At 67.2% G+C, this 57,671-nt stretch carries 47 protein-coding genes (2 of these 47 cut by a window edge); 29 read left to right on the forward strand and 18 right to left on the reverse strand.

Going from position 1 to position 57,671, the window contains the following annotated elements; all coding sequences use genetic code 11:
* Both IPV08_RS13030 and IPV08_RS13035 read left to right on the forward strand, forming a co-directional pair.
* Positions 1-1,617 carry the 3' end of a type I polyketide synthase gene (locus tag IPV08_RS13030; RefSeq protein ID WP_207412181.1) on the forward strand. It extends 4,614 nt beyond the left edge of the window, so the window shows 1,617 of its 6,231 coding nt (coding positions 4,615-6,231); the start codon falls outside the window, past its left edge; its stop codon occupies positions 1,615-1,617.
* Between the two features lie 78 nt (positions 1,618-1,695).
* On the forward strand, positions 1,696-2,550 hold the full coding sequence (locus IPV08_RS13035; protein WP_207412182.1) for an FkbM family methyltransferase: 855 nt from the start codon (positions 1,696-1,698) through the stop codon (positions 2,548-2,550).
* On the opposite strand, the gene IPV08_RS25070 is transcribed toward IPV08_RS13035, so the two are convergent.
* Entirely contained in the window at positions 2,528-4,066 is a 1,539-nt protein-coding gene (locus IPV08_RS25070; RefSeq protein WP_207412183.1) for a right-handed parallel beta-helix repeat-containing protein, read from the reverse strand. The two genes, IPV08_RS13035 and IPV08_RS25070, sit on opposite strands and share 23 nt — an antisense overlap.
* A 332-nt stretch (positions 4,067-4,398) precedes the next feature.
* Between IPV08_RS25070 and IPV08_RS13045 the strand changes: the two genes are divergently transcribed.
* Positions 4,399-6,591 carry a polysaccharide biosynthesis tyrosine autokinase gene (locus IPV08_RS13045; protein ID WP_207412184.1) on the forward strand — a complete coding sequence of 731 codons (2,193 nt, stop codon included), beginning with the start codon at positions 4,399-4,401 and terminating at the stop codon, positions 6,589-6,591.
* A 172-nt stretch (positions 6,592-6,763) separates the two neighbouring features.
* Positions 6,764-8,131 (forward strand): polysaccharide biosynthesis C-terminal domain-containing protein, encoded by a 1,368-nt coding sequence (locus IPV08_RS25075; protein WP_207412185.1) that lies wholly within the window; start codon positions 6,764-6,766, stop codon positions 8,129-8,131.
* A gap of 319 nt (positions 8,132-8,450) precedes the next feature.
* Here IPV08_RS25075 and IPV08_RS13055 read toward each other — a convergent pair whose 3' ends face one another.
* Both IPV08_RS13055 and IPV08_RS13060 read right to left on the reverse strand, forming a co-directional pair.
* Entirely contained in the window at positions 8,451-9,179 is a 729-nt protein-coding gene (locus IPV08_RS13055; RefSeq protein WP_056422411.1) for a Crp/Fnr family transcriptional regulator, read from the reverse strand.
* A 355-nt stretch (positions 9,180-9,534) separates the two neighbouring features.
* Positions 9,535-10,803 (reverse strand): polysaccharide biosynthesis/export family protein, encoded by a 1,269-nt coding sequence (locus tag IPV08_RS13060; protein WP_207412186.1) that lies wholly within the window; start codon positions 10,801-10,803, stop codon positions 9,535-9,537.
* Between the two features lie 396 nt (positions 10,804-11,199).
* Here IPV08_RS13060 and IPV08_RS13065 point away from each other — a divergent pair, with 396 nt between their 5' ends.
* The 3 genes from IPV08_RS13065 to IPV08_RS13075 all read left to right on the forward strand — a co-directional run bounded on the left by IPV08_RS13065 (position 11,200) and on the right by IPV08_RS13075 (position 14,692).
* On the forward strand, positions 11,200-12,201 hold the full coding sequence (locus IPV08_RS13065) for a UDP-glucuronic acid decarboxylase family protein (RefSeq protein ID WP_056422405.1): 1,002 nt from the start codon (positions 11,200-11,202) through the stop codon (positions 12,199-12,201).
* Positions 12,201-13,130 carry a WecB/TagA/CpsF family glycosyltransferase gene (locus IPV08_RS13070; RefSeq protein ID WP_207412187.1) on the forward strand — a complete coding sequence of 310 codons (930 nt, stop codon included), beginning with the start codon at positions 12,201-12,203 and terminating at the stop codon, positions 13,128-13,130. Before IPV08_RS13065 ends, IPV08_RS13070 begins: the two co-directional genes overlap by 1 nt.
* Before the next feature lie 104 nt (positions 13,131-13,234).
* A complete protein-coding gene (locus IPV08_RS13075; RefSeq protein ID WP_207412188.1) occupies positions 13,235-14,692 on the forward strand; it encodes an exopolysaccharide biosynthesis polyprenyl glycosylphosphotransferase in 1,458 nt (485 codons plus the stop codon).
* Positions 14,693-15,081: 389 nt separating this feature from the next.
* Here the strand turns inward: IPV08_RS13075 and queC are convergent, their stop codons facing one another.
* From queC to queE, 3 genes are read right to left on the reverse strand one after another with little or no spacing between them, the layout of a single operon-like run.
* Positions 15,082-15,834, reverse strand: coding sequence for a 7-cyano-7-deazaguanine synthase QueC (gene queC, locus IPV08_RS13080; protein ID WP_207412189.1), 753 nt, complete (start codon positions 15,832-15,834; stop codon positions 15,082-15,084).
* Positions 15,835-15,836: 2 nt separating this feature from the next.
* Positions 15,837-16,190 carry a 6-carboxytetrahydropterin synthase QueD gene (gene queD, locus IPV08_RS13085; RefSeq protein WP_056422399.1) on the reverse strand — a complete coding sequence of 118 codons (354 nt, stop codon included), beginning with the start codon at positions 16,188-16,190 and terminating at the stop codon, positions 15,837-15,839.
* A gap of 46 nt (positions 16,191-16,236) precedes the next feature.
* Positions 16,237-16,869: a 7-carboxy-7-deazaguanine synthase gene (gene queE / locus IPV08_RS13090; protein ID WP_207412190.1), complete on the reverse strand. Its 633-nt coding sequence runs from the start codon at positions 16,867-16,869 to the stop codon at positions 16,237-16,239.
* Positions 16,870-17,251: 382 nt separating this feature from the next.
* On the opposite strand from queE, the gene IPV08_RS13095 reads away from it, so the two are divergent.
* The 3 genes from IPV08_RS13095 to IPV08_RS13105 all read left to right on the forward strand — a co-directional run bounded on the left by IPV08_RS13095 (position 17,252) and on the right by IPV08_RS13105 (position 20,918).
* Positions 17,252-18,775 (forward strand): serine hydrolase, encoded by a 1,524-nt coding sequence (locus tag IPV08_RS13095; RefSeq protein WP_207412191.1) that lies wholly within the window; start codon positions 17,252-17,254, stop codon positions 18,773-18,775.
* Positions 18,776-18,806: 31 nt separating this feature from the next.
* Complete coding sequence (locus tag IPV08_RS13100; protein WP_207412192.1) at positions 18,807-19,925, forward strand: GTP-binding protein; 1,119 nt, start codon at positions 18,807-18,809, stop codon at positions 19,923-19,925.
* A 138-nt stretch (positions 19,926-20,063) separates the two neighbouring features.
* Positions 20,064-20,918 (forward strand): hypothetical protein, encoded by an 855-nt coding sequence (locus IPV08_RS13105; protein WP_207412193.1) that lies wholly within the window; start codon positions 20,064-20,066, stop codon positions 20,916-20,918.
* 96 nt (positions 20,919-21,014) lie between these two features.
* On the opposite strand, the gene IPV08_RS13110 is transcribed toward IPV08_RS13105, so the two are convergent.
* From IPV08_RS13110 to IPV08_RS13130, 5 genes are all read right to left on the reverse strand, one after another.
* A complete protein-coding gene (locus IPV08_RS13110; protein ID WP_207412194.1) occupies positions 21,015-21,338 on the reverse strand; it encodes an HPr family phosphocarrier protein in 324 nt (107 codons plus the stop codon).
* A 172-nt stretch (positions 21,339-21,510) separates the two neighbouring features.
* On the reverse strand, positions 21,511-21,912 hold the full coding sequence (locus tag IPV08_RS13115; protein ID WP_026597351.1) for a PTS sugar transporter subunit IIA: 402 nt from the start codon (positions 21,910-21,912) through the stop codon (positions 21,511-21,513).
* A gap of 123 nt (positions 21,913-22,035) precedes the next feature.
* Positions 22,036-22,560 carry an HPr kinase/phosphatase C-terminal domain-containing protein gene (locus IPV08_RS13120; RefSeq protein ID WP_207412195.1) on the reverse strand — a complete coding sequence of 175 codons (525 nt, stop codon included), beginning with the start codon at positions 22,558-22,560 and terminating at the stop codon, positions 22,036-22,038.
* Between the two features lie 12 nt (positions 22,561-22,572).
* Positions 22,573-24,288, reverse strand: coding sequence for a sensor histidine kinase (locus IPV08_RS13125; RefSeq protein WP_210348443.1), 1,716 nt, complete (start codon positions 24,286-24,288; stop codon positions 22,573-22,575).
* Between the two features lie 210 nt (positions 24,289-24,498).
* A complete protein-coding gene (locus tag IPV08_RS13130) occupies positions 24,499-25,209 on the reverse strand; it encodes a response regulator transcription factor (protein WP_018046124.1) in 711 nt (236 codons plus the stop codon).
* A 338-nt stretch (positions 25,210-25,547) separates the two neighbouring features.
* Between IPV08_RS13130 and IPV08_RS13135 the strand changes: the two genes are divergently transcribed.
* The 4 genes from IPV08_RS13135 (at position 25,548) to IPV08_RS13150 (ending at position 33,203) form a co-directional block, all read left to right on the forward strand.
* Positions 25,548-26,384 carry a DUF2470 domain-containing protein gene (locus IPV08_RS13135; RefSeq protein ID WP_207412196.1) on the forward strand — a complete coding sequence of 279 codons (837 nt, stop codon included), beginning with the start codon at positions 25,548-25,550 and terminating at the stop codon, positions 26,382-26,384.
* A 162-nt stretch (positions 26,385-26,546) separates the two neighbouring features.
* The gene (locus IPV08_RS13140) at positions 26,547-29,495 is read left to right on the forward strand and encodes a response regulator (RefSeq protein ID WP_207412219.1); all 2,949 of its coding nucleotides are present in this window, start codon (positions 26,547-26,549) and stop codon (positions 29,493-29,495) included.
* Between the two features lie 169 nt (positions 29,496-29,664).
* Complete coding sequence (lepA, locus tag IPV08_RS13145; RefSeq protein WP_056422367.1) at positions 29,665-31,470, forward strand: translation elongation factor 4; 1,806 nt, start codon at positions 29,665-29,667, stop codon at positions 31,468-31,470.
* A 188-nt stretch (positions 31,471-31,658) separates the two neighbouring features.
* Positions 31,659-33,203, forward strand: a complete 1,545-nt coding sequence (locus IPV08_RS13150) for a sensor domain-containing diguanylate cyclase (RefSeq protein ID WP_207412197.1) — start codon at positions 31,659-31,661, stop codon at positions 33,201-33,203.
* A 63-nt stretch (positions 33,204-33,266) separates the two neighbouring features.
* Here the strand turns inward: IPV08_RS13150 and IPV08_RS13155 are convergent, their stop codons facing one another.
* On the reverse strand, positions 33,267-34,733 hold the full coding sequence (locus IPV08_RS13155; RefSeq protein WP_207412198.1) for a methyl-accepting chemotaxis protein: 1,467 nt from the start codon (positions 34,731-34,733) through the stop codon (positions 33,267-33,269).
* 412 nt (positions 34,734-35,145) lie between these two features.
* Between IPV08_RS13155 and IPV08_RS13160 the strand changes: the two genes are divergently transcribed.
* Positions 35,146-38,220, forward strand: a complete 3,075-nt coding sequence (locus IPV08_RS13160) for an N-6 DNA methylase (protein ID WP_207412199.1) — start codon at positions 35,146-35,148, stop codon at positions 38,218-38,220.
* A gap of 78 nt (positions 38,221-38,298) precedes the next feature.
* Here the strand turns inward: IPV08_RS13160 and IPV08_RS13165 are convergent, their stop codons facing one another.
* The 4 genes from IPV08_RS13165 to IPV08_RS13180 form a co-directional block, all read right to left on the reverse strand.
* Positions 38,299-38,727 carry a hypothetical protein gene (locus IPV08_RS13165; protein WP_207412200.1) on the reverse strand — a complete coding sequence of 143 codons (429 nt, stop codon included), beginning with the start codon at positions 38,725-38,727 and terminating at the stop codon, positions 38,299-38,301.
* A 145-nt stretch (positions 38,728-38,872) separates the two neighbouring features.
* Positions 38,873-39,259: a hypothetical protein gene (locus IPV08_RS13170; protein ID WP_056422356.1), complete on the reverse strand. Its 387-nt coding sequence runs from the start codon at positions 39,257-39,259 to the stop codon at positions 38,873-38,875.
* Between the two features lie 65 nt (positions 39,260-39,324).
* Entirely contained in the window at positions 39,325-41,196 is a 1,872-nt protein-coding gene (locus tag IPV08_RS13175; RefSeq protein ID WP_207412201.1) for a methylmalonyl-CoA mutase family protein, read from the reverse strand.
* Positions 41,197-41,407: 211 nt separating this feature from the next.
* Positions 41,408-42,211: an undecaprenyl-diphosphate phosphatase gene (locus tag IPV08_RS13180; protein WP_056423249.1), complete on the reverse strand. Its 804-nt coding sequence runs from the start codon at positions 42,209-42,211 to the stop codon at positions 41,408-41,410.
* 206 nt (positions 42,212-42,417) lie between these two features.
* On the opposite strand from IPV08_RS13180, the gene IPV08_RS13185 reads away from it, so the two are divergent.
* The 4 genes from IPV08_RS13185 (at position 42,418) to IPV08_RS13200 (ending at position 47,859) form a co-directional block, all read left to right on the forward strand.
* Entirely contained in the window at positions 42,418-43,110 is a 693-nt protein-coding gene (locus tag IPV08_RS13185) for a glutathione S-transferase family protein (RefSeq protein WP_018041671.1), read from the forward strand.
* An 83-nt stretch (positions 43,111-43,193) separates the two neighbouring features.
* Positions 43,194-44,324: a tRNA epoxyqueuosine(34) reductase QueG gene (gene queG / locus IPV08_RS13190; RefSeq protein ID WP_207412220.1), complete on the forward strand. Its 1,131-nt coding sequence runs from the start codon at positions 43,194-43,196 to the stop codon at positions 44,322-44,324.
* Complete coding sequence (locus IPV08_RS13195) at positions 44,321-45,184, forward strand: SDR family oxidoreductase (protein WP_207412202.1); 864 nt, start codon at positions 44,321-44,323, stop codon at positions 45,182-45,184. Before queG ends, IPV08_RS13195 begins: the two co-directional genes overlap by 4 nt.
* 869 nt (positions 45,185-46,053) lie before the next feature.
* Positions 46,054-47,859, forward strand: coding sequence for an EAL domain-containing protein (locus IPV08_RS13200; protein WP_207412203.1), 1,806 nt, complete (start codon positions 46,054-46,056; stop codon positions 47,857-47,859).
* A gap of 53 nt (positions 47,860-47,912) precedes the next feature.
* On the opposite strand, the gene IPV08_RS13205 is transcribed toward IPV08_RS13200, so the two are convergent.
* Both IPV08_RS13205 and IPV08_RS13210 read right to left on the reverse strand, forming a co-directional pair.
* Positions 47,913-48,968 carry a GNAT family N-acetyltransferase gene (locus IPV08_RS13205; RefSeq protein ID WP_207412204.1) on the reverse strand — a complete coding sequence of 352 codons (1,056 nt, stop codon included), beginning with the start codon at positions 48,966-48,968 and terminating at the stop codon, positions 47,913-47,915.
* Between the two features lie 247 nt (positions 48,969-49,215).
* Positions 49,216-49,602: a hypothetical protein gene (locus tag IPV08_RS13210; protein ID WP_056422339.1), complete on the reverse strand. Its 387-nt coding sequence runs from the start codon at positions 49,600-49,602 to the stop codon at positions 49,216-49,218.
* Positions 49,603-49,761: 159 nt separating this feature from the next.
* On the opposite strand from IPV08_RS13210, the gene IPV08_RS13215 reads away from it, so the two are divergent.
* The 10 genes from IPV08_RS13215 to IPV08_RS13260 form a co-directional block, all read left to right on the forward strand.
* Positions 49,762-51,282: a helicase HerA-like domain-containing protein gene (locus tag IPV08_RS13215; RefSeq protein WP_207412205.1), complete on the forward strand. Its 1,521-nt coding sequence runs from the start codon at positions 49,762-49,764 to the stop codon at positions 51,280-51,282.
* Between the two features lie 273 nt (positions 51,283-51,555).
* On the forward strand, positions 51,556-52,071 hold the full coding sequence (locus tag IPV08_RS13220) for a hypothetical protein (RefSeq protein ID WP_207412206.1): 516 nt from the start codon (positions 51,556-51,558) through the stop codon (positions 52,069-52,071).
* A gap of 194 nt (positions 52,072-52,265) precedes the next feature.
* Positions 52,266-52,580: a 50S ribosomal protein L21 gene (gene rplU / locus IPV08_RS13225; protein ID WP_056422333.1), complete on the forward strand. Its 315-nt coding sequence runs from the start codon at positions 52,266-52,268 to the stop codon at positions 52,578-52,580.
* Between the two features lie 35 nt (positions 52,581-52,615).
* Complete coding sequence (rpmA, locus tag IPV08_RS13230) at positions 52,616-52,882, forward strand: 50S ribosomal protein L27 (protein WP_056422330.1); 267 nt, start codon at positions 52,616-52,618, stop codon at positions 52,880-52,882.
* 152 nt (positions 52,883-53,034) lie between these two features.
* On the forward strand, positions 53,035-53,520 hold the full coding sequence (locus IPV08_RS13235; RefSeq protein ID WP_207412207.1) for a hypothetical protein: 486 nt from the start codon (positions 53,035-53,037) through the stop codon (positions 53,518-53,520).
* 87 nt (positions 53,521-53,607) lie between these two features.
* Positions 53,608-54,642 carry a GTPase ObgE gene (gene obgE, locus IPV08_RS13240; protein ID WP_056422324.1) on the forward strand — a complete coding sequence of 345 codons (1,035 nt, stop codon included), beginning with the start codon at positions 53,608-53,610 and terminating at the stop codon, positions 54,640-54,642.
* A gap of 58 nt (positions 54,643-54,700) precedes the next feature.
* Positions 54,701-55,015, forward strand: coding sequence for a type II toxin-antitoxin system VapB family antitoxin (locus tag IPV08_RS13245; RefSeq protein ID WP_207412208.1), 315 nt, complete (start codon positions 54,701-54,703; stop codon positions 55,013-55,015).
* A gap of 2 nt (positions 55,016-55,017) precedes the next feature.
* Entirely contained in the window at positions 55,018-55,413 is a 396-nt protein-coding gene (locus IPV08_RS13250; protein WP_348646121.1) for a type II toxin-antitoxin system VapC family toxin, read from the forward strand.
* Positions 55,410-56,561: a glutamate 5-kinase gene (gene proB / locus IPV08_RS13255; RefSeq protein ID WP_207412210.1), complete on the forward strand. Its 1,152-nt coding sequence runs from the start codon at positions 55,410-55,412 to the stop codon at positions 56,559-56,561. The genes IPV08_RS13250 and proB overlap by 4 nt, the downstream gene beginning before the upstream one ends.
* 107 nt (positions 56,562-56,668) lie before the next feature.
* A protein-coding gene (locus tag IPV08_RS13260; protein WP_207412211.1) for a glutamate-5-semialdehyde dehydrogenase crosses the window boundary here: on the forward strand, positions 56,669-57,671 show its 5' portion. 296 nt of this gene lie beyond the right edge of the window; the window shows 1,003 of its 1,299 coding nt (coding positions 1-1,003); the start codon lies at positions 56,669-56,671; the stop codon falls past the right edge of the window.

Below are 57,671 nucleotides of genomic sequence, written 5' to 3' on the forward strand. Positions count from 1 at the left end.
GGCATCACGGCGCACCCTGCGCTCACGGATCTCGCGACCACCTTCGGGCTGCATCTCCTCGCGCCCCCGGCCGACGACATGGTCTACGTCCCTACGTCGATCGAGCGCATGCGGCTTCCCCCGGGGCGCTGGCCTCGCCGAATCCGCAGTCACGTACGACTGACGGCGCTTCAGCACGGTGCCTCCGCTCGGTTCGACGTGGTGATCGGCGACGTGAACGGGGTACCGCTCGCCGTGTTCGAGGGCTTCACCCTGCAGAGCGTGTCCCGATCGGTGAAGTCCTCGCAGGCAGATGCCCGTCCGCCGAGCCTGGAGGCCCGGCTCAATGCCGGCATCATGGCGGCCGACGCTCCCGAACTGCTCCGCCGGGTGCTCGACTGCCGGGGCGCCGGGATCGTGGCCTCGTCGATCGCCCTGTCCGACCTGCGCCGGGAAACCCTTGCAGCCATTCGCCCGAAAACGATGTCGGCGCAGCGTTCGGCCAAGCCGGTCGGCGGCGATCTCGACTACGCGAACGCTCTCGAGCGTCAGATCGCCGGATACTGGGCGGACCTGCTCGGCATCGCCGTCGTGCGTCCCCAGGACGACTTCTTCGAGCTTGGCGGTTTTTCCTTGCTGGCAGTGCGGTTGTTTGCCCGGATCCGCAAGAATCACGACGTGGATCTGCCGATCGCCACCTTGTTTCGTGCATCGACCCTGCGCCAATTAGCGACTCTGGTCGGCGGAATGGTCGCGCCGGAACCCACGGACGAGGGCACCGCCGGGGGAGGCGAGCCGGACAAGGTGCTGGTCATGCCGTCCGTCGCCTGGTCGCCCCTGGTGGAGATCTGCCGGGGCGTGCCCACCCGTGCCCCGATCTTCTGCATCCATGGCGGCCAGGGCAACGTCCTCAACTTCGAGAAGCTGAGCCGGCGCCTCGGCCGGGACCAGCCCTTCTATGGATTGCAGGCGCGCGGTGCCGATGGGCGGCTCGCGCCGCTGGAATCCATCGAGGAGATGGCGGCCTCCTACATCGCGGCCATCCGCGAGGTCGATGCGCACGGTCCCTACCGGATCGCGGGTTATTCCGGTGGCGGGGTGATCGCCTACGAGGTCGCGCAGCAACTGACCCGCGCGGGCTATTCCATCGCGCTCCTGGTCCTCTTCGACACTCTATCGACCACCAGCGTCGCGCAGCAGTACAGCACGGTCGAGCGGCTCTGGGCGGTCCGCCGGTGGAGCCTCGGCTACACGCTGGGATGGCCGTCCCGCCTGATCGAGCGCCGCCGGCGCGCCGCCGAATTCGCGCGGGAGCGCTTCGACCCGAACGTCCCGATCCCCGACATGTACCGCGCGCAGTTCATCATGAACGCCTATCTCGTCGCGCAGAGCCGCTACACGCCCGAGCCCTATGCCGGGAGCATGCTGCTGTTCCGCTCGACGGATGCGTATGTCCCCTATCTCCTCGCCGGCCCGGATCTCGGCTGGGGCGGTCTCGTCCGGGGGGGGATCGACATCCACAAGATCGCGGCGACGCACGAGACGCTGTTCCAGGAGCCCGCCGTCGACAAGCTCGCCGCCATCCTCCGGCGCAGGCTCGACGGCCTGATGCATTATCCCGTGCGCAAGAGCGCCTGATCCGGGGGCCGCATCGTCCGTCGGTGCCGTCCCGTTCCGCGATTGACGACACCCCGTTGCCCGGCAGGGAGACCGAAGATGGATTTCGTCGATCGCGCCTACAGGCACTACAGCGACGTCAAGCAACTCGGCCTGCCCGTGCTCCTGCGCGGGCTGCACCGCCGCGCATCCTCCCGCGAGGCCCGTCTGGTCCGGACGGTCCACGGTGCGTTCTACATCCGGCCGCACACGTCGGACATGGAGGTGCTGAGATCCGTCTTCGGCCGCATGATCTACGACCTCGACCGGGTCCGCCAGGGGGCGGCCACCCGGAGCGAGTACGAGCGGATCTGCGCGGCGGGACACACGCCGATCATCATCGACGGAGGCGCCAATGTGGGAATCGCGGCGCGCTATTTCGCGCGGGCCTATCCGAGGGCGGTCGTGCTGGCGGTGGAGCCGGACGAGGACAACCTCGTCGTCTGCCGGCAGAACACCGAGGTCTGCGCCAATATCTGCGTCGTCCCCACCGCCCTCGGCGGCCGGAGCGGCTGCGTGAACCTCGAACACGGCAACGGCAACGCCGACAGGGGGCGGACCGAGCGCTCCGACCACGGCATCCCCATCACCGTCATCGCGGAACTCAAGGACCTGATCCCCAATGGCGAGTTGCTGATCGTCAAGATCGATGTCGAGGGCTTCGAGAAGGACGTGTTCTCCGGCGAGATCGGCTGGGTCTCCGAGCCGCATGCGATCATCGTCGAACCGCACGACTGGATGCTGCCGGGCGACGGAACCAGCTTTCCGCTGCAGGACATCCTCCTGCGCGAGCGGCGGGAGATGATCTTGTCGGGCCACAACCTGATGCTCTTCAAGTCCCGCGCCGCATCCGCGAGGGGCGACACGTCGCACTGGCCGACGAGGGGGCTTCTCAAGGTGGTGCCGTCCGCGTGACGAGGCGGCCGAGCTTCTCCTGCCCGGCATCGCGAAAACCCGCATAGTCGATGGGCGTCCGCCCCCAGATGAAGACCGGCTTCACGTCGGCGGGCGCGGCGTAGGTGTTCCTGTCGAAACTGTTGCCGCCCTCCTCGATGATCCGGGCATTCGGGGCGGCCTCGTTCGTATCCGTGACGCCGCCGGCGCTGCCCCTGCCGGTGAACAGGATCCGGTTGTCGTGGACGCGGTTTCCGGTCGTCCTGTAGAAGCCGCCGCCGTCCTTCTCGCGGCCCTGGTCGACGAGCACGATGGCGCGGCCGTCGGGCCGGACGGTGATGGTGTTGTCGAAGACCTCGACGCCGCTCGAGGCCGCCACCTGGATGTCGGCCCCCCAGAACCAGACCGGATGGCCCGCGCCGTTGAAGCGCAGCGTATTTCCGCGGATCACGGCGTCGTAGGAGATCTCGAAGAAGATCCCGGCGGTGGAATTGTTCTCCACCGTATTCTTCTCGAACAGGACGTCGCGGCAATCGATGTCGCACCAGAGGCCCGGACCCGCATTGTCGTGGACGCGGTTCCCGCGCAGGACCACCTCCTGGCTCTGGGTGATCTTGAGGCCGCCGGCCTCCCATTCGGGGTCGAAGCCGGCCGTGTTGTTCCAAGCGATGCGGTTGTTCTCGATCAGGATCCGCTGGCCTTGCGCGGCCGCGCCGAGCTGGCCGTTCCGCTCGATCGTGCTGCCGGTGATCGCCCCGTCGGAGCCCACATCGACGCCGAGCCCGGCATTCAGGCGGATCTGCGAATCCTCCACGCGCCACCCGGTGCCGTCGCCGCCGCGGATCGCCCCCATCTGGGTCGGCGTGTCGTATTTCTCCACGACGAGCCCCTTGATCCGCACATCGGCGGCCCGGCTGCGGAAGGCGAAGCGCGCCGCGCTGACCTCGACGCGGCGTCCCTCCGGGTTGTCGGCGAGGATCGCGCGGCCGGCCGCCGCCTCCACTACGTAACGTCCGGGACCGAGATCGCCGCGCGACGCGACGCGGGTGAGCGGCTGTCCGTCGAGGAACACGGCCAGCGACAGGAGGCAGAGCGAGCCGCCGCCGCGACACCGGCCGGCGCCCACATGGCGCGGGTACAATCCGGTGAGGGACCAGTACGGGCCCGCCCGTTCGAACTGCCGGACTATGCGCGAACCGTCGAGGACGCTGCCGGGCTCGCCGAGGAACGTCTGACCCCGCAAGGGCGCGATCTCCTGCATCCGGTAGAGGCCGGCGCCGATGCAGATGGTCCCGCCCTCTCCGGCACGGATCGCGGCCCGCTGGATCGATTCGCCGGCGGCGACGCGCACGGCCTTGCCGGGGCAGCCGCCCTCCGCGCCCTCTCCCCGCGCCGGGTCGCCCCCTTGCCAGAGGATCAGCCCGGCGAGGGGCAGCGTATGGCGGAGCGCGCGCCACGTCATGGCTCCCGCCGTCCGGTGAGCGAAGTGCGCGACGGGGATCGCTGCCGGTGAGGGCTGTGCCGAGCGGTCATCCACCAGTTCGATCCTGCAGGGAGCAATTATCACCTTCCGTTACAGTTGCGGCCGGCACGAGATCTCGATGCCGCCGGCCCTGTACCGGTTTCTGCAAAACAGTGAGGGTTACTTTTCGCCGAAAGGAAGGTGAAAAACGGTCTAGAGCGCCGGGGCGAACGAATTAGTCCGTGATCTCACTTCCCAAGCCAAGTCGAAATCCCGCTCAATCACACCGACCAGACGGTGGATCGGCCGGATGGTGGATGAAAGCTCCGCCGTCATGGCCCGGATGCCCGGAAGACGGCCGATCCTCCGACCGGAGCGCCGCACATGCCACGATCAACGAGGACGGAATGAACCGGGTTCTGGACCACTCGAAGAGCGGGGTCAGCGTCGTGCTCCGCCAGACCTACGAAGCCCAGACCCTGGGGTTCCTCACCGCGATCCTTCGGCATCGCCGGGTGATCGTCGGGCTCGCCGCCGCCGCCCTGGTGCTCGCGACCGCCATCTGCTGGTCGTTGCCCGACAAGTACAGCGCCGAATCCCTGATCCAGGTCGATCTCAGCCGCGTCGCTGCCTCACAGGCCACGTCGCCGAACCAGCAGGCGGCGACCAGTCTCGACGCCGGGGCCATCGTCGAGAGCGAGGCGCGGGTCATCCGTTCGCTGGCCACCGTCAGACATGCGGTCGAGGACCTCAAGCTCCAGGACGACCCGGCCTTCGCGCGGGGGCCGGGCTTCGTCTCCCGCATCCTTTCCACGGTACTGCCCGGATCGGCGAAGGAGCCCGCCGATTCCACCGCCTCGGTGGAGGCGGTCACTCGCGAAGTCTCGCGGAACCTGACCGTGACCAACGACACGCGGGCCTACCTGATCAACGTGTCCTACAACTCGACCTCGCCGGAGCGTTCGGCGCGGATCGTCAATGCCGTGGTCGACGCCTATCTGCGCAACCGCCTGGAGATGGGGGTGGCGGCGGCCGAGCGGACGAGGACCTGGCTCGAGGAGCAGATCGGCGAGAGCCGGAGGGAACTCGAGAACGCCGAGGCTGCCGTCGATCGCTACAGGCGGCAGACCGGCTATGTGGAGGGCGGCACGCAGGGCATGAGCCTGCCGCAGCAGGAGGTGCGTGATGCCGTGGCCCACCTCGCCGCCGCTCGCCAGACCCGGATCGCCGCCGAGGCGCGCCTGTCGCGGGCGCAGGAGGTCTTCGCCGCCGGCGGCACTCCATCGGCGCAGGACCTTTCCGGCGCGCCCCTGATCCAGAGGATGCTGGAGAGCGCGGAATCGGCCACGCGGGAATTCGCCAACGTCGCCGCGACCGGACCGCGTCATCCGGCCTACCTGCAGGCCAAGGCCAATATCGAGGCCGCGCAATCGCGGCTTCGCGAGGAGATCAAGCGCGCGATCGGCAATCTCGAGAGCGACGTCAAAGCGGCGACCGCCGATGAGGCGAACCTCGCCGACAGGGTCGACGTGCTGAAAGCGAACCTTGTCGAGGGGATGGGGCAGGACGCCAAGCTGCAGAGCCTGCAGACCAACGCGGTGGCCATCCGCGAGCGCCTCAAGTTGCTCAGCGACGGCCATGCCCAGGCGCTGGCGCTCACGGGGATGAAGTCGTCGACCACGCAGATCGTCATGGCGGCCAAGCCCGTGACGGTCCCGTCGGGGCCGAACCGACTCATGCTGATCTGCCTCAGCGTCCTCGGGGCGAGCGGCGTGGGGATCGGCTACGCCGTGATGATGGACCGGCGCGACACAGGCTTCCGGTCCGATGCCGAGATCGCGCACGAAACCGCCCACCGCTGCCTCGGGATGGTACCGGAACTCACCGGCAGCTCGTCGACCGCCGAGGTCCGGATGTTCGACGAATCGATACGCCTCGTCAGCGCATCGCTCACCGGAGCCCGCGCCCTGGCCGAGCCCCGGGTCGTCATGGTGACGTCCTCGGTACCCGGCGAGGGCAAGTCGCTTCTCTGCATGGCGATGGCGAGTCTCCTGGCTCAGCGCGGCATCCGGACCCTCGTGATCGACAGCACGCCGCGCCGCTACGCGGAGGCCGACCAGCCCAGCCTCGAGGATGTCGTGTTCGGCGACCCGGCGGGATTCCCAATGCGGAACGACCCCGGCAGGGTCGTGGTGCTGCATCGCGCCGAGAACGGCGACTCGCACGACCTCTTCCTGACGCCGGCTTTCGAGAGTTTCATCGAGCGGGCTCGAGAGAACTTCGATCTCGTCCTCATCGAGGCTCCCCCGGTGATGCTGTCCATCGATGTCCTGACGATGGGCGGTCTCGCCGACGTCACGGTCATGGCCGTTCACTGGAACCGGACCCCGCGCGAGACGGTCCAGGCGGCGTTGCGGCGGCTGCAGGACAATTCCGTGCGCCTGCGCGGCCTGGTCCTGACGCATGTCAATCTGACGGAGCACAAGGACTTCCGCGTGGTCGACCAATGCTCCCACTACAACGATTACCGGGGGCATTTCGAGGAAGCAGGGTCGCATCACCCCCGCGGCAACCTGCTGCCGTCCAAGCTGTCCTCATAGGACCGGCCCAACGGGCCCGTTCCCTTTCTGCACGACTTCTTCTCGGCGGCCATCCAGCGGATGTCGATCATGGCTTCGATCATCATCGTGTTCACGCCTGTCGGCGGAGGCGGCGCGCCGCTGTCCCGCGCGGCCGTGGCCTGCCCGACGCCGTCGGCGGTGGAGCCGGCCGGTGCTCGCTAGAGTGCGGGCTGCACGGATCGCCTGGCCCCTGATCGATCAAGGCGTCGCGAGCCTCGGCAACTTCCTGTTCACGATCGCCCTCGCGCGGACATTGCCGCCGCAGGAATACGGTGCCTTCGCGCTGCTCTTCGGGATCCTGATGATCCTCTACACCGTCATGGCGTCGGTGCTGTTCTATCCGATGTCGGTCCTGGCCGATCCCGCGGACAGGGACCGCATCGGCGAACTGATGAGCGTGAGCTTCATCCTTCTCGTCGGCTTGTGCGTTCCGGCCGGTCTCGTCCTGGCCGTCACGGCCTTCCTCATCGGCCGGCCGGATCTCATCGCGGCCCTGCTCGTCTACTTCCTCGTCTGGCAGGTGCAGGAGGCGTTCCGGCGCTACCTGTTCGTGGAACTGCGCTTCGGAGCCGCCGTCCCCGGCGAGATCGTCAGCTATATGGGGCAGATCCTGATCGCCCTCTGGCTCGCGCTCCGGGGTGACCTGACCCTGGAGACCGCCCTCTATGCCATGACCGTCACATCGGCGGCGGCGGCCGTCCTCCAGGGGATACAAGTGGGGTTCTCCCTGCGCCGGCATGCGATGACCCGCATCCGGACCGTCGCCCTGGAATTCTGGCGCCTCGGCGGATGGGCGCTGGCGAACAACCTCTGCGCCGCCCTGCGGGTCCAGTTCCTGTTCTGGTTCCTGGCCGCCCTGTCCGGGGCCGCTCTGCCGGCGCTGCTCCAGGCCGGCTTCAACATCGTCAACCTGCTCAACCCGCTCATGATCGGGCTCGGCAACGTCATCCTTCAGGTCTCCTCACGGGCGCATGCCGGGGGAAAGGCGGAGGCATGGCGCGCCACCCACCCCCTCGCCCTGTCGGGGATGCCCATCGTGATCGTGTTTCTGGCGGCCATCGTGGCATTCCCCCACGAGGTGCTGGGCCTGATCTACGGCGCCCACTCGCCCTATGCGGACATCGCGACCCCGGTCCGGCTCCTCGCCATCGCGGCCCTCGCCGCGTTCGTGACGGACATCGTGTGCGCCTATTTCCACGGCGTCTCGCAAGCCAAACAGGCCCTGATCGTGAACGCGGCCGGGGCCGTGGCGACGATCCCGATCGCCATCCCGCTCATCATCGGGTTCGGCCTGAACGGAGCCTGTATCGCCATCTGCCTCGCCAACGCCGTCCGCCTCGTCGTACTGCACCTCCTCTTCACCAGGATGATCGCTACCGACACCGCCGACGCTTCCTCCGGCCGGGTGCGGGACCAGGCCGTCCCGGCCCGCTCCGCGGACGATCCGGGTGAGGCCATAGGCAACGCCGTGGCGTCACGCGTGGCTGCGCTGCCGGCCTCGAAACTGAGGCAGACCTGATCGGCGCTCACGCCGAATCCGGCACCGGCGGACGAGTGCGTCCGCCGGTGCCGCAGGGCCTCGCCGTACCTGTCCAACCAGCTTTTGCGAGGACTTCCATCCGGCCGACGCGCGAGGTGGGTCACTTCCATCCGAGAGCCTGATCGTCCGGCGCCCTTCGAGACCACTGCGCGGCGCCTCGGCGCTTTTGACATGCAGACCCAACGCGCCGTCAGGGAAATCGACGCTGGTTCCGTTCGATGCTTGGCCTCGGCGCGTTCGGCGGACGCCCGCCGTCGCACGGGCGGCGGGTGATGAGTTCCCTCACCTCCGTCTGGTCTCAGATGAAGGGGCCGATCAGTCGTTCGTACTCGGCCTCGGCGAGACCATAACTGTCTCCGGCCAGTTCGACGAGCTTGAGCCGGTCACGGATCGTGATCTGCCCGCGCCGCATCACGATCATGCGCGTGCGCTCCAGCTCGTGCAGGGCGACGGTGACACGCGGGCGGTGCATGCCGAGCATCAGCGCCAGCATCTCGTGAGTCATGACCACGCGGCCCTCATCGAGCCTGTCGCTAGCCAGGAGGAGGCAGAGCGCCAGGCGTTCCTCCACCGAATGGTGACGGTTGGCCAGCGCCATCTGGCTGGTCCAGAGGATGACGACCTGGACGTAGCGCAAAAGGATATCACGCAGAGCACTGCTCTGGGCCATCGCCTGGCGCAGGGCGCCCGCGCCGATCCGCAGGGCCCGGCCCGCCACGCGGACCTCCACGGTGAGCGGCGTATGCTCGATGCCAAGCACCAGGGCGGTGCTGACCATGCCGTCGCGCCCGACGACGGCGATCTCCACGGTGCCGCGTTCGGCGATGGCCATGGTTACGGACGCTAATCCGCTTTCGATGAAATAGGCGTGCGGGATGGGTTCGTTGGCGATGACGATCCGCTCGCCGACGACCAGAGCCACCTCCTCCAACTGCGGCAGCATCTGGTTGAAAACCTCGATGGGGAGCGCCCGCAGGAGACGGTTCTCGACCAATGGTGCCTGGAGTGGCTGGAGTCGTGAGTTCATCAATGACGCTCCGCCAAGCATCTCGCCTGTACTTTCAAGGAAATCGAAATCCGCGTAGGCGGGAGCTAGTATTCTGCAGGGTAATGAATAAAATTCCAGTACAATAATGCAATATTAAGTACTATAATTTCTGTAGTAGAGCAATTTGTTTCAATGTGTTTGCAGGTGCGCCGCGTGTCTGAGCAGTTCGGGTGTCGAGGTGAAGCTGCGATACCGATACGTCCGAGGAAGTGTCCGGTGCCAGCCTGTGCCGATGTGGGTTCAGTAAGCAGTTGGCGGATCGCCGTCTCGGCATCGACGAGCCAGCGGCATCCGGGGCGAGCCGGTCTTCGCTGGGAAGAGTCTGCGTCTTGGATCAGCGCGGGGGGAGGGCGCCCGGTTCGGGTAGGACAAGGCTCGTCCTGATCGATGCCGTCGGCGGCTCGCGACGCACATCGATGATGTCGCCTGGCTGGAGGAGCGCCCGCTCATCGGCCTCGAAGGTTTCCGTCCGCTCTCCTACGGTTCGCGTGATGAAGACCTTTCGCGCCGGGGCGCCGGGGCTGGCGGCACCGAGCGTGCCGCCGGATTGGAGGCGCGCCTCCCGGATCTCGCGGGCGCTGGGCAGCTGCATCTCTACTTCGGTCAGACGCGTGGTGACGTCCTGCAACTCGGTGAGGATTCGGCGATGATAGGTGTCGGTGAGTTCCTGCACCCTCAGTCCGAGATCACCGATCGCCAGGTCGAGCCGGGCGAGTTCGGAGTTCAGCCGAGCGATCGTACCCTTGTTCCGGGCCTCCTCCCGCTGCAGCTCGATGCCTTGGTATCGTCGTGCCAAGCCATTGCTGATGAGTTTCTCGTAATCTTCGAGATGGGACTGAATCAGCCGGAGTTGGGTTTCTTCCGCCTTACGTTGCGCCTCGACGCCGCCGATCTCGGCCTCGATCCGCGGTTTCTGCGCTCGCAGCATCTCCGCGGATTGCACGAACGCACTCCGCTGCGCCTTCAGGATCCCGCGTTCCTCCGCAAGCAGGCGGGAGAAGCCCTCGTCGTGCCCGCTGCCGCGCGGTGGCGTGAAGTCCTCCCGGTCGTGTCGTTGCGCCTCCAGCCTCTCGCGCCGGAGCATCAGCAGGCGCTGGGTCGCCTCCAGCACACGGACGCGCTCGTCGGAGCTGAGGAACTCCGTGCGTTGGGCGATCTGCGCCTGTTCGGGCAAGGCGAAGCCGCCGGCCAGGGCGATGCCGCTGAGGACCGAGGCGCCGTAGCGGAAGGGATAGCTCCCCGCCACGCGCACGTCGCCGAGGAGGTAGATCGGCCGCATCTCGGTGATGCGCAGGCTCACCACCGGCTGCTGCAGAAAGCCGTCGGCCAGATGGCTGACGATCTGCTTCTGCGCCTCCGGCAAGGTCATGGCGGACACGGAGACTTCACCCACCAGGGGTAGGAACAGAGCGCCGCTGCCATTGACCACGAACTCGCCCGACAGTTCGGCCTGCCCATAGACCGATAACCCGACCCGGTCGCCGGGCGCCAGGCGATAGGTCGAATCCTGGGCCAGCGCCGCCCCGCCGAGGGCGACCCATAGGGCAAGCGCTGCGATGCGATGGGATACGCGCCCGGAGCGCGTCCGCTGATGCTGTTTCATCCTGGATCAACCGACCGCTCGTCTCGTGAGGCCCATCCCGCACGTTCGCCGATATTCTAAACGTCGGGAATTCGAGCTTCGGCATCGCCTTTCGGACAAGCTGGCTTCTACGACGAGGTAATCCTTTCGAAAATGCGTATTTATGCGACAGAAAAACAGTTATTCCGAACCGGTTTCGCGTGATTATTCGATAGTACTATTCCTTATTCGGGGAATGTGATTGTCAAATGCACCGGATGCGCCACTTGTAGTCAACGGTCATTGCCCGCCATGGTTCAACAACGCTCCGAGTTCCCCGGCAAGGGAGCGGTAGGGCGAGATCACCGACGGAACGCTCATTTAACGCCCGGACGAGACCGTTGTCAGTCCAGGGAATGAGCCGGAGGGGCACCGACAATGAAGCGCATCCTCGTAACGGGTGGGGCCGGGTTCATAGGATCTCATCTCTGTGGAAGGCTGATCAAACAGGGAAATGAGGTTCTCTGCGTCGATAATTTCCTGACAGGTGCACGCTCGAACCTGGATAAGCTGCTCACGCATCAATCCTTCGAGCTCCTTCGCCATGACGTGACGTTCCCGCTCTATGTGGAGGTCGACGAGATCTACAATCTCGCCTGTCCGGCTTCTCCGGTTCACTATCAGCGTGACCCCGTTCAGACGACGAAGACCAGCGTGATGGGCGCGATCAACATGCTTGGCTTGTCCAAGCGCCTCCATGCTCGCATCCTCCAGGCTTCGACCAGCGAGGTGTATGGCGATCCGGACGTTCATCCGCAGCCCGAGGGCTATTGCGGCCATGTCAGCATCGTTGGGCCGCGGGCTTGTTACGACGAGGGCAAGCGCTGCGCCGAGACGCTGTTCCACGATTACCGGCGGCAGCACCGGATGTCGGTGCGCGTCGCGAGAATCTTCAACACTTACGGACCGAACATGCATCCGCAGGATGGTCGGGTCATCTCGAACTTCATCGTCCAAGCACTGACGCATCAGCCGATCACGATCTACGGCGACGGATCCCAGACGCGGTCGTTCTGCTACGTGGACGATCTCGTCGAAGGCTTGCTCCGGCTGATGGCGGTGGATGAGGAGCCCGGCGACGCGGTCAATCTCGGCAACCCTTCCGAGATCAACGTCCTCGCTCTGGCCGAACGCATTGTACAGCTGTGCAATTCGCGCTCGACCATCGAATGCCGACCCTTGCCGCAGGACGACCCGAAACGGCGTTGCCCCGACATCTCCCGCGCCCGCGAGAAGCTGAGATGGTCGCCGCGTGTCGATCTCGACACCGGTCTGGTGCGGACCATCGCGTATTTCGAAGCGAGGCTCATCCAGAAAGGTTCGCCGATCCACGCTCTGCGCGAACTGGCCCGTTCTGAACCCCTGACGCAGGCCGTGTGATGACCGAGGATCTCTCGCCGACCGGCGCCGACCTGAATCGCTGGGCGCGATCCGTGCTCCCAGCGACTCACCTGCACCACGCGGTCGAGGCGACAGGGGGAGCATCGCCGGCCTCGTTGGAGCACCGGGAGTTGCCACGCGCCGAGGTTCTCGGCCTTAAGGTCAGCGCGATCACCTTCGCGGATGCCCTCGCTGCCATCGATGCCTTCGTCCGCTCGCGGACGCCGCATTACGTCTGCATCACGGGCGCCCATGGGGTGATCGAGAGCCGGAGCGATCCGCGATTGCTTGCCATCCACAACGCGGCGGATCTCGTCACGCCGGATGGCATGCCGCTCGTCTGGATGTCGCGGTTGCTGGGCCACAAGGCGACCGAGCGGGTCTACGGCCCCGACCTGATGCGTGCCATCACGGGCCTTTCTCCGGCGCGCGGCTATCGACATTTCTACTATGGCGGAGCGCCCGGCGTGGCCGAGGCGCTGAGCGCACGCCTTCAGGACGCGCATCCGGGGTTGTCCGTGGTCGGAACGTGCTGCCCTCCCTTTCGCAGCCTTTCGCGGGAGGAGGACGAGGCAGTGGTGGCGCAGATCAATGCCGCGCAGCCCGACATCGTCTGGGTCGGCCTCAGCACGCCCAAGCAGGAAAACTGGATGGTCTCGCATCTTGGGCGCATCGATGCGCCGGTGATGATCGGCGTCGGCGCCGCCTTCGATTTCCTGGCAGGCACCAAGCGCCAGGCCCCGGTCTGGATGCAGAAGCGGGGCCTCGAATGGCTGTTTCGTCTCGTTACCGAACCGAGGCGGCTCTTCGCCCGCTACATGAAGATCGTACCCCTGTTTCTTCTGCTTGCCGCCGGCCAACTTTTGAGGCGCTGGTTCGCTGCTCGCTTCCGGGGGGGAGCGTCACCGGCGCCTCATCGTCCCGGGTGATGCCTGCTCCTGCGCCGTGCCGGGTTTCTAGCCCAGACGCGACGGTGTCCCGCCTCCTCTCGTTCCAAGGCCGGCATGGCCTCGCGCTTCCGGAATGGCTTCCCATGAGCACTACCGACAGCATCGTTCTCGTGGGCCCTACGGTCGAGCGTACCGCGCCGGTGCGAGCAGAACTCCGGCCGGGACGGCGGCGGGCAATCGTCACCGCCGTTCTGGTCGGAGGCGACCTGTTCTTTTCCGGATTGGCCGGTCTGTTTCCCCAACTGATCACCGGCTGGCTACCTGCCGAGCATTGGCTTGGATCGTCTACCCCGGTGCCGATTCCCCCGGTCGCTCTTGTGTTCGTCCTGGCGGCGTTCGGGCTCTATTCCAGCTACGGGCCGAGCCCGCCGGAGCGGTTCCGGCTACGCGTTCTCGGTATCGGAATCTACGCGATCAGCTGCCTGCTGGTCGCAAGCGCTCTCGGGACATCCGCGCGTGGCGTCGCCGATATCGCGGTGGTGTCGGCGCTCCTCATCGTGATCGGGTTCTATGGTGAATCCGCGCTGAGGAGCGCACTGATCCGCTGGAAGCTTTGGGGGGCTCTCACCGTGATCGTGGGAGCCGACACTGCCGGACGCGATCTGGCCAATACGCTCCTCGCCCAGCCGGAATTGGGGTTCCGTCCGGTGGGCTTCCTCGTCGAGCCTGGACAGGAGTCGATCCGGACGGAGGGACTGCCCGTCCTTGGCGGCATCGACGAGAGCCCGGCGGTGCCCGCGGAGGTCTTGCTGTTCTCGTCCTGCGCGACCCTTGCCCTGTATGATGGGAAAGGCACGGGCCAGCTTCCCGCTCCGCGCACTGTCCTGGTTCAGCAGATCCACGAGTTGCAGAACATGTGGGTCCAGGTTCAGCCTCTCGGCAGCGCCATCGGCCTGGAGATCCGGCGCGAACTTTACCGGTCGCGAAACCTGGCCCTCAAGAGGGTGATCGACTGCACGCTCGGAGGGATCGGCCTGATCCTCGCCCTGCCGGTGATCGCGATCCTCGCCGCGACGATCCGTGTACTCGATCCCGGCAGCCCGTTCTATGTCCAGATCCGCGTGGGACGAGACGGGCGACCCATCAGGGTCTTGAAGCTGCGGACCATGTATTCCGACGCCGAGCGCCGGCTGCATGCCCATCTCGAAGCCTGCCCGGCCGCCCGCGAGGAATGGAGGCGCTTCTTCAAACTCTCCGATGATCCGCGAATCTTGCCGAAGATCGGGAACTTCATCCGGCAAACGAGCCTGGATGAGCTGCCTCAGCTCTGGAATGTCGTGCGCGGCGATATGAGCCTCGTCGGCCCGAGGCCATTTCCCGCCTATCACATGGACGGGTTCGATTCCGATTTTCGAACTCTTCGCACCAGCGTCCCGCCCGGGCTGACTGGCCTATGGCAGATTTCGTCGAGAAGCGACGGAGATCTTGGGGTCCAGCGTAGCCAGGACACCTATTACATCCGCAACTGGTCACCCTGGCTCGACTTATACATCCTGCTCGCAACGGTCTCGGCCGTCCTTGGCGCCAAGGGTGCCCGGTAGCTTCCCACCGCCGTGACACGGTCATGTCCTTCGCTCTCGTCACGACTTTGTCTTGGTGGTGCGCTTGCCGTGAAGTTGATTTCCTTGAAGCAGGCCCTTGCGTGTCTGTGATCTAATTGGTCGAATGATCATCCCATTCGATGCGTTGGCGTTTTTCGGGCCATAGAAATATACATATCAACCCAATGCTGCCGAACACGGACACAAGGGCGGAGATCCAAAATATGATTTCCAGCAAGGCACCCTCCGGTGCTGCAGTGGCACCGGATATCTTTTGCGGATGATGGATTGACTGTCAATTGGCCCGCGAATTCTATGGCGCCACGGTTGAAGTCTAGGAAGGCTGGTGACCATAGTCCTGGTTAGGACTGATTTCGCCAGTTCAAGCTTCAGGCGATTGGGGGGGCGGTGAGGTCACCGGACGGACGGGCAGCGTTCGCCACCGCCTCGGCCACGAATTTCGCATGGCCCTTCGCGCGCAAGTCACAGGCGGGGCAGGTGCCGCAGCCATAACCCCAAGCATGGCGCTGGCCACGCTCGCCGAGGTAGCAGGTATGAGTGTCCTCGACGATGAGGTCGACCAGCGGCGGGCCGCCGAGATCCTCCGCGAGTTTCCAAGTCTCGGCCTTATCGATCCACATCAGGGGGGTGTGGAGTACGAAGCGTCTGTCCATGCCGAGATTGAGGGCCACCTGCAGCGCCTTGATCGTATCGTCGCGGCAATCGGGATAGCCGGAATAATCCGTCTCGCACATGCCCCCGATGATGTGGCCGAGGGATCGCCGGTAGGCGAGAGCGGCGGCGAAGGTGAGGAAGATGATGTTTCGGCCGGGCACGAAGGTGTTGGGCAGCCCCCCCGCCTCGAAGGCGATCTCGGTGGTGCGGGTGAGGGCGGTTTCCGACACCTTTCCCAGCGCATCGAGCGAAATCGTGTGGTCGCGGCCGAGACGTCGGAACCAGCCTGACTTCATGCCGGCCATGCTCTGGCGCAAGGTCGCCCGCCGGTCGAGCTCGACCTTATGGCGCTGGTTGTAGTCGAAACCGAGGGTTTCCACCCGCGGGAACCGCTCCAGTGCCCAGGCTAGGCAGGTCGTGGAATCCTGCCCGCCGGAAAACAGGACCAGGGCGCCTTCGTCGTTCATCGTCAGCCTTCGTATTCTGCCCAGGACATCGGGGTCTCCAACACCTTGACCGAAGATAGGCCGGGCAGAGCCGGCTTCGTCCGATGCCAGATCCAGGCCGCGATGTTCTCTGCGGTGGGATTCTCGAGCCCCTCGATCTCGTTGAGGCAGTAATGGTCGAGCTGGAGCAGGATCGGCGCGAAGGCATGCTCCACATCGAAAAAGTCGATGACCCAGCCAGTCTCGGCATCGACCTCCCCCGAGATCGTCAGCTCGACCCGGTAGGAATGCCCATGCATGCGATGGCAGCGATGGGTCTCCGGCACGTTGGGCAGGCGGTGCGCCGCCTCGAAGGTAAAGGCTTGGGTGATCTTCATCGACTGACTCTGGGGTTCCTCACGCGCTGACGTGACCGGTTCGGGATTACGGAATACCGATGATCTTGTGGGTCTGGAGCGACAGCCGCCAGCGCGCGTCTCGACGGCAATACTCCACCGCAGCCTGCGTATGGGCAACCCGGTCCGGCCCGTCCATGGGCTGGAGCCAATGGTGGCGGAAGCCGAGGGCGGCAAACAGATCGGGCATCGCTGCAGCCTGCGGATAGACGAGTTTCAGTTCGTGCCCCGTAGTCTGGACGAGGGCGTTGCCCGCCTTCGGGCTCACGCAGATCCAGTCGATCCCCTCGGGGGCCGCCAAGGTGCCGTTGGTCTCCACCGCGATCTCGAAGCCGCGCGCATGCACCGCCGCGATAAGTACGGGGTCGAGCTGCAGCAACGGTTCGCCGCCAGTGAACACCACGTAATGACGGGAGGCGCCGCCCTCCCAGGTGGCGGCGATGGCGTCGGCCAAAGCCTCCGGCGTCGAGAAGCGTCCGCCGCCCTCGCCGTCCATGCCGATGAAATCCGTATCGCAGAAGGTGCAGGCGGCCGTGGCGCGGTCCTCTTCGCGGCCGGACCAGAGATTGCAGCCGGAGAACCGGCAGAACACCGCGGCGCGGCCCGCCTGGGCCCCTTCACCCTGAAGGGTATGGAAGAGTTCCTTGACCGCGTAAGCCATCGATTCCTCGGCCGATCTCCTTGTGGAACCCGTATGGAATTCCGTCCCGCGATGGCGCACGGCCATCCACATCGCCTGAACGCGGTGAGACAGCCCATAGACTCACCGCCGCTCTGAGGCCATGGCGCAAGGCCCAACACATCCATGCACTTACGGCAACGTCGTTCTATGCCAACCGTGCGGCGCACCATGATCCTGGCTGCGCCGCCATGCTGTTGCCACGGAAACGGCGTTGGTACCCTTGCCGGATCTCTCCTATGGGGAACGGTCGAGAGGACGATCGACGATTGGCAGCCCTCGCCAAAGCTCGGCCGTTGCGCTAACTTTTTCCGGACGCACCGGCCGTTATGGCGTCGGAGCGTTCCCAGCCGAGACAGGCCCGATGTCGAACCGAGTGTTGAGCCGCGTTGTCCTTGGTCTAGCGGTCGCGGCGGGACTTCTCGGATCAGGTGCGGCCGGCGCGGTGACGTCGCCTATCCTGGTGGTCGAGGTCGATTCGGGCAAGGTCGTCTACGCCCAGGGCGCCACCGACCCGTGGTTCCCCGCCTCCATAACCAAGCTGATGACCGCCTACGTCGCCCTGGACATGGTGCGACAGGGTAAGGTCTCCCTCGATTCCCTCATCACGATTTCGCCCGCCGCGGCCGCGGAGCCGCCTTCGAAGATGGGGTTCCGGCCGGGTACGAAGCTGACCCTCGACAACGCCCTGAAGATCATCATGGTCAAGTCGGCGAACGACGTGGCCTGGGCGATCGGCGAAAATCTCGGCGGCTCGGTCGAAGGCTTCGCCGCCATCATGAACGAGACTTCCGCCCGAATCGGCATGCATGAAAGCCGCTGGACCAATCCGAACGGCCTGCCCGATGCGCGGCAATGGACCTCGGCCCGCGACATGGCAGTGCTCGGACGAGCGCTGATCCGCGATTTTCCCGAGAGCCGCGCGCTATTCTCCATAAGCGCCATCCAGTTCGGCAAGTCGATCATGGCGAACCATAACGGTCTGCTCGGGCGCTATGCCGGGGCCGACGGCATGAAGACCGGATTCATCTGTGCGGGTGGATTCAACGTGGTGGCGAGCGCCACTCGCAACGGCCGCCGTCTCATCACTGTGGTGATGGGCCAGCCGAGTGCGCGCGAGCGCGACCTGAAGGCCGCCGACCTGTTCGACCACGGGTTCAGCCAGTCCGCCGGCTGGACCGCCCAGACGCTCGATGCGCTGCCATCCTCGTCCATCTCCGAGCCGCCGGATATGCGTCCCTATATCTGCGACAAGCGTAGGCCGATGCCGGTCGACGAAGGGCCGGGGGCCATCGCCTCGCAGGCCGGCAACGAGAACGCTTCGATCCTGGCCGCTGCGGCACCCGTGGGCTCGGCCCTGGCCTTCGCGACGCTGAACAATGGCTCGATGAAGGGCCGCGCCCTGCCGCCGCGCGCCCCGCTGCAGCCCATCCTGGTCTGGATCGGCCGCGATCCGGCCGAAGGTGCCATTGCCCTGAACGAGCAGGCCGAGGCGGAGAAAGCCGAAAAGGCCGCCAAGCTCGCCGAACTCCGCAAGGCCAAGGTCGAGGCTGCGAACGCCAAGCGCGAAGCATCCAGGCTCACTAGGCCGGACGCGAAGTCAAAGGCTGCGAGTGGAAAGGCCGCCGTGCCTGCCAGCGCCAGCGCCTACGCTCCGGTGGAAACGACGCCTGTCATCGCAGGGGGCGGAAAGCCGTCGACCAAGGCTGAGGCCGGGAAGAAGCCTGCTGGAAAAACTGTTGCCAAGCCGGGCCAAAAGACGTCGGATAAGCCCGCAGCGAAGGCTGAGGCCAAGCCTAGCGCAAAGCCTGGCGTCAAGCCTGCAAAGAGCGCCACCAGGACGTCCGGTAACAATAAGACGTCCGCTGCCAGTTCGGCCGAGGATTGAGCCGGCGGCGTTGCCGGGGTAGGGCGGGTTCATGCCGAATCCTTCCTCGACCGCTCCGGTAGACACCGATTCCCGTCGTCCCGAGCCGATCCCGCTCACGGTCCTCACCGGCTTCCTCGGGGCCGGGAAGACCACGCTCCTCAATCGCATGCTGCGCGATCCGGCCCTGTCGGACACCGTGGTCATTGTCAATGAGTTCGGCGAGATCGGTCTCGATCACCTGCTGATCGAGACGGTGGACGAGGACATGATCCTACTCGGCGCCGGGTGCTTGTGCTGCACCGTGCGCGGCGACCTCATCGCTACCCTCGAGGATCTGCTGCGCAAACGCGACAACGGACGGATTGCGCCGTTCCGCCGGGTCGTCATCGAGACGACGGGCCTCGCCGACCCGGCTCCGATCCTCCATGCCCTGATCTATCACCCCTATCTCGCCATGCGGTACAGGCTGCAGGCGGTCGTCACGGTTGTGGACGCGATCAACGGCGCAGCCACACTCGACGTTCATCCCGAAGCCCTGCGCCAGGTCGCCGTAGCCGACCAGCTCATTCTCGCGAAGGAGGATCTCCTCTCGGGTGGCAGCGAAGCCTTACGCGCCCGGCTTCATGCCGTGAACCCGATGGCGCCGATCCACGGCCCCGACATCGCTCCGACCGATCTGCTTGGCGGGTTCTTCGGCCTCGATGGCAAGAGCGAGGAGGTCCGGGCCTGGCTCGGCGCTGAAGCCTTCCCGGATCACGATTCCCATCATGGCCACCACCATCATGACGTGAACCGGCACGATGCCGCGATCCGCGCTTTCACACTCACCAGCGACGTGCCGGTAAAGCGGGCGGCTTTCGAGATGTTCCTCGACCTGCTGCGCTCCGGATATGGCCCCAAGCTCCTGCGCTTGAAGGGGCTCGTCGCGCTTGCCGACGAGCCGGATCGTCCCATGGTGGTTCACGGTGTCCAGCACGTGATCCACATGCCGGTCCAACTCGCCGCTTGGCCCGACGACGACCATCGCTCGCGTCTCGTCCTGATCGTGCGCGATCTGGAGCCCGCCTTCGTCACCGGCTTATGGGATGCCTTCCTCGGACGGCCGAGAATTGATGCGCCCGATGCCGCAGCCCTAACCGCCAACCCCTTGGCGATCCCAGGGGCCTGATCCATCAGAAATCTCTGCCAAGACCGTCCCGTTTCAGGAATAATCGGGCGGCATTCGATTTGATTCTATATACCATGCTTCGCCGCGAGGCGAAGAATTCTGTCCCGTTTCGGGACGGATCGGTAGCGGGATCGCCGAATGAAACAGGGGCTGAGCATCATTGAGGGCGGGCTGCTCATAGAGGCGGGTAGCATCGGGGCGGATCACGAACCGGCGGAGTGGCACATCGACCTGCGGCGGCCCAACCTGGTGGAGCCGATCGAAGCCGAGGCGTGGCGTGCATTGCTCACTCGCATCCGCTGGCCGGAACCGATCTACGCGGATCCCGACTACCTGCTTACGGCTGCCGTGCACCAGTCCGGCGGCCGTGACTTGGTCTTTGCCTTTGCCTGGAGCGGGTCGGGAGAGCGCGCTCGCCTGCGCGGCGTCATTCCACTCGCCATGCCGCATGGCCTGTGGGGCAATGGTCGGGTACAGGCCTGGTACCCGCCCGGTCCGGTTCTCGCGCCCACCATCGAGCCCGGCTTCCTCGATGAGGTCGAAGCCGCGTTGCGGGCCGCGATCAAAGCGGTCCATCCCCGCTCGACCCTGATCATGGTACCGTCTCCGGCCGCGCCCGCACCGAAACAGGCGGTCCTTCTCGCACAGCCGGTGCCTGCGGAGGTCGTTCCGGCGAGGGATCGAGTCGGCATCCGCCTTGTCGGACCTTGGGCCCGTGATGGCGTTGAGATCGAGCGCATCACCGAACCCCGCAGCATTCGCGATGCCGTCGAAGCCTATCTCTCTTTCGATGCGCAGGTGTCTGGAAACCCCATCGTCGCGGATCCGTCCGCCTCGTCCATGGTCAGGGTGGTCACGCGGCGCTTCGCCCAGCGTCGCCAGACCAGCGTCGATTTCGCCCGCAAGGACGGCGTCATCGTCGCGGCAGCCCTGCGCCTCGGCGCCGGTCCGGGCTCGATCGTGTGGCGCCAGGCCGAAGCGCGAGCGGCCTGACGCGATCCGCCGGATCGTCCGGCCCAGTTGATGCCGAGGGCGGGACCCGCGACGTCGATCGTCTCGAGAATCGACGTTCGTCTCTTGGAACGGGCCCTATTCGTCCTCGCCGAACTTGTTGGCGAGGAGGTCTGTGATGGCCGCCAGGCACGCCTCGGCATCGCTGCCCGATGCCACCACGGTGATCGAGGTACCCTGTGCCGCGCCGAGGGTGAGCAGCCCCATGATCGAACGCCCGCCGACGGTTTCGCCGGAGCGCGTCACCGTCACTGCAGCCTCGAACTTCTCCACGGTCTGCACGAACTTGGCCGAGGCCCGCGCATGCAGGCCTCGCCGGTTGATGACCGGGAGAACCTTCAGGTGGCCGCCATCGGGAACCGGGACTTCGGCCTCGGCATCATCGTCGTAAGCGTCGCTCATGGGCCTGTGCCGTCCCTGTCGCCGGTGCGCCAACGGTAAGCCCGAGGCGACCGGTCCGATCCTCGTTCAGTGATGGCACGGCCGCGCCGAGGAAAGGCCGCGCGAAATCGCCACGCTTGCCTGATAGGCCGACAAGGGATGTTTGGGAAAGTCCGATCGTCTCGCGGAAGTGTTATTTGCCGGCGAGGACGCGAGACGCGACGTTGATGTACTTACGACCCGCTTCCTGGGCATGCAGCACCGCATCGCCCAGGGGCTCTGCGTCGCGCACGCTGGCAAGCTTGATCAGCATCGGGAGGTTGATACCGGCCACGACCTCGACAGTCCCGCCATTCATGCAGGAAAGGGCCAGATTCGACGGCGTCCCGCCGAACATGTCGGTGAGCACGACGACGCCTTTACCGGAATCGACGCGATCCACGGCGGAGACGATGTCGAGCCTGCGCAGCTCCATATCGTCCTCGGGACCGATCGTGATCGTCTCGATCTGCTTTTGCGGACCGACCACATGTTCAAGGGCAGCCTTGAACTCCGTGGCGAGCAGCCCGTGGGTGACGAGCACCATTCCAATCATAGACACGTGTTCCGACACCCAGTGGGAGCCGCCATTTTGTGCAGCGCAAGGTCGGGCGCAAGACGAGAGTTGCGTTCTCACGCCTCCTAGCCCCCTGATCATGTCATGTGGGTCGTCGCCACGCTACATGGGAGAGCCGAATTCGCATGAGACGGTGCTGAGGTGCGTCCATGGGGCAACGCTCGCCTGCTCCAATAGGGTATCGAGGACGATTCCAGGCGCCAGCCCCCGGTCGCGAATGCTGCGGTCCAGCATGATTCGGCGAATCGCCACGCCGATGAGATCGACGGAATTGACGGGCGCTTCGGGCAACCGAGGCAGCGTCTCGACGAGATCGACGACGAGCCGGATCACCGCCGCATCCGCCAGAGGGAGTGCGCGTGCGAGGCCCAGGCCCCGGACTTCGATGAGGCCATGCAGGGCCGGATGACCGTGCGCGACGATGCGGTCGTGATGCCGATCGAGCCCGATACGGTCGTCGCCTACCAGCGCGGCATAGGAGCCGTTCTGAATAGCCCGGTCGAGAAGGGCGAGGGCCAAGCTCGATTTACCGGCCCCCGATTCCCCCCTGATGAGAAGCCCCGCCTCTCCCATGACGAGGCAGGTGGCGTGGATCGTGACAGCCCGCGAGGAAGTTGGCCGTTCCACGGGCGGGCTCGTCTAGCGGGAAGCGGCGGGGAGGCGCACGACGAACCGCGCGCCGCGCACCGTTGCCTCGCCCTCCTCGTCAGCCGGGCCGGGGCGGTTTTCCGCTCTGATGGTGCCCCGATGGGCCTGGACGATCTGGCGCGAGATCGACAGGCCGAGACCGGAATTCTGACCGAACCCCTGCTCCGGCCGGTCGGTGTAGAAGCGCTCGAAGATCCGCTCCAGGGCATGTTCGGGGATGCCGGGCCCCTCGTCCTCGACGATCAGTTCCACATCGCCGCGGACCCGGCGCAGGGCCACCCGCACCTTAGCGTCCGGGGGCGAGAACGAGCGGGCGTTGTCCAGGAGGTTGTTGACGACCTGACCGAGCCGGCTGTCATGCCCGAAGATCATGAAGGGCGCCTCCACATCGCCGGGGGGCGTGTCCACATCGAACTGGATGAGGGCGTCCTTCGGGCGTCGCCGCTCATTGGCGACGGAGACCACCGTGGTCATCAGCTTGTGCAGATCCACCTTGCGCGCTTCGGCGCGGGCGAGTTCCGCGTCTAGACGCGAGGCGTCCGAGATGTCGCTGATGAGGCGGTCGAGGCGCTTCACGTCGTGCTGGATGATGGCGAGCAGGCGCGAGCGGGAATCGTCGGTCTTGGCGAGGGGCAGCGTCTCGACAGCACTGCGCAGGGAGGTGAGGGGGTTCTTCAGTTCGTGACTGACATCGGCGGCAAAGCTCTCGATGGCGTCGATGCGCCGATAGAGGGCCTGGGTCATGTCCCGCAGGGCGCCTGACAGGTGGCCGATCTCGTCGGTCCTGCCGGTAAAATCGGGGATTTCTTCCCGCGACTTGATGCCGAGGCGGACCTTCTCGGCGGCATCCGCGAGGCGACGGACCGGCCCGGCGATGGCTCCGGCCAGCAGGATCGACAGGACCAGCATGACGGAGGCGGCGATGAGGAAGACCTGGAGCAGGCCGAACCGCTCCGAGGCGATGACCCGATCGATGTCGCCGCCTTGCGTCGAGAGCATCAAGGCGCCCCGGACCGTGCCTGACCGCAGGATCGGAACCGCTACGGAGACGTTCGTCTCGCCGGCTTCGTTGCGGCGGACGAGGGTGCCGCGGGCGCCGCCGAGGGCGACCTGGACTTCCTTCAGGCTGTGGCCGCTCGCCGGTCCGACTTCCTCCAGAACCGGCGTCCGAGCGGTGCCGAACAGCTTCGCCTGGATGAATTCCCAGGCCTGTTCCAGCAGGTTGCGCTTGCTCCTAACGACGATGCCGTCGCTGCGGCCCATCTCGCCGCGGGCCGAGAGCGTGCGGGTGTCGAACAGCAGGCCGCCATCCTGGTCGTAGACCCGCGCGCGATTGCCCGTCGGTGTAATGAGGCGGCGCAGGAGCGGCGCCACCCGCTCGGGGTTGAGGGAGAAGGTGAGCGGGGAGGGGTTGTCGTCGCCTGCACCACCTTCCCCGGCCTGCAATTGGAGCAGCTTGTCGGGGTCGATGCGGATCGCGTCGGTATCCACCGAGGCCGAGGAGGAGATCGCACCGGCGATGATCTCGCCCTGGATCAACAGGCTCTGCACCCGTGCCTGGATCAGCCCCTGCCGGAACTGGTTCAGGTAGAGGAAGCCGAACAGCAGGGCGATCAGCCCGACGAGGTTGAGAACGACGATCCGGCGGGTCAGGCTCGACGAGGCGCGCTGGCCGATGCCGCGCCAGATCGTGCGCGGCAGGGCCAGGAGGCCGCGTTGCGGGGCGTCGGCTTGGTCTTGGGAATCCACGATCGTCCGAGGTTGGAGAGTTGGCCCGGAATGGGCGCCATCGTTGCAGCAAAAGCACCGCCACGGAACGCCCGAAACTACCGCCACGCGACGGCGAAACTCGTCCGTTCGAGCGGGCGGCGCGTGGCGGTGCCGGGCGGGCGGGAGTTCGGCGTCCGTGCGCCGCGCTCAGCCTTCCTTGAAGCGGTAGCCGACCCCGTACAGGGTTTCGATCATGTCGAAATTGGTGTCGACCACTTTGAACTTCTTGCGCAGGCGCTTGATGTGGCTGTCGATGGTGCGGTCGTCGACGTAGACTTGGTCGTCATAGGCCGCATCCATCAGGGCGTTGCGGCTCTTCACGACGCCGGGCCGGTGGGCCAGGGCCTGCAGGATGAGGAACTCGGTCACCGTGAGGGTGACGGCCTCGCCCTTCCAGGTGCAGGTGTGCCGCTCCGGGTCCATCATCAGCAGGCCGCGCTCCAGGGAGCGGGCGGCGGCATCGGCCTCGCGCGCGGCGGCGCCCGGCCCGTCCTTGGGGGCGAAGCGGCGCAGCACGGCCTTCACCCGCTCCACCAGGAGGCGCTGCGAGAACGGCTTATGGATGAAGTCGTCGGCGCCCATCTTGAGGCCGAACAATTCGTCGATCTCCTCGTCCTTCGAGGTCAGGAAGATCACCGGCAGGTCGGATTTCTGGCGCAGGCGGCGCAGCAGCTCCATCCCGTCCATGCGCGGCATCTTGATGTCGAAGATCGCGAGGTCGGGCGGGGAGTGTTTCAGCCCGTCGAGGGCCGAGGCGCCGTCGGTATAGGTCTGGATCCGGTAGCCTTCGGTCTCGAGGGCGATCGAGACGGAGGTGAGGATGTTTCTATCGTCGTCCACGAGGGCGATGGTGGGCATTTCGCGTTCCCTGTTGCTCGGATGCGGCCTTCGCGGACGTCAGTTCGCTCATGTCGTCTCCGCATCCCGCCCTCCGAAGACGAGGGCCGGCAAGACGCGCTGGCGAACCATTCGAGAAGCAGGGTCGCATTCGCGCGGAGAGTCAGGCTGTGTAAAGACTTCGGTTGAAAAAAGCGAGCTTGCTCGGTGGATAGATCGGTTTGACGCTTGACTGAGGCCGTCGTGCCGCAGTCCGGCGGCCTCGCGTAAGCGGTCCGAGTACCCCTATCATCGCGATTCTGAATGAAGGCCGGCGGTCGAAAAGTCCGGTCCGAGACCTCTTGAGGGCAGGGTGCACCATGGCTGACGGAAACCGGATCGAAGAGGGTCGGGGCGAGGCGGGAGAGGCACCGCCGCAGCGGCGGGGGCCCGCCGCACCGCTCCCGGCCTCCGAGGCCCCGTTCGATGCGATCGGCCTCGCCCGGCATCTCTTGCGCAGCATCCGCTCCGGGGCGCTGGCGAGCCTCGACGCCCAGGACGGGACGCCCTTCGCCTCGCTGGTGACGATCGCCACGGATGTGGACGGCACGCCCCTGATGCTGCTCTCGCGCCTCTCGGCCCATACGCGCAACCTCCTGGCCGATCCCCGCGCGTCGCTGCTGTTCAGCGCCGGCGGCAAGGGCGATCCCCTGGCCCATCCCCGGCTCACCGTCACCGGCCGCGTCAGCCGGACCACGGAGCCGCGCATCCGCGAGCGCTTCGTCGCCCGCCACCCGAAGGCGAAGCTCTATGCGGACTTCCCCGATTTCGGCTTCTTCGCCCTCGAACCCAGCGCCGGGCATCTCAACGGGGGCTTTGCCAAGGCGGCCACGCTGACGCCCACCGAACTCCGCCTCGACCTATCGGGAGCCGAGGCCCTGATCGCCGGCGAGCGCGGGGCGGTGGAGCACATGAATGCCGACCATGCCGACGCCCTCGCCCTCTACGCGAAGGGCGAGGGCGGCGGCGACGGACCCTGGCGCCTGACCGGCCTCGACCCCGAGGGGATGGACCTCCTGGCCGGCGACCGGACCGCGCGCATCCGCTACCCCGCGCCGGTCACCGACATGGGCAGCCTGCGCAAGGTCCTGGTGGAGATGGCCGCGAAGGCCCGCGGCGCGGAGGAGGATCGCGGCCCGGTTCCGAGCGGCGGTTGAACCGGGCCTTCCGCCACGCAAGCGACGGGCCTGCCGCTACGCAATCGAAACGACTCCGCATTTAGGTGAGGCGAGGCAGGCCTCCCGTCGGGACGCCCATCGGCAGGGTGGCGAGCGGTGATCGGAGGCAGAGAGCGGAGGCAACACTCGGCCGTGGCGACCATGATGGTCTTTGCCCTGGCCATCGCGCTCCCTCTCATGGTGCTCACCGTCACCACCACGGATTGGTATGTCGCGGCGGAACGCGCTCGCCTGCAGACGATGGGGCAGCTCACCGGAGACCACCTCCGCGAGCGCCTCGACCGCGATCTCTCCGAGATGAGCGCGATGGCCAGGACCCTGGCGACCTCGCCCTCCATCGACGCCCAGGATTGGGCGCGGTTCGACGCCCAGGGCCGGGCGCTGGTGGACACCACCGAGTTCACCGTGTCCCTCACCCGCTTCGACGGCCGCCACATCGTGAATACGCGTGTGCCCGCCGGTCAGCCCATGCCCACCTCTCCCCGGCCCGACATCGTCGCGGCGCTGCTCGCCACCCGGCTTCCGGTCATCTCGTCGGCCGTCAAGAGCGCGGTGACCGGGGCCGACATCATCCTGATCTGCGCCCCGGTCCTGCGCGGCGGCCCACCGGACATGTACGTCTCCGTCGCCGTGCGGGTGGATCACTTCGCCCCGCTGATCGCCCAGGCGGCGATCGACGATTCGTTCGCGGCCGTCTTCGTCGATGGCGCGCAACACGTGATCGCGCGAACGAGCGATGTGCCGAAACCGTCCGCATCGCCGGCCGGCAGCCCGTTTCCACCCATGTCGAAGCTCCAGCTGCTGGAGGATTGGGAGAAGGCGGAAGCGAGCGTCATGGAGTTCCGCCATCGCTCCGGCGTCTCCGACTGGACGGTGGTGACCGGGCTGGACCGGGACGCGTTCGAGGTTCCCCTGCGGCGGTCCCTCGTGATCCTGTCCCTCCTCGCCTTCGCGCTGCTGGGCAGCGGCGGGATCGTCGCCTGGCTTTATGCCCGTCAGGTGGCGAAGGCGGTGCGAGCGCTGCGGCGGGCCGTCAAGGCGATCGGGCGGGGCGAGACCGTCGAGCCGCCCTCCAGCCAGATCCGCGAGGTGAACCAGATCGGCCTGGCCCTCGTGACGGCAGCCCGCGTCTCGGCCGAGCAGCGCGCCACCATCGCGGAGGCCAATGCCCTCCTGGAGGTCCGGGTGGCCGAGCGCGGTCGTGAGCTCGCGGCGAGCCAGGCGCATTACCAGCTCCTCGCCGAGACCATGACCGACGTCGTCATCCTGCGCCATGCCGATTGGCGCATCGCCTATGTGTCGCCCTCCGGCGCGGCGCTGTTCGGTACGGAAGGGCCGGATTTCGATCCGCGCGCGCGCATGCACCCCGACGACCTGGCCGCCTTCTCGGCCGCGGATGCCCGCCTCGGCCCCGACCGGCCGAGCATCGTCTCCCTGTTCCGGATGCGCCATGCGGATGGCCGCTGCATCTGGATCGAGGCGGTCAACGACCTTCTCACCTCGGCGGAGCCGGGGGACCCCAACGTGATCTCCACCCTGCGGGACGTGACGAAGCGGCAGGATCAGGCCGACGAGCTGCGCATGGCCCGCGACGCCGCCGAACTGGCCCAGGCCAAGGCCGAGAATGCGAGCCGGGCGAAATCCGAGTTCATGGGCCTCGTGAGTCACGAGATCCGGACCCCCCTGACGACGATCAAGGGCTTCACCGACCTCCTCGCGCGCACGACCGGGCTCTCGACCGAGCAGGTCCGCTATCTCGCCCTCGTCGGGGCGGCCACCGATTCCCTCATCGGCACGGTGGACGATGTTCTCGACTATGCCCGGGCCGGGCAGGGCGACCTGCGCCTCGACCGTGTCCCCCTCGACTTTCCCGCCCTGGTGAGGGGGGCGGCCGATCTGGTGCGGCCCATGGCCGAGGCGAGGGGTGTCGCGATCGACGTGACCGTCACCTGCGAAGGCTCCCGCCACGTCCTCGGCGACGAGCGCCGCCTGAGGCAGATCCTCCTCAACCTGCTCCAGGACGCCATCGGCACGCTGCGCCGGGGCAGCGTCGCCCTCGCGCTGCAGGGTCCGCGCGGCGGCGAGCCCGTCGAGCGCTGGCGCGTCTCCGTCACCGCCGAGGCCGACGAAGACCCGGAACAGGCCGCGTCCCGCACCGTGGCTCTCGATGGCAGCGGCCTCGGTTTCATCATCGCCCAGCGCCTCGTCGGCCTGATGGGGGGCGGGCGCATCGACCGGAGCACACCGCTGGGCGAGGCGGCGGCTTATCGATTCTCCCTCTCCCTGGCGCCGGCGCCCGTCCTGACAGACGCCGCCCCGGTCCCCAGCCCGGCCGCGACCGGGGCGGGCCGCATCCTCGTGGTGGAGGACAACCCGATCAACCGGGAGGTCGTCCAGGCGATGCTGCATCGTCTGGGCTACGGCGTCGACATGGTCGCCGACGGAGAGGCGGGCATCCGCGCGGTCCAGGCCAGCGCCTACGACCTCGTCCTCATGGATGTGTCGCTGCCCGGAATGGACGGGACCACGGCCATCCGGCGCATCCGCTCCCTGCAGCACCCGGCGCGCCGGGTGCCGATCGTGGCCATGAGCGCCAATCTGATGCCGGACCGGGTCCGCGACCTCACGGGAGCCGGCGCCAACGGCTATCTCGGCAAGCCGTTCGATCTCCCGACCCTGTCGCGGGCGGTGGCCGAGCAGATCTCTTCCATCGTGCTGCGGGAGCGGGACGAGAGCATGCCGATGCCGGAACGGCCGCCGATCTTCGACCGGTCGGCCTTCGACGCCCTGATCGCCGAGATCGGCGCGGAGGCGGCCCGCGAGGCGGTGCGCGCCTTCGTCCGGCGCCTCGACCATTCCGCGGTGGACCCGGGCGCGGCCAATGCGGAATCACTCGCCGCCGAGGCCGACAGGACCGGATTCCGCGACCTCGCCAAGGCCTACCGGACCCTCGCCGCGCTTTCCCCCGGTGCCGCGCGCGACGAGGCCGAGGGGCGATGCCGCGTCGCCCGCGACCTGATGAACCGCATGGTCCACGAGATCACGGGGCCGACCATGCCCGAGATCCGCCAGACGGTGGCTTTGCTCTGAGAGCTGTCACGCCCTCCGCTACAGGGCGCGACCACGTGCTGACGCGGCTCCGCTTGGCGTGCCGAGGCCACACTGCTATCTCCCGACACGCGTCCACACACCGAAAAGCCGTGCGCCGGGCCCGTCCTTACGCCGACGGACCGCGACCGCGCCGGAGACAGACCCCTCGATGACCACCGTCCCCATCGACAACATCCGTAATTTTTCCATCGTCGCGCATATCGACCACGGCAAGTCGACGCTGGCGGATCGGTTGATTCAGACCACCGGCACGGTGGCGCTCCGTGACATGAGCGAGCAGATGCTCGACTCCATGGACATCGAGAAGGAGCGCGGCATCACCATCAAGGCGCAGACCGTGCGCCTCGAATACAAGGCGGAGGACGGCAAGAACTACGTCCTCAACCTGATGGACACCCCCGGCCACGTCGACTTCGCCTACGAGGTCTCGCGCTCGCTCGCGGCCTGCGAGGGCTCGCTACTGGTGGTGGACGCGTCCCAGGGCGTCGAGGCGCAGACGCTGGCCAACGTCTACCAGGCGCTCGACGCCAACCACGAGATCGTGCCCGTCCTCAACAAGATCGACCTGCCGGCCGCCGAGCCCGAGCGCATCCGTGCCCAGATCGAGGAAGTGATCGGCATCGACGCCTCCGAGGCGGTGGCGATCTCGGCGAAGAGCGGCCTCAACATCGAGGCGGTGCTGGAGGCCATCGTCAAGCGCCTGCCGCCGCCCAAGGGCGACCGCGACGCCCCCCTCAAGGCCCTGCTGGTGGACAGCTGGTACGACGTCTATCTCGGCGTCGTCGTGCTGGTGCGCATCGTCGACGGCGTGCTCAAGAAGGGCATGAACATCCGCATGATGCGGGCCGACGCCGTGCACGGCGTCGACAAGATCGGCGTGTTCCGGCCGAAGATGGCCGATATCGGCGAGCTCGGCCCCGGCGAGGTCGGCTTCTTCACCGGCTCGATCAAGGAGGTCGCCGATACCCGCGTGGGTGACACGCTCACGGAAGACAAGCGCCCCTGCAAGGAGATGCTGCCGGGCTTCAAGGACGTGCAGTCCGTGGTGTTCTGCGGGCTCTTCCCGGTGGATGCCGCCGAGTTCGAGACCCTGCGCAGCGCCATGAGCAAGCTGCGCCTCAACGATGCGAGCTTCTCCTACGAGATGGAGACCTCGGCGGCGCTCGGCTTCGGCTTCCGCTGCGGCTTCCTCGGGCTGCTGCATCTCGAGATCATCCAGGAGCGCCTGGAGCGCGAGTTCAACCTCGACCTGATCTCCACGGCCCCTTCCGTGGTCTATCGCCTGCAGATGACCGACGGGACGATCAAGGAGCTGCACAACCCGGCCGACATGCCGGACGTGATGAAAATCACCGCCATCGAGGAGCCGTGGATCCGCGCCACCATCCTCACGCCCGACGAGTATCTCGGCGGCGTGCTCAAGCTCTGCCAGGACCGGCGCGGCACCCAGGTCGACCTCAACTACGTCGGCAAGCGCGCCATGGTGGTGTACGACCTGCCCTTGAACGAGGTGGTGTTCGACTTCTACGACCGCCTGAAATCGATCTCGAAGGGCTACGCCTCGTTCGACTACCACATCTCGGATTATCGCGAGGGCGACCTCGTGAAGATGTCGATCCTCGTCAATGCCGAGCCGGTGGACGCGCTCTCGATGCTGGTCCATCGCAGCCGCGCCGAGCATCGCGGCCGGGCCATGTGCGAGAAGCTGAAGGACCTGATCCCCCGCCACCTGTTCCAGATCCCGGTCCAGGCGGCGCTCGGCGGCAAGATCATCGCCCGCGAGACCATCAAGGCCCTCTCCAAGGACGTGACCGCCAAGTGCTACGGCGGCGACATCTCGCGCAAGCGCAAGCTCCTCGACAAGCAGAAGGAGGGCAAGAAGAAGATGCGCCAGTTCGGCCGCGTGGAGATTCCGCAGGAGGCGTTCATCGCCGCGCTGAAGATGGACGATTGAGGAAGGCCGGAGGCGGGGCACCGTCTATTTTCAACCCCAGGTAGCGCTGCCGGGTTCGGCAACCTGGCCTTAAGACATCCGGCTTACGATGCCTCGTCCTAGGTATCGTGACAGGGACGGCGTCCTGGCGGGAGCGAGGGCGGCGTTGTCAGAACCAAGACCCCGAGGGGGGCTTGGGAGGGGGTGAGATGATCCTGGTGCGACGACTCGCTCGCAGGTTCCAGTCGGCGCATACGTGGATCGCCTTCGGAATCCTGGCGCCTGTGGGCATGCTCGTCGTGTCGGCCATCATGTTGCTCGACCTCCGGCAGGATGCCTGGGAGAAGGCCGAGCAGACCTCCCAGAACCTGCTGCAGGTCATCGAACGCGACATCGCCCGCAACATCGAGATCATCGATCTCTCGCTGCAAGGCGTCATCGAGAACCTGAAACTGCCCGCTCTGGCCAATCTCTCGCCGGACCTGCGCCAGCTGATCCTGTTCGACCGGGCCATCACCGCGCAGGATATGGGCGTGATCCTCGTCCTCGACGAGAAGGGCGACAGTATCCTCGACGGCCAGGCCATCCCGGCGCGCCCCGTCAACAATTTCGACCGCGACTATTTCCAGGCCCACAAAGCCCGGGCCGGCCTCGGCCTCCTCATCAGCCGGCCGCTGCTGTCGCGCCTGACCGGCGCTCGTGTGATGGTGCTGAGCCGCCGTGTCGACAAGCCGGACGGGTCCTTCGGCGGGGTGGTGCTGGGCACGCTCAAGCTGTCGTATTTCACGCGGCTGTTCGATCGCCTCGGCCTCGGGAGCGAGGGCGCGATCAACCTGTACCTGCGCGATGGCACGCGCATCATGCGCTACCCGTATATCGATTCCCACATCGGGCTGAGCATCGCCGGCTCGTCCAATCTGCAACGATTCGTGCGGGAGGGCAGCGGCAGCTTCGTCGCCCCATCCGCCCGCGACGGGGTCGAGCGGAACTACGCCTTCACGCAGGTCGCGACCTTGCCGCTGATCCTCAACGTCGCCCTGGCGGTGAACGAGATCGAGGCCGAATGGCGCGCGAAGGCGATCGTCATCAGCGCCATCGTGGTGGTGCTGTGCGGCCTGACCATCGGCCTCTCGCTCCTGTTCGGCCGGGAGTTGGAGCGGCGCACCGCGATGCAAATCGAACTCGCCCGCCAGTCGCGCACCGATGCGCTGACCGGCCTGCCCAATCGCCGCCGGTTCGAGGAGGCCCTGGCCGCCCTGCGCAGCGACGCCGCCCTCGCGACCCGTCCCTTCGCGCTTCTGGCCATCGATGCCGACCACTTCAAGCGTTTCAACGACCGCTACGGGCATGCGGTGGGTGACGATGTGCTGCGCGGCCTCGCCCGCTGCCTGCTGGAGAGCATCCACCGGCCCGCCGACATCGTCTGCCGGGTGGGCGGCGAGGAATTCGTGATCCTGCTGCAGGACGGCGACAAGGACGAAGCCCTGCGCATCGCCGAACGGGTCCATGCCAGGGTGGCGCTTCTGTCGGTGGAGGCGGCCGGGATCGAAGCCGGATCGGTGACCGTGAGCATCGGCGTCGCGACCATGGGCGCGCCCGCGACCGATCCCCTGGCGCCATCGGACCTGTACAGTCTCGCCGATGCGGCCCTCTACGAGGCCAAGGCCAACGGCCGCAATCAGACCCGCTGCGTCGAGCGCCGTCGCGGGGAGGCGGACCGGCGGCAGGCGAGCTTTCGTCTGGCGGGCGCCTGACAGAGCGCATCACCACCCCCGGTCGATGCGGAGCGGTTGGGACCGCGATCCCGGCACAAGCCTTCAACGGGCCGAGACGGCCAGTTGCCGCGTCGCTTCGCCGAGGTCGCGACCCTGGTCGCGCAGGTGGCCGGAGGTCGCCCCGAGGGCCTGTGACGAGGCCAGCGCTTCCTCGGTCGTGGCGCGCAGGGCGTCGAGGTGGCGGGTCGCTTCGAGGATCGTGCCGCGCACCCGCGACACGCCTTCGGCGATGCCGCCCGCAGCCTCCTGGTGGGAGGCGCTGACGCGGGAAATGTCGGCAGCGCTGACGCGGACGGATGACACCTCGTTCCGCACCGAGGCGAGGGAGGCGGTCGATTGGGCGGCGACCTCCCTGAGGCGACCGATCTGCTGCGAGATCTCGGCTGTGGCGGTGCTGACCCGGTTCGAGAGGTCCTTCACCTCTGCGGCCACCACCGAGAAGCCACGTCCGGCGGTGCCCGCGCGGGCCGCCTCGATCGTGGCGTTGAGGGCCAGGAGGTTGGTCTGGGCGGCGATGGTGCCGATGAGGTCGCTGATCTGCCCGATGCCGGCGATCCGCTCCTGGAGTTCAGAGAAGACGTCCACCGCCTGATCCAGGATGCCGCCCGTCCGGTCGGCGATGATCTCGACCTGTCCGGCATGGGCGCTCGCCTCGCGCGAGAGTGCGACGAGGCCCTGAGCGGCATCCGACACGCCGTCGATGTCGCGGGAGGCGGCGAGGTTCGCCCGGTCCGCCTGGGCCCGGCTTTCGTCCACGGTCTCGGCCACGGCGAGGACCGTGCGGGCGCCCGCCTCCACCTGCATCGTCGTGTCCGCGAGCCCGGAGGCGATCCCGTCGAGGGCCGCCATGAGCGAGCGGACGCGCTCGCGCTGGGCATGGTCGGTGATCGTGATGGCGAGGCGGTCGGCCACGTAGGCCATCAGTTCGAGCAGGGCTTCGCTCAACTCCGCCTTCTCGCGGGAGAAGAATTCCAGCACGATCTCGACCCGGTCGCCGATGCGGACCGGAAACATGAAGCAGCCGCGTACGCCGTTTTCCCGCGCCGCCGTCGCCCGGACGAAGCCGGGCACAACCGTCACGTCCTCGCAGGAGATCGCGCGTCCCTCCGCGCAGACGCGCCCCACCAGCCCTTGGCCGGGGGCGAAGACCGCCCGCTCCGAACTTGCGACGAAGGCGTCCGCCGGCCCCGGCTCGTCGGACGTGGCGAGGTACCACGCCCTCATCGACACCATTCCGCCCGCGGCGCCCATTCCACCGGCGTCCACGCCGTCCTGATTCATGCGTCGGTAGGCATGGGCGATCGGCCATTCGGTGAAGCGGCCGACGATGGCGAGGCAATCGACGATAGCGGCCTCCGGCGTCGGCGCGTTGGTGCAGGCGCGCGAAATCGCGTTCAGGAAGGCGAGCACCGCGCCGAGGTCGTGCGACAGCATCCCGGCCGCAGGCGGGTTCTCTTCCCGCCGCCGACCGGTCCTGCCGAGCCATCCGCCGACGATCGACCTGACCATGAAACCCTCATGCGAGCCTTGCGAGCCTATCGGTCCGGGCGACCGGAAGCCGGGCCCGGTCGGCAGCCTCTTTGCAGCCGGAACTTAGCGTCCCTTTCCTTGATCAAGCCTTCGGTTCATCACGCGCGACTGGGTAATTTGGTATCAATCCTGCGCAAATTCTCATCAAAGATCAGGCGCGACCGCCCACGGTGCCGGGAGTTCATGGCGGTTCCGGTCCGGGCGGAATGCGAAACGTACCCGCGACGGGTTTCCTCCAGGTTCACCTCGCCATCCTCGATCGCCTCTCCGCGGTTCGCCCTTCGCTCTTCGCCCCTCGGCAAGGGCGGCCTCCCCACAGGCATCGTGCGCTCGACCCTTGATGGACAACCTGAGGTATACTAACCCGCTTCTCTCTCCTGAGGAGGCGTGGATGTCGATCGACGGTGATTCCCTGAGCGCGATCGTCGCGGAACTCTCGATCCGTCCGGGACATGAGAAGGTCAGGGCGCTGCTCTACCGCCTGCTGACCGAGGCGCTGGGCGCCAAGAGCGAGCAGATCTTCTTCGAGAGAAAGATACCTGAGGTTAGGGGCCGTCTCGATGCCCTGCTCGGCCGGACGATCATCGAGATCAAGTCCGACCTGCGCCGGGAGGGCAAGGAGGCCGAGGCCCAGCTCACCCGCTACCTGCCCGAACGCGAGGGGGCCACCGGCCAGCGTTACGTGGGGCTCGCCACCGACGGCGCCAGCTTCGTCGCCTACGAGATGCGGGACGGCGTCCTGGTGCGGCTCACCGAGCACGAGGTGAGGCTGGCGGATGCCCGTGGCCTCACCGCCTGGCTCGAAGGCGTCATCGCCGTCCTCGACTGGCTGCCGGCGGACGCGGCCGGGATCACCAACGAGCTCGGCCGCCAGAGCGCCGCCTTCGCGCGGACTCTCGGCCTCCTCGCCAAGGCCTGGGAGGCGCTGGCGGCGGACCCCGAGGCGGTCCTGAAGCGGCAGCTCTGGTCGCGCCATCTCGGCTTCGTCTACGGCAAGGCCATCGACGACGACACGCTCTGGCTCCAGCACACCTACCTGGTCATCCTCGCCAAGGCGATCGCCGCCGGAACCATGGGCGCCACCGGGCGCTCGCCCGAGGATCTGCTGTCGGGGCGCGCCTTCCACGAGGCGGGGGTCCACGGCGCGGTGGAGACGGATTTCTTCGGCTGGGTGATCCAGGCGCCGGGCGGGGAGGCCATCGTCGCCAGCCTGGCCGCGCATGCCGCCCGGTTCGACCTCGGCAGCGTCGATGTCGACCTTCTGAAGGTGCTCTACGAATCCCTCATCGATCCGGCGCAGCGCCACGATCTCGGTGAATATTACACCCCCGACTGGCTCGCCCGGAAGGTGGTGCGGCGTGCTCTCGACCGGCCGGCCGAGCAGACCTGCCTCGATCCCGCCTGCGGCTCGGGCAGCTTTCTGTTCCACGCCGTGCGCCTCAAGCGCGAGGCCCTGATCGCGGCGGGCGTGCCGCTCACCGAGATCGCGTCGCGCTGCTGCGCCTCGGTCACGGGGCTGGACGTCCATCCGGTGGCCGTCATCTTCGCCCGCGTCACATACTTGCTGGCGCTCGGCGACGCCCTGCCGGGGCGAGGCGGCGACATCTCCCTGCCGGTCTATCTCGGCGATGCGCTGCAATGGAACGTGAAGCGCGACGCGTTCGAGAGCGACCTCGTGGTCGAGGTGCCGCGCGACCCCCGCGAGGGCCGCAAAGGCGCGCCGACCCTGCGTTTTCCCCTCGGCCTCTGTGCCGATCCGCCCCTGTTCGACCGCGTCGTCACCGCCATGCACGATGCCAGCGAGGCCGGCCGCACGGCGGACGCCTTCGCGCGCGGGCTCGCGGGGCTCGGCGTCGCGGCGGAGCAGCACGCGACGCTCGTCACCACCTTCACGATCTACGACCGCCTGCGCCGGGCCGGGCGCGACCATGTCTGGGGCTTCTTCGCCCGCAACCTCAGCCGCCCGGTCGCGCTCTCGGACGGCGCCAGGGTCGATGTCGTCATCGGCAACCCGCCCTGGCTGTCCTACCGCTACATGGCGCCCGCCCTGCAGGCCCTCTTCCGGGATACCGCGCGCCGGCTCGGCATCTGGGTCGGCCCCGACGAGGCGCGGCTGGTGACGCAGACCGATCTGTCGGGCCTGTTCTTCGCACGCGCCGCGGAGCTTTATGTCCGGCCGCCGGAAGGCGACCGCCCGGGCGGGCGGGTCGCCATGGTGTTGCCGCTCGCCGCCATGAGCCGGGGCCAGTTCCGCGCCTTCCGCACCGGGGACTGGACCGAGGTCCGTGTCGCGTTCTCGGACGCTTGGGTTCTCGACAATCAGGCCGTCTCGCCCCTGTTCAGGGTTCCCACCTGCGTCCTGTTCGCCGACGTCACGGCGGGGGAGGCCCGGCCGACGCCCATGCGGGTCACGGCTTTCGCCGGGCGCCTTCCCTTCAAGGACGTACCCGAGGAGGTGGCGGATCGCTGCCTGCGGCAGGATCAGGCCGATGCGCCGGTGGCGGCGAGTTTCGAGGCCGGGTCGCCCTATCGCCCGCTCTTCCATCAAGGGGCGACCCTGGTTCCGCGCATGCTGTGTCTGGTGGATCGGGTTCAGTCCGGCCGTCTCGGCGGCAACGCCGCAGCGCCGCTCTTGCGAAGTAGGCGGTCCCCGCAGGAGAAAGTCCCCTGGCGAGACCTGCCCGCTCAGCAGGGGGCGGTCGAAAGCGGTTACGTCCGGCCGGTCTATCTCGGCGAATCCATCGCGTCGTTCCGCGTTCTGAACGCATTCGAGGGCATCGTGCCCGTGGCGTCCGATGGGAATGTTCTCGACGCAAAACAGGCGAGCGATCGTGGTGTGAACCGTCTCGGAGCCTGGATGCGACAAGCCGAGGCAAGCTGGGCGCAACACAGCGCCGGACGCATCACCCTCAAGCAGCGATGGAATTTCCAACGCGGATTGTCCTCGCAATTTCCGCTGCCGCCCATTCGCGTGGTCTTCGCCAAGGCCGGATTATGGCCCGCGGCCTGTATCGTCAGGGATCGCCGGGGAATCATCGACCACAAACTCTACTGGGCGGACATTCCTTCCGAGGACGAAGCCCGCTTCCTCATCGCCATCCTCAACAGCGAGGCGGCTCGCATCCGCATCGCCCATCTGCAGAGCCGGGGTGAGCAGGGCGCGCGGGACTTCGACAAACTGATGTTCACGCTTCCGATCCCCCGCTTCGACCCGCGCGAGGCGGTCCATGCCGGGCTGGCGGCGGAAGGCGCGGTGGCGGAGGAGGTGGCGGCCGCCGTCGCGCTGCCCATGGGGGCCTCGTTCCAAAAGGCGAGGGCCCTGGTGCGGGACGCCTTGCGGGAGGAGGGCGTGTCGGCCCGCATCGACGCTTTGGTGGAGACGCTCCTCGGGCCTGATCCGCGCCTCGCCCTACCGGACGAAGAGGCCGTTCCTGCCCGCGACGAGGAGGAGACCGTCGACGCCTGATACCGAGGCCCGGCGGACGACCGCCGCCGCGCGGACAGGCCTGAGTGAGCCGACCCGGCGAGGCTCGGTTCGAGGCCGCTACTGGGCCTTGTCGCCGGTTTCCGGGGCGGTCCTGTCGGCGGGCGGTTCGGCGGTCGCCACCGCCGTGCGTTCCAGCATCGGCTGGAGGCGGATGGCGAGCTCGCCGCCGAGATGACGGGTATAGGCGGCCTTGAAATAGCGCTGGCCGGTGCCGTTGCCGAAGAGCCGGTCATGGGTGCGGATCATCGCATCCACCTCGGGGCGGCAGAGGAAGCCGATGATTCCCGCCGCCTCGTACCAGCGGCCCGCCCGGGCGTGCCGCATGGCGGCCGGGTTGGCCATCACCGTCTCGGCGAAGCAATCCGTGGCGGCGCGCTCAAGCGGCGCCATGGTCGCATGGGCGTGTCCGGGTGTGCGGGGCGCCGCGTTCGCGGCACCCGCCGTCGCGACAAGGGTCAAGAGAGCGCCAAGCAGCCGAGCTTTCATCGCGCACATACCTCGAGGTCGATCGAAATCGATTCGCCCCAAGTATTCATCGAAGACTTGGACAGGAACAGGGCATGGCGCGCCCCGAAACCTGCGATGCGAGATTTCGTGAGCCGACTGTGCCCGGCCGATCACAGGGGCCGGATCAGCCCCGCTTCTCGGCGTTCCAGCGGCCGGAGCAGCGGATCGCGCCGTTGCTCGTCCATGTGCCGCTGCCGTAGCCGCCGCGATCCAGCTGGCCGACCACGGTGGCACCGTCGGAACCGCGCATGATCGTCGCCCGCACGGAGCCGTTGCCGGAGACGCGCCCCCGGATGTCGAAATCGCCGCCGGGATAACTCGCCTCGCCCTTGGCTATCCGGACGCCGTAGCGGTAGGCGCGGTCGCAGGGGCCGTCCTGGGTGATGACCTCGATGCTCCAGGCGCCGTCGTAGCGGTTGGGCACCGAGACCTTCCGCGTGGCCGCCTCGGTGGTCCCGAGGGACGTCGTGAGGAGGGCGAGGGAGCCGGCGGCAAGGAGGAAGCGTCGCATCGTAGCCTGTTCTGCAAGGACGTGATCGGGGCTGGGAACGTCCCTGATCGCGTATCGGTTGCGGTTCACGCTCCTGTGGCTTCGCCCAAGGCGGCCTGAAGCAGCGTGAGGAGATCACCTCCCGCGTGCAGATAGGCATCGACCCCCGCCGCTTTGAGCCCCTCCGCGAGATCGCCGGGCTTGCCAGCGAGGTACACGGTCGTCGCGCCCGCTTTCTTCAGAGCCTCGGCCGCCGCGACGGCGTGAGTGGCGTAGAGGGCGTCCGATGAGCAGAGGCAAGCGATGCGCGCGCCGGATGCGGCGAAAGCCCTGGCCAGTGCGTCGCTCTCCGAAAAACCCTCTTCGTTCACCGCCTCGATGCCGCCGGCCGCGAAGGCGTTGGCGGCGAAGGTCGAGCGGGCGTTGAAGACGGCGACCGTCCCGAGATTGGCCAGGAACACCCGAGGGCGCCGCCCCGTCTCGGCGAGATAGGTGTCGGAGGCGTCGCGCAGGGCTTCGTAGGGCTCGGCGAGGCGGAAGGAGGGCAGGGCCTCGCAGGTGGTCGTCCCGGCCCCGTCGAGGGCGAAAGCGGGCGCCACGACATTGGAGGGTGGCAGGTCGAGGACCGTCACCGGCTTCTCGGCGAGGAAGGGGAACTCGCTCGCCCCTGTGAGGGGCTCGCGGCGCGTGGCGACGTTCTTCGCGCGGGTGGCGCGGGTCTCGCCGATCCGGGCCTGGATCGCGCCGGCCTGCAGGCTGGCGACGATGCCGCCCTCCCGCTCGATCGCCTGGAAGGCGGCCCAGGCCGTGGTGGTGAGCTCCTCGGTGAGCGCCTCGAACCCGCCGGCCCCAGCCGCCGGGTCGGCGACGCGGGCGAGGTTGGATTCCTCGATCAGGACGATCTGGCTGTTGCGGGCGACGCGCCGGGCGAAGGCGTCGGCGAGGCCCAGCGAGGCGGTGTAGGGGATGACGGTGACGGAATCGGCGCCGCCGAGCCCGGCCGAACAGGCGGCCATGCCGGTGCGCAGGATGTTCACGAACGGGTCGTTCCGGTTCATCATCCGCCACGCCGTCTCGGCATGCAGGCGCAGCGGCTTCGGGTCGAGCCCGCAGGCGGCCTCCACCCGCGCCCAGAGGCGGCGCATGGCGCGGAACTTGGCGATGGTCAGGAACTCGTCGGCATCGGCCACGAGGAGGATGGCGACGGCATCGCGGGCGCGGGCGAGGTCGTGCCCGCCGGCCTCCAGCATGCGCAGATAGGCGACGGCCGTGGCGAGGGTGGCGGCGAGTTCCGCCGCCTCGCTGGCCCCTGCCTCGTGATAGGGGCGCCCGTCGGCGAGCATCGTCCGGCCCGTGAAGCCGGCTCCGTCGAACTCCGACAGGAGCGCCGAGACCGCCGCGCCGATCTCAGGGATCGTCGCGTCGAGGCGGCCAGTGGCGGCGAGCGTCCCGATCGGGTCGAGGCCGAGATCGAGGTCGAGGCTGCCGAGATCCTCGTTGCGGTGCGCGGCCAAAGTCTTGACCAGACGGGCGGCTTCCAGCCCGCGCCCGCCGGCATCGAGCCGCGTCGCGATGAGGGAGAGCATCACGCCCGACAGGGCGGTGTCGAGGGCCGGGACGTCGTCGACGGCGAGGCCGAAGCCGCGCGCCGAGACCGCGCCCGCGAAGACGAGGTTCAGCGCATCGGCGCCGCCTTCGAGATCGGCCATCGCGAGATCGTGGGCGGCCTGCGCGTCCGGGTGGTCCACCCGCTGGGCGATGCGCCAGGGGCCGGGCGCGCGCATGGGCTGCGCCACCGGCGCGGCGGGCTCGTAGAGCGGTTCGATCCGGATGCCGTCCGCCGTCTTCGAGACCAGGCGCTTCTCGAAATCGCCGCCCTTGAGCACGCCCTCGACCAGGCCGAGCCACCGCTCACGGGTGGGCGTGGGGAACAGGTCGGCGAGGGGGCGATTGTCCATCGTCAGGGCCTTGGCGCACGCTTCCGCCGGCCGCGCATGGCCGGACGCTGTCGGCGACAGCCCTCGCACGGCGAGGCTTGCCGGGCAACACGCCCGACTCATCAAAGAAATCAGCGCGGACTCAAAGAAAAACGAAGGTCGGAGCCAAGTCGCGACCTCGTGGCCCTGGGTCCCAGCGCGGGCGCGGGTCCGGGGCCACGAGGCGGGTTCGTCAGCCGAACAGGATCAACCCCGCAAAGCCGAGCGAGCCGACGATGATGCGCCACCACGCGAACAGCCGGAAGCCGTGGGAGGAGACGTAGTCGAGCACGGTGCGGACCACGACGAAGGCCGAGAGGAAGGCCACGACGAAGCCGATGACGATGAGCCCGGCATCGTCCTGCGAGAGGTTCTTGTAATTGTCGAGGAGGTCCTTGGCGAAGGCGCCGGCCATGGTCGGGATCGCGAGGTAGAACGAGAACTCGGTGGCCGAGCGCTTGTCCGCTCCCATCAGCATCGCGCCGACGATGGTGGCGCCCGAGCGCGACACGCCGGGGATCATCGCGATGCACTGGAACAGGCCGATCTTGAAATCCATCGGCAGGGTGAAGTCGAAGACGTCGCGCTTCTTCACCTCGAGGTCGGTCTCGTCGAGGACGAGGAGGACGAGGCCGCCGGCCACCAGGGTGGCGCAGACGATCCAGGGATTGAACAGGTAGAACTTGATGGCTTTCGAGAACAGGCCGCCGATGATCGCCGCCGGCAGAAAGGCCAGCAGGATGCCGAGGACGAAGCGCCTCGCGTTCGGATCGCTCGGAAACGCCACGGCGATTCCGAGGAGGCGGCGGAAATAGACGGCCAGGATCGCCAGGATCGCGCCGAGCTGGATCAGCACCTCGAACGTGTTGTTGGGCGATTGGAAGCCGATGAAGTGGCCGACCAGGAGCTGGTGGCCGGTGGAGGAGACCGGAATGAACTCGGTGGCGCCTTCGACGACGGCGAGCACGACCGCCTTCACGATGCTCATGGCATCCATCATGTCTCGCCTCGGTTGTTGTGGGGTGGGAGCGCGGGGTCGCCGGACGGTGTCGGCGATCAGAGTTGACGAGCGGTTACCGGAACATGTCCAGCGTGTTAATGAGGCGGCAATGATCGGGCAATAAGTCTCGACTGGCGACCCTCACCCACCGGCGGTCTCGATACGGCGCGTCCCGCGGTTCCATCCCCTTCGAAACGGCCTCTATGGCGACGCTTCACCACTCACCCTTCTGTCCGCATTCGCGCTTCATCCGTCTCGTGCTCAGCGAGATGGGCATGGAGCCCGCACTCGTGGAAGAGCGGGTCTGGGACCGGCGCGAGGCGTTCCTCCTCATCAATCCGGCCGGGACGACGCCGGTCCTGGTGGAGGAGACCGGGCTCGCGGTGCCGGGGGCCGGCATCATCGCCGAATATCTGGACGAGACCCGCGGCCTCGGCCTGTCCGGGCGCCGGCTGCTGCCGGAGGCCACCGCCGATCGCGTGGAGGTCCGCCGCCTGCTCGACTGGTTCCTGGTGAAGTTCGATGCCGAGGTGACCGGCTATCTCGTCACCGAGAAGATCTCGAAGCGCTTCATGACCAGCGCCAATGGCGGCGGTCCGCCGGACATGCATGCCATTCGTGCGGCGCGCACCAATGTGCGCTACCATATGAAGTATATCGGCTACCTGATGTCCCGCCGGAAATGGATCGCCGGCGACCATCTGACCTATGCGGATCTCGCGGCCGCGGCCCACCTCTCCTGCGTGGATTATCTCGGCGACGTGCCATGGGACGAGGACGAGACGGCGAGGGACTGGTACGCGCGGCTGAAATCGCGCCCCTCCTTCCGGACGCTGCTGGCGGACCGGGTTCCGGGCATGGCCCCGGCGGATCATTACGCGGACCTGGATTTCTGAACGCCCCTTCGGGCCAGTTCCGGGCAGAGGGCGAGCAGGCGGCCGGCCGCCGTGAGCAGCGCAAAATTCTCTCCGGCGATGCCCTGAGGCAGGCGCTCGAGGCCCGCGCCCGGCATCTCGGCTTCGACGCGGTGCGGGTGACCACCCCCGATGCGGTGCCGGCCCTGCGCGAGCGGCTGCCGGCCTGGCTCGCCGCCGGGCATCACGGCGAGATGGAGTGGATGGTGGAGCGCGCGGACCAGCGCGCCGATCCGGCGGTTCTCTGGCCGGGCGTTCGCAGCATCGTGATGCTGGGCATGAACTATGGCCCCGAGGCCGATCCGCTTGCGCTGCTGGCCCTGAAGGATCGCGGCGCCATCGCGGCCTATGCCCAGCGCCGCGATTATCACGATGTAGTGAAGGGCAAGCTGAAGGAGCTCGGCGGCTACCTCTCCGCCAAGGGCGACGTGCGGGTGAAGGTCTTCGTCGACACCGCGCCGGTGATGGAAAAGCCGCTCGCCGCCGCGTCGGGCCTCGGCTGGCAGGGCAAGCACACGGTCCTGATCTCGCGCGAGCACGGCAACTGGCTCCTGCTCGGAGCGATCTATACCTCCGCCGATCTCGTGCCGGACTTGCCCGAGGCCGACCATTGCGGCTCGTGCCGACGCTGCCTCGACATCTGCCCGACCGCTGCGTTTCCCGCCCCGTACCAGCTCGATGCGCGGCGCTGCATCTCCTACCTCACCATCGAGCACGAGGGGCCGATCGCGCCCGAATTCCGCGAGGCCATCGGTAACCGGGTCTTCGGTTGCGACGATTGCCTCGCCGTCTGCCCCTGGAACAAGTTCGCCGCCGCCGCCTCGGAGGCGCGCCTCGGCGCGCGGGCCGACCTCGCCGCGCCTCCCCTCGCCGAACTGGCGCGTCTCGACGATGCGGCCTTCCGGGCGCGGTTCGCCGGAACCCCGGTGAAGCGCACGGGGCGCGACCGCTTCCTGCGCAACGTCCTCATCGCCATCGGCAATTCCGGCGATCCGGCGCTCGCTCCAGAAGCCGAACGCTGTCTCTCCGATCCGTCGCCCCTGGTGCGCGGCATGGCGGTCTGGGCGTCGAGCCGCCTCACCGACGCGGCGGCGATGCGCGGCCTTTTCAACAGCCACGCCATCGGCGAAACCGATGCCGAGGTCGGCGCCGAATGGCGCGCGGCACTCGATCACGCGGGAAACACGACGGCATGAACCTCTTCGTCTTCGGTCTGGGTTTCACGGCGCGCCGCTTCGTCGAACGCGCGGCGGGGCGGTTCGGCGAGATCCGCGCCACCGTCACCGACCCGGCCCGGCCGGGCGCTGGCCTCGACGGCGTCGCCCTGCGCGGCTTCGGCCCCGAGACGGACGACGCGCGGATCGCGGGCGACCTCGCCGATACGGACGTGCTGCTGGTCTCGGCACCGCCGTCCCGCGACGGCGACACGGTGCTGGCCCGCTACCGGGACGCCATCGCCGACAGCCGAATCGGCTGGATCGGTTACCTCTCCACCATCGGGATCTACGGCGACCAGCAGGGTGCGTGGATCGACGAGACGACGCCGCCCAACCCCACGAGCGGGCGCTCGCATGGCCGCATCGCCGTGGAGAAGGTCTGGCTCGCCTTCGGGCAGGAGACCGGCAAGGCCGTGCAGGTGTTTCGGCTGTCCGGCATCTACGGGCCGGGCCGCAACCCCATCGTGAAGCTGCGCGAGGGCAAGTCGCAGCGCATCATCAAGCCGGGTCAGGTGTTCAACCGCATCCATGTGGACGACATCGCCACGACCCTGCTCGCCTCCATCGACAGGCCGAGGGCACAGGCGGTCTACAACGTCACCGACGACGAGCCGACGCCGCCGCAAGTGGTGACCGAATACGCCGCCGGCCTCGCCAACCTGCCGCTGCCGCCCGAGATCGATTTCGAGACGGCGGATCTGAGCCCGATGGCGCGCAGCTTCTACGGCGAGAACAAGCGCGTGCGGAACCGCCTGATCCGCGAGGAGCTCGGCGTCGATCTCGCCTATCCGACCTACCGCGAGGGCCTGGCCGCACTGGTCGCCGATGCCAGGGCGTGACGCTCGAGAACATATCCCATCGCGAGGACGACGCAGATTTCGGTCATTTCCCTCACAGGAGGGAGCCGAATGGCAACGAAGCGTCTGTTGTCGCGACTGCTTCTTTGCTCGGGCATGAATGATCTACGGCGGAATGAATGATTTCGGTTTATTTTTAATCGGCCCCCGACCGTAAGAATCTCTCTTGCGCGACCGGTTTTCGGATCGGGCTGTAAAAAATTTCGATGCGGGCTGCTAGGTTTCTTGCGAAGACTTTCTCTATTTGAGGAGGAAGAATTCATCTCGACTCGAATTCACGCTGATCTATGGAATTGCGGTATTCATGTCTTGATTCATCGGACCCGTGTGCGATCCGGTCATCGATCAATTTTGGCCCTATCCTCTGCATACTAACATCGGTTTATAATAAATGTGTCGTATAGGCAAAGTCACGTCTAGTACATCTATACCGGTAGATTTTTATATTGTTGTAGAAACTTGCCTTAAAATATGGTGCGACAATTTGAATGCAAGTTAAGTGCGCTATTTCACGGTCACATTGACTTCTCATTAAGGCGCTCTTCGCATAACGATGCTTGAAGCATGAGGGGCACCGGCTGATTCTGGCGGTTTTGCGCAAGTATCGCCATCGAATGGAAAGCGGGTCGTGGCGGCACACGGTTCATGGTCAGAGCGAAATTCGTTCACCCCGCAAGGGTGCGGGCGATTCTCACATCCGCCTCAGACTTGCATCCGCCTCGGACTTGCCGGGCGTGAGTGAAGCGATGGCGGCGCCGCTGAAGATGGCCGCGTGGCTTCGAACGATGGTCTGGCGGATGCGACCGTGCGCAACCGATGACCGCCCCGCCACCGGGAATCTGCCGACGGACATGTCTCGCCGGACTCATTTCCCCGGCCGTGCCCTCCGCGGCGCGGATGCGGGACGGTCCGGCCCTCGCATCGTCCTAAAGGGCTGGTCGAGATCCGTGCGGGCCTTGCGCGCGAGCGAGGAGAGAAGGCGGCTGGGCGAGGAGCGTCTCGCGCTCGCGCTCGATAGCGGCGTAGAGGGGATCTGGGATTGGAACCTCGCCAACGGGACGATCTGGATGTCCGAACGCTGGCTGGCGCGGCTCGGTTACGCCGTCGATGCCATCGAGGCCCGCCAACCGATGGATCACATCGTCCATGCGGAGGATCGTGAGCGCCTGACCCTCGCCATGGCCGAGCATGTCAGAGGCCTCACCTCCACCTGCGAGTGCGAGCATCGGGTGGTCTGCCGCGACGGCACGTCGTTCTGGGTCCTGACCCGCGGCCGCGCCGTGGATCGTGACCTCGCGGGCCAGGCCCTGCGTGCGGTCGGAACCCAGATCGACATCACCCATCGCCACGAAGCCGAGGCGTGGGCCGAGTATCTGGCCCTGCATGACGACCTGACGGGCCTGCCGAACCGCCGCCTGCTTCGCCACCATCTCGACCGGGTCGTGATGCGCCCCCGCGAGGGCCGCTCCACCGTCGCGGTCCTCACCTGCGATCTCGATGGCTTCAAGGCGGTCAACGACACGCTGGGCCATAGCGGCGGCGACCGTCTCCTCCGGATCGTCGCGGACCGCCTGCTCCAGGCGGTGGGCGACGGCGGCACCGTGGCGCGGCTCGGTGGCGATGAGTTCGCGCTCGTGCTCGAGGGACTGACGGGGCCGGACGAGGCGGACGCGGTCGCCGGGCATGTGATCGCGGTGCTCGGTGCGCCGATCGAGATCGACGGCATGGTGGTCGAGATCGGTGTCGGCATCGGCGGCGCGATGATGCCGAGTGAGGCCATTACCGTCGATGACCTGCTCCGGCGGGCGGATATCGCGCTCTACGAGGCCAAAACGATCGGGCGCGATACCTATCGGCTGTTCGAGCCCGCCTTGGCCGCGCGCCATTCCTCGCGGCACCTTCTCGCCTTCGACATGAAGGAGGCGATCCGGCGGGGGGACTTCTTCCTCGTCTATCAGCCGGTCATCGACCTCGTGACCGACAGGGTCACGAGCTTCGAGGCTTTGATGCGCTGGCATCACCCCGAGCGCGGGCTCATCTCGCCCGGCGAATTCATTCCGGTGGCCGAAGAGACGGGGTTGATCGTGTCGCTCGGCGCCTGGGCCCTGGCGGAGGCGTGCCGCGAGGCGATGACGTGGCCGGACGAGATCCGCGTCGCCGTCAACATCTCGACGGTGCAGTTCCAGCACGACCTCGAGCGCTCGGTGTCGAGCGCCCTCGACGGGGCGAGCCTGTCGACGGATCGGCTCAAACTCGAAGTGACCGAGAGCGCGCTGATGCGGGACCCGGAGGGCGTCGTGGCGACGTTGCACCGCCTGCGGGCGCTGGGCGTCAAGATCGCGCTGGACGATTTCGGCACCGGATACTCGTCGCTGAGCTATCTCCGTCGGTTTCCCTTCGACAAGATCAAGATCGACCGCGCCTTCATCAAGGATATCGCCGAGCCCGACGCGGCGGCCATCGTGCGCGCGGTGGTCGGCCTCGGCGAGCGGCTCGGCATGGGGATCGTGGCCGAGGGCGTCGAGACGACCGAGCAGCTCGAACTCGTCAGGAGCGAGGGCTGCGACGAGGTGCAGGGTTTCCTGTTCAGCCGGCCGCTCCCCGCCAACGAGGTCGCGGCCTACCTGAAATCCCGCCGCGTGAGCGCGGCGGCCTAAGCAGGTTTCGCAGAAGTGGCCCCCGGTTCTGCGATGTAAACCTGCTGGGGGGCTCAGGCCGCGCGCTTGTTCGCGGCCGGGCCGAAATGGCCGATATAGCGGGCGGCGATGGCCGAGACCGGCAGGACGACGAACACGTCCGTGGTGCCGAACTGGTGGTCGATGACCGCGCCGTCGCCGAACGTGGCCCCCACCCGCAGGTAGCCCTTGATCAGCGGCGGCAGGGATTGGAGCGCGGCCTTCGGGTCCACCACCTCGCGCGGCAGCCTGTCCATGGCGACATGGCGACCGGGCAGCGCCCTGGCGCACCAGGGCTCGGGGGCGCGGGCATGGTGGTGGAGGAAGCTGAGCGCCAGGGCGAGCCTGTTCGGGTCGGTCCCCTCCAGGCTGGCGCAGCCCAGCATCGCGTCGATGCGGTGGTGCTGGACATAGGCCCAGATCCCGGCCCAGAGCAGCTCCACCGTGCGCTTGGTCCGGTAGGGTTTGAGCACGCAGGAGCGGCCGAGCTCGAGGAAGCGCTTGCCGGGATGGGCCGCCAGCAGCGGTGCGATGTCGTATTCGCCGGCGGTGTAGAAGCCGAAATTGCGGTCGGCGGCGTCCTGGCGCAGCAGGCGGTAGGTGCCCACCACCTTCGGCCTCGGGCGCCGGAAGGGTTTCGCCTCCGTCGCCGCATGGTCGATCACCAGCAGGTGGTCGCAGACCGTGTCGTAATCGTCGATGTCCCGCCGGGACAGGAGCGACATGCCGGAGGCCACCGCCGACATCTCCTGGTAGAACACCTGGTAGCGCAGGCGCTGGGCGCGGCGGATCTCGGAAACGGTGGTGGCGAGGCGGACTTCGAGATCGCCGATGCGGCCGAGGACCGGATCGAGCCCCGGCGCGGCGAGGGGCTTCTTCAGGCGCGGCTTGAACCGGATCGGCGTCGCACCGGGGGGAACCAGCGCCCTGGCGCCGAAGCCGGGAAGGCCGGCAAATCCCGGAATGCCCGCGAAACCCGCATGCCCCGCCTCAAGGCGTTTCTGCTTGAACCGGGCGATGGGAGCATGGACATGCGCCTCCCAGCCATTGAGCCACGCCGTGGAGGCATCGCGTGCGAAGTTCGGGACCATCAGTCCATTCCGCTCTGTCGGACCCGCGAGGCCGGCTCCTGATGGAGCGCCGGAGCCTCATATCCGCGAGGTCACATCACCACGAAGCCCGAACGCTTTTATGACAGGCTTTTGCGTGAATCCAGAGACGGTTAGTGTCGCGCCAAAATGGTTCGCCGGCGACCCTTCCATGGGTAGCCGCCGAACCTTTCCCATTCTCCTCTTCTCCGGCTCAGGCACCGGGGAAGAGAGGCTAGCCGAACCGGTCTCAGACGAACTGGTTCAGGCCGGGGATCGAACCGACGATCGGCCCCATCACGTCCTCGCCGGCCTTCTCGCGGCCGAAGGCGAAGAGTTCGCGGCCGAGGGGCTGCATCTGCCCCATGGGTACGCCGGCCGCCATCAGCTTCTGGCCGAGGGCCATCACGCCCCCGCCCATCATGCCGCCGAGCATGCCCATCAGGCCGCCGCCGCCCTCGCCCTCGTTCGCCTGGGCCGCCGCCGCATCCGCGCCGGGCATCGCCGCGAAGAGCTGGGCGACCTCGGTGGCCGGGCCTTCCTTCTGCAGGAAGGCGAGGATGTGGCCGATGGCCGTCTGGGCCGTCGCGGCGTCGAGCCCGGTCTTGGTGGTGACGCGGGCAATCAACTCTTCCATGTAACGATGCTCCAACGCATGAGTGTGCCTAGTCCATCTGGTCTGTCCGCGATGAAATCAAGCGCCGGGTGCGGTGCTGCTGGAAAATGCGTCCCCCGGGCGTCATAACCGCGGGGTCGCAGCGCTGGGCGCGACGCGAGGCGGTGGGATCAGGCGACCATGCAGAGCGACGGCACCCTCCTCGTTGGCAAAAGCGGCACCAAGCCGGAAGCCCTCACGCTCAGGCTCGCCAACCGCCACGGCCTCGTGGCCGGGGCCACCGGTACCGGCAAGACGGTGACGCTCCAGGTACTGGCCGAAGGGTTCTCCAATGCCGGCGTCCCGGTCTTCGCCGCCGACATCAAGGGCGACCTCTCGGGGCTGGCGGCGGCGGGCGAATCAAAACCGGTCTTCGTCAAGCGCGCGGAGGAACTCGGGATCACGTACGAGCCCGACCGTTTCCCCACCGTCTTCTGGGACCTGTTCGGGGCGCAAGGGCACCCCATCCGCTGCACGGTGATCGAGATGGGGCCGCTGCTGCTGGCCCGGCTGCTCGAACTCAACGACACGCAGGAAGGCGTGCTCAACATCGCCTTCCGCGTCGCGGACGACAACCAATGGCCGGTCCTCGACCTGAAGGACCTGCGCGCGCTGCTGCTCTACTGCACCGAGAACCTCAAGGAGATCTCGGGCCAATACGGCAACGTCTCGGCCGCCTCCGTCGGGGCGATCCAGCGGCAATTGCTGATGCTGGAGAACCAGGGCGCGGACCAGTTCTTCGGCGAGCCGGCGCTCGACCTCAACGACTTCATGAAGCGGGACCGCGACGGGCGCGGCATCATAAACATCCTGGCCGCCGACAAGCTGATGCAGCGGCCGCGCCTCTACGCCTCGTTCCTGCTCTGGATGCTGTCGGAACTGTTCGAGCAGCTGCCGGAGGTGGGAGACCTCGACAAGCCCAAGCTGGTCTTCTTCTTCGATGAGGCGCATCTCCTGTTCGACGATGCGCCCAAGGCCCTCCTCGATGCCGTCGAGCAGGTGGTCCGGCTGATCCGCTCCAAGGGTGTCGGCGTCTATTTCGTCACCCAGAACCCCCTCGACCTGCCGGAATCGGTGCTCGGCCAGCTCGGCAACCGGGTCCAGCACGCTTTGCGTGCCTTCACGCCCCGCGACCAACGGGCGGTGAAGGCCGCCGCCGACACGTTCCGGCAGAATCCCGGTTTCGACGTCGCCTCTGCCATCACCGAACTCGCCGTCGGCGAGGCCCTGGTGAGTTTCCTCGAGGCCAAGGGCACGCCCTCGATGGTGGAGCGCGCCCTCATCGCTCCGCCGCAGGGTCGGGTCGGGCCGTTGACACCGGCCGAGCGCGCCGAGTTGATCGCGAAAAGCCCGCTGCGCGGCAAATACGACGAGGCGGTGGACAATGAGAGCGCCTACGAGATCCTCGCCGCTCGCAAGGGGCTGGATTCCGCTCCCGCTGAGGCGGCGCAGCAATCGGAAGGCGGCCTGAGCGGCATGCTCGGCGATCTGCTCGGCGGTGTCCTCGGCTCCAAACCCGCCGCGAAGGGAGGCCGCCGCCCGCCGCAGGGCCTCGCCGAACAGGTCATTGGCAACGCGGCCCGCTCGATGGCGCGGACGGTGGGAACGCAGGTGGGCAACGCGATCCTGCGGAACGTGCTGGGCGGCTTGATGAAGCGGTGACCATTCGGAAAGAGCGACTCCTCATCTGTACGTGAAGCGCGTATATGTGGACTACCGATGAGGTTTCGGTCGAGGTCTCCGATGTGGAAGGCGATGTCGTCCTCGTGTCCATCGGGACGCCCGTGGGGCGGATCGACCTGATCGGACGCGTCTTGATCCGAGGCACTATTCTGGTGATCGAGGCGACGCACGTTCAGGGATTGTCTCCCGGCGCACTTGGGCGGGCAGGCCTCAACGCGATCGCACGAAAGCTGATGGAGGAGGCGGGCGCCGATGGCCTTGTCGTTGAAGGAAGCACTCGCACGACGGGGCGTACCAAAGGCCGCATCCAGCGCCCGTTTCGGTACCCCCATTCGTCTGCGGCTGCGCATGAACGCTGAGATCGACCGGCCGGTCGACGTAGCGCGCCTCCTGGTCTCGCAGGGCGTGTCCCTCAAGCGGGCACATGCGTTCCTTCAGCGGATCGCCGCGGGCGATACGGTCGCCGCTCAAATGTGGAGCGAGGATTCCGGCGCTCTCGTGGCCCGGTTCTCGGACCTTGGAATCGAGGCCGTCGAGTTGAGAATTCCGGACGTCAGTCCCAAGGAGATCCGGACGAGGATGAACCTGTCCCAGGCGGATTTCGCGACGGCATTCGGATTCGAGCTCGATACGGTGCAGAACTGGGACCAGGGCCGCAACCGGCCGGACGCCTCCGCGCGCATCCTGCTCGCGATCATCGCGCGCCATCCGTCCATCGTGGAAGCCGTTCTCGCCGAACGGGACGACACCGGAGTCGAGCCGCACTGAGCCGTGCTCCGGCAACGTCGCATTGACAAATCACCCCCTCCACGCTTATCCACCGACGCTCGCGCGGCTTCCTCGACGAAGTCCGCGCGTTTCGCGTTCGCAGCATCGCTCGATCGGTGTCGCGGATGACCTGAACAAGAAGACGGTCCAGGCTCGCTAGGCTGGAGGCCGGCAGAGAACACGAAGAGAGAACGATGTTCGCAGTCATCAAGACGGGCGGCAAGCAGTATCGCGTTGCCGCCAACGACACCATCACGATCGCCACCGTCGAGGGCGAACCCGGCTCCGCCGTGACCTTCGGCGAAGTCCTGCTGTTCACGGACGGCGCGGGCGCCACCCAGGTCGGCGCTCCGCTCCTGTCGGGCATCAGCGTCGCCGGCGAGATCGTCAGCCACGGCCGCGACGCCAAGGTCATCGCCTTCAAGAAGCGCCGCCGTCAGAACTCGCGCCGCAAGCGCGGTCATCGCCAGCACCACACTGTGGTGCGCATCACCGGCATCAGCGCCTGACGTTCTGATCGAGACATTTCGGAGTTTAAGCCACCATGGCCCATAAAAAAGCAGGCGGTTCGTCCCGCAACGGCCGCGATTCGGCCGGCCAGCGCCTCGGCGTGAAGAAGTTCGGTGCCGAAGCCGTCATCGCCGGCAACATCATCGTCCGTCAGCGCGGCACCAAGTTCCACCCCGGCGTCAATGTCGGCATCGGCACGGACCACACCCTCTTCGCCAAGGCGGATGGCCGCGTGCTGTTCCTGACGAAGCGCGGCCGCGCCTTCGTCACCGTCGTGCCGCATCAGGAAGCCGCGGAGTAATCCACGGTCTCCCACGGCGGAGCGGCGTGCCTTCCTAGGCAGGCCGCGCGACGATCGTCCGACAGCGAAGGGAGGATGGCGCGCCATCCTCCCTTTCGTCGTCTCGACGATCGGTCCCGCCCGGAAGTCTGGCGTTCGGGAGCGGACCCGCGATGACGAAGGGTAGTCTCGGTCTCGCGGGGCTCGCCGTGGTCGGTTCGGTCGTCCTCGCCCTTTTCGTTCTGGGTGAGGGGCGCGAACCGCCCGCACCCTCTGTCGCGGAGGTGCCCCGACCGGCGCCAGGGCCGTCGCGCAAGAGTCCGACGCTCTATTGCGAATTCTACAATTTCGTCGGGCGAAGCCCCAAGGTCGGCTTCGCCTTCGCGATTTCCGACCAGAACGAGCGGCTGGTCTTCGCCCGGGTGAGCCAGTTCGAGATGGACGGTAGCCGGGCCGATTTCGGTGAGGGCGTGCCGCGCCCGATCTGGGCTTTCGACGATGCGCAGGTGCCGGCGACGCTCACGTCGCCGGATGGCGCCATCGTCATCAATCTCTACGCCTACGACCGGACGAAGTCGGGTGGGGCGTGGTTCGAGGCGGGCCTGCGCAGCGTGCAGTACCTGAACCTCGACGGGAAGTGCCGTCAGGGCGCAGCCTGAACCCGAACCCGCATGTGATTCGCGTAAGGTCCGGCCCCAGATGGGGGGCAGGGCACAAGCGAACCCAAGACAGAGACGAGAACACCCGTGAAATTCCTCGACGAAGCCAAGGTCTATGTCCGCTCCGGTGACGGCGGCGCCGGCTGCGTCGCGTTCCGGCGCGAGAAGTTCATCGAGTTCGGCGGCCCCAACGGCGGCGATGGCGGCCGTGGCGGCGATGTCTGGGTCGAGTGCGTCGACGGCCTCAACACGCTGATCGACTATCGCTACCAGCAGCATTTCAAGGCCAAGAAGGGCGAGCACGGCATGGGCTCGAACCGCCACGGCGCCAACGGGGCGGATGTGGTGCTGAAGGTGCCTGCCGGAACCGAGATCATCGCCGAGGATGGCGAGACCCTGATCGCCGACATGACCCATATCGGGCAGCGCGTGCGCCTGGCCAAGGGCGGCAATGGCGGCTTCGGCAACGCCTATTTCACCACCTCGACGAACCGCGCGCCCAAACACGCCAATCCGGGCCTCGAAGGCCATGAGCAGTGGATCTGGCTGCGCTTGAAACTCATTGCCGATGCCGGCCTCGTCGGCCTGCCCAATGCCGGCAAGTCGACCTTCCTCGCGACGGTGACGGCGGCCAGGCCCAAGATCGCCGATTATCCCTTCACCACCCTGCATCCGGGCCTTGGCGTGGTCCGCTCGGACGAGCGCGAATTCGTGCTCGCCGACATTCCCGGCCTGATCGAGGGCGCGCATGACGGCGTCGGCCTCGGCGACAAGTTCCTCGCCCATGTGGAACGCTGCCGTGTGCTGCTCCACCTCGTGGAGGCCACGAGCGAGCATGCCGGCAAGACCTACAAGCTCGTCCGCAAGGAACTCGAAGCCTATGGCAACGGCCTCGCCGACAAGCACGAGATCGTCGCCCTGTCGAAATCCGATGCCGTCGATCCCGACACCCTGAAAGAGCAGGTCGCGCGCCTGAAGCGGGCCTCCAAGGCGAAGCCGCTGATCCTGTCCTCGGCCACCGGCCTCGGTGTGCAGGACGCTCTGCGCGCGATCACCCGGGAGATGATGGAGGCCAAGGCGGCAGAGGCCGAGGCACGGCCGGCTGAGGCTTGGCAGCCTTGATGACGGATGGGATGGTCTGAGCTAGATTTCATGACCAGCCGTGGACGAAGAGGCCGGGATGACGGAAACGTTGATCGTCGAGAATGACGAAGCCTATGCCCTGGCCCGCGAACTTGCTGAACGTCGCGGCGTGAGCCTCGAGGAGGCGGTCGTGGCTTCCCTCCGTTCGTCGCTTTACGAGCCGAAGCCTGCGCGGACACGCCAGGCGCATGGCACAGACATACAGACTGCGCCGCTCAACGATCTGACACCCGGTCAAAGGGCGGATTACGAATCCCTGCGTGCGCTCGCACGACGGAGCGCGGCGAGCAAATGTGCGGGGTCCACGTCGGATCATGGTGATATGTACGGTGAGGACGGGCTCCCGATTTGATCGTGCTCGATACGTCGGCGGTCGTCGCGATCGCCTTGTGCGAGCCTGAAGAGGAGGCGTTCTCCTATCTCATCGCTACGCGGTACGCCCTGATCGGCGCGCCGACGCTCGTCGAAATCCGCATGGTCCTCGAATCCCGGCTACAGGATGCGTCGATCTTTGTGACGGATTTCCTGAACCGGCCTTCGGTTCGGGTCGTGTCCTTCGATGAGGAGATGTTCGGCATCGCATCCGCGGCCTTCGTTCGCTTCGGTAGGGGCAGGGGACATCCCGCAAAACTGAACTTCGGCGATTGTCTCGCCTACGCTGTGGCCAAGACCCATGCGCTGCCGCTGCTGTTCAAGGGCGAGGACTTCGTTCACACGGATATCGCGTTCGCCTACACCCCCGTGCCATGACCTCTTCTGCCCAAACCGCCTTGTCCCAGATCCCCGTCCTTCAGGATTTTCGCCGCGTCGTCATCAAGGTCGGCTCGGCGCTTCTCGTCGACCGCGCGCGCGGTCGCCTGCGCCATGCCTGGCTCGCGGCTCTCGCCGAGGACATCGCCGATCTGCATGCGCGGGGCGTGGATGTCCTCGTGGTTTCTTCGGGCGCCATCGCCCTGGGGCGGACGGTACTCGGCTACGCCCCCGGCACGCTCCGGCTGGAGGAGAGCCAGGCCGCCGCCGCCGTGGGGCAGATCGCCCTGGCGCGCTACTGGGCCGAGGCGCTCGGCCATCATGGCATTGCGGCCGGCCAGATCCTGGTGACGCCGCAGGACACCGAGGAGCGCCGCCGCTACCTCAATGCCCGCGCCACGGTGCTGAAGCTCCTCGAAGTCCGGGCCGTGCCGGTGGTCAACGAGAACGATACGGTCGCCACCAGCGAGATCCGCTACGGCGACAACGACCGTCTTGCCGCCCGCGTCGCCACCATGATCGGGGCCGACGTCCTGGTGCTGTTCTCCGATATCGACGGGCTCTACACATCCCCCCCCGCCACCGACCCGGAGGCGCGGCACCTGCCCCTCGTCGAGCGGATCACGCCCGAGATCGAGGCCATGGCGGGCGGGCCGGCCTCGGAACTGTCCCGCGGTGGCATGCGCACCAAGGTCGAGGCGGGCAAGATCGCCGCCAGCGGCGGCACCCACATGGTCATCGCCGACGGACGCGAGAAGAACCCCCTTCGCACCGTCCTGCAGGGCGGGCGATGCACCTGGTTCCTGTCCGGCTCGAACCCCGTCGCCGCCCGCAAGGCCTGGATCGCCGGATCATTGGAACCGCGCGGCGTCCTCGTGGTCGATGCCGGGGCGGCCCGTGCCTTGCAGGGCGGCGCGAGCCTTCTGCCGGTCGGCGTCACCGGATTGTCGGGCAGCTTCGGGCGCGGGGACGCGGTGATCATTCGGGACGTGCAGGGACGCACCCTGGGGCGTGGCCTCGTGGCCTATGACAGTGCACAGGCTGCGCAGATCATCGGTCGCCCGAGTCGGGAGATCGCGGAATTGCTTACTCATCCCGGTCGTTCTGAAATGGTGCATCGCGATGACCTCGCAATGGTCGGGGAATAGGCTCGAATATTGAGCAATGTGCTTGTTTTGCTGCCTTAACGCGTGGCATGAGGGCACAGTCAACATGCCGCCATCGCCTTGAACGGTGAGCTGCGAGGAAACAGACCGTGCCCGTTCTGAATCTGAGATCCGATTTCGCCGCCGCTCCCGATCTTACCGAGCAGATGCAGGAGATCGGCCACCGGGCCCGTGCGGCCGCCCGCAAGATCGCCCAGGCTTCGGCTCAGGCGAAGGACGTCGCCCTTCGCCAGGTGGCCGATTGCCTGAGGACGAGCCGGGACGCGATTCTCGCCGAGAACGCCCGCGACGTCGCCGCCGCCACGGCGAGCGGCCAGACCCAGGCGTTGATCGACCGCCTCACCCTCGACGAGGGCCGGCTCGCCGCCATGGCCGATGCGGTGGCCAAGATCGGCGCGCTGCCCGATCCCGTCGGTCGCCAGCTCGCGGCGTTCGAGCGCCCGAACGGGCTGCTGATCGAGCGGATCGCCGTGCCGCTCGGCGTCGTCGGCGTCATCTTCGAGAGCCGCCCCAACGTCACCGCCGATGCGGGCGCCCTCTGCCTCAAGGCCGGCAACGCCGCGATCCTTCGCGCCGGGTCGGACAGCCACCGCACCGCCATGGCCATCGCGCGTGCCATGCGCGAGGGGCTGGAAGCCGCCGGCCTGCCCGCGGATGCGGTGCAGATCGTCCCCACCCGCGACCGCGCGGCGGTGGGCGCCATGCTGTCGGGCCTTGATGGCTGCATCGACGTCATCGTGCCCCGGGGCGGGCGCGGCCTCGTGGAGCGGGTCCAGGCCGAGGCCAAGGTGCCGGTCTTCGCCCATCTCGACGGCATCTGCCACGTCTACGTGGCCGCCGGCGCGGATCTCGACATGGCGCGCACGCTGGTGATCAACAGCAAGATGCGCCGCACCGGCATCTGCGGCGCCGCCGAGACCCTGCTCGTCGATGCCGCCGTGGCGGAGACCCACCTCGCCCCCCTGGTCACGGCGCTGATCGAGGCCGGCTGCAGCGTCCGCGGCGATGCGGCGACCCAGGCGGTGGATGCACGGGTCACCGCCGCCACCGAGATCGACTGGCGCACCGAGTATCTCGACGCCATCATCGCCG

The organism is Methylobacterium sp. SD274 (assembly GCF_017355285.1).
Lineage (GTDB): Bacteria > Pseudomonadota > Alphaproteobacteria > Rhizobiales > Beijerinckiaceae > Methylobacterium.

What these genes read in the sequence shown, in the direction of transcription:
- IPV08_RS13035 (WP_207412182.1), top strand. Translation starts at nt 1,696, where the DNA reads ATGGATTTCGTCGATCGCGCCTACAGGCACTACAGCGACGTCAAGCAA.
- IPV08_RS13045 (WP_207412184.1), top strand. Translation starts at nt 4,399, where the DNA reads ATGAACCGGGTTCTGGACCACTCGAAGAGCGGGGTCAGCGTCGTGCTC.
- IPV08_RS13055 (WP_056422411.1), bottom strand. Translation starts at nt 9,179, where the DNA reads ATGAACTCACGACTCCAGCCACTCCAGGCACCATTGGTCGAGAACCGT.
- IPV08_RS13060 (WP_207412186.1), bottom strand. Translation starts at nt 10,803, where the DNA reads ATGAAACAGCATCAGCGGACGCGCTCCGGGCGCGTATCCCATCGCATC.
- IPV08_RS13065 (WP_056422405.1), top strand. Translation starts at nt 11,200, where the DNA reads ATGAAGCGCATCCTCGTAACGGGTGGGGCCGGGTTCATAGGATCTCAT.
- IPV08_RS13070 (WP_207412187.1), top strand. Translation starts at nt 12,201, where the DNA reads ATGACCGAGGATCTCTCGCCGACCGGCGCCGACCTGAATCGCTGGGCG.
- IPV08_RS13075 (WP_207412188.1), top strand. Translation starts at nt 13,235, where the DNA reads ATGAGCACTACCGACAGCATCGTTCTCGTGGGCCCTACGGTCGAGCGT.
- queC (WP_207412189.1), bottom strand. Translation starts at nt 15,834, where the DNA reads ATGAACGACGAAGGCGCCCTGGTCCTGTTTTCCGGCGGGCAGGATTCC.
- queD (WP_056422399.1), bottom strand. Translation starts at nt 16,190, where the DNA reads ATGAAGATCACCCAAGCCTTTACCTTCGAGGCGGCGCACCGCCTGCCC.
- queE (WP_207412190.1), bottom strand. Translation starts at nt 16,869, where the DNA reads ATGGCTTACGCGGTCAAGGAACTCTTCCATACCCTTCAGGGTGAAGGG.
- IPV08_RS13095 (WP_207412191.1), top strand. Translation starts at nt 17,252, where the DNA reads ATGTCGAACCGAGTGTTGAGCCGCGTTGTCCTTGGTCTAGCGGTCGCG.
- IPV08_RS13100 (WP_207412192.1), top strand. Translation starts at nt 18,807, where the DNA reads ATGCCGAATCCTTCCTCGACCGCTCCGGTAGACACCGATTCCCGTCGT.
- IPV08_RS13105 (WP_207412193.1), top strand. Translation starts at nt 20,064, where the DNA reads ATGAAACAGGGGCTGAGCATCATTGAGGGCGGGCTGCTCATAGAGGCG.
- IPV08_RS13110 (WP_207412194.1), bottom strand. Translation starts at nt 21,338, where the DNA reads ATGAGCGACGCTTACGACGATGATGCCGAGGCCGAAGTCCCGGTTCCC.
- IPV08_RS13115 (WP_026597351.1), bottom strand. Translation starts at nt 21,912, where the DNA reads ATGATTGGAATGGTGCTCGTCACCCACGGGCTGCTCGCCACGGAGTTC.
- IPV08_RS13130 (WP_018046124.1), bottom strand. Translation starts at nt 25,209, where the DNA reads ATGCCCACCATCGCCCTCGTGGACGACGATAGAAACATCCTCACCTCC.
- IPV08_RS13135 (WP_207412196.1), top strand. Translation starts at nt 25,548, where the DNA reads ATGGCTGACGGAAACCGGATCGAAGAGGGTCGGGGCGAGGCGGGAGAG.
- IPV08_RS13140 (WP_207412219.1), top strand. Translation starts at nt 26,547, where the DNA reads ATGATGGTCTTTGCCCTGGCCATCGCGCTCCCTCTCATGGTGCTCACC.
- lepA (WP_056422367.1), top strand. Translation starts at nt 29,665, where the DNA reads ATGACCACCGTCCCCATCGACAACATCCGTAATTTTTCCATCGTCGCG.
- IPV08_RS13150 (WP_207412197.1), top strand. Translation starts at nt 31,659, where the DNA reads ATGATCCTGGTGCGACGACTCGCTCGCAGGTTCCAGTCGGCGCATACG.
- IPV08_RS13155 (WP_207412198.1), bottom strand. Translation starts at nt 34,733, where the DNA reads ATGGTCAGGTCGATCGTCGGCGGATGGCTCGGCAGGACCGGTCGGCGG.
- IPV08_RS13160 (WP_207412199.1), top strand. Translation starts at nt 35,146, where the DNA reads ATGTCGATCGACGGTGATTCCCTGAGCGCGATCGTCGCGGAACTCTCG.
- IPV08_RS13165 (WP_207412200.1), bottom strand. Translation starts at nt 38,727, where the DNA reads ATGAAAGCTCGGCTGCTTGGCGCTCTCTTGACCCTTGTCGCGACGGCG.
- IPV08_RS13170 (WP_056422356.1), bottom strand. Translation starts at nt 39,259, where the DNA reads ATGCGACGCTTCCTCCTTGCCGCCGGCTCCCTCGCCCTCCTCACGACG.
- IPV08_RS13175 (WP_207412201.1), bottom strand. Translation starts at nt 41,196, where the DNA reads ATGGACAATCGCCCCCTCGCCGACCTGTTCCCCACGCCCACCCGTGAG.
- IPV08_RS13180 (WP_056423249.1), bottom strand. Translation starts at nt 42,211, where the DNA reads ATGGATGCCATGAGCATCGTGAAGGCGGTCGTGCTCGCCGTCGTCGAA.
- IPV08_RS13185 (WP_018041671.1), top strand. Translation starts at nt 42,418, where the DNA reads ATGGCGACGCTTCACCACTCACCCTTCTGTCCGCATTCGCGCTTCATC.
- IPV08_RS13195 (WP_207412202.1), top strand. Translation starts at nt 44,321, where the DNA reads ATGAACCTCTTCGTCTTCGGTCTGGGTTTCACGGCGCGCCGCTTCGTC.
- IPV08_RS13200 (WP_207412203.1), top strand. Translation starts at nt 46,054, where the DNA reads ATGTCTCGCCGGACTCATTTCCCCGGCCGTGCCCTCCGCGGCGCGGAT.
- IPV08_RS13205 (WP_207412204.1), bottom strand. Translation starts at nt 48,968, where the DNA reads ATGGTCCCGAACTTCGCACGCGATGCCTCCACGGCGTGGCTCAATGGC.
- IPV08_RS13210 (WP_056422339.1), bottom strand. Translation starts at nt 49,602, where the DNA reads ATGGAAGAGTTGATTGCCCGCGTCACCACCAAGACCGGGCTCGACGCC.
- IPV08_RS13215 (WP_207412205.1), top strand. Translation starts at nt 49,762, where the DNA reads ATGCAGAGCGACGGCACCCTCCTCGTTGGCAAAAGCGGCACCAAGCCG.
- IPV08_RS13220 (WP_207412206.1), top strand. Translation starts at nt 51,556, where the DNA reads ATGGCCTTGTCGTTGAAGGAAGCACTCGCACGACGGGGCGTACCAAAG.
- rplU (WP_056422333.1), top strand. Translation starts at nt 52,266, where the DNA reads ATGTTCGCAGTCATCAAGACGGGCGGCAAGCAGTATCGCGTTGCCGCC.
- rpmA (WP_056422330.1), top strand. Translation starts at nt 52,616, where the DNA reads ATGGCCCATAAAAAAGCAGGCGGTTCGTCCCGCAACGGCCGCGATTCG.
- IPV08_RS13235 (WP_207412207.1), top strand. Translation starts at nt 53,035, where the DNA reads ATGACGAAGGGTAGTCTCGGTCTCGCGGGGCTCGCCGTGGTCGGTTCG.
- IPV08_RS13245 (WP_207412208.1), top strand. Translation starts at nt 54,701, where the DNA reads ATGACGGAAACGTTGATCGTCGAGAATGACGAAGCCTATGCCCTGGCC.
- proB (WP_207412210.1), top strand. Translation starts at nt 55,410, where the DNA reads ATGACCTCTTCTGCCCAAACCGCCTTGTCCCAGATCCCCGTCCTTCAG.